Source organism: Novosphingobium sp. YAF33 (assembly GCF_052113265.1).
GTDB lineage: Bacteria > Pseudomonadota > Alphaproteobacteria > Sphingomonadales > Sphingomonadaceae > Novosphingobium.
This window is the reverse complement of record NZ_JBFRCW010000001.1, coordinates 228,044-284,782: the sequence shown is the minus strand read 5'-3', so window position 1 is coordinate 284,782 and position 56,739 is coordinate 228,044. Positions and strand designations below refer to the sequence as shown.

General features: G+C 66.4%; 49 protein-coding genes (2 of these 49 only partly in view). 31 read left to right on the top strand and 18 right to left on the bottom strand.

Translation table 11 applies throughout. The annotated features are described in order from the left end of the window. The 3 genes from AB4Z00_RS01285 to AB4Z00_RS01275 all read left to right on the top strand — a co-directional run. Positions 1-626 carry the 3' portion of a DMT family transporter gene (locus AB4Z00_RS01285; RefSeq protein WP_442044551.1) on the top strand. Its footprint begins 334 nt before the window's first position, so 626 of the gene's 960 nt are visible here — the last part of the coding sequence; its start codon lies off the left edge, out of view; it ends in the stop codon at positions 624-626. 131 nt (positions 627-757) lie between these two features. Then, positions 758-1,888: a glutamate 5-kinase gene (proB, locus tag AB4Z00_RS01280; RefSeq protein WP_314463717.1), complete on the top strand. Its 1,131-nt coding sequence runs from the start codon at positions 758-760 to the stop codon at positions 1,886-1,888. Continuing rightward, positions 1,888-2,811, top strand: coding sequence for an NAD-dependent epimerase/dehydratase family protein (locus tag AB4Z00_RS01275; protein ID WP_442044548.1), 924 nt, complete (start codon positions 1,888-1,890; stop codon positions 2,809-2,811). The genes proB and AB4Z00_RS01275 overlap by 1 nt, the downstream gene beginning before the upstream one ends. 69 nt (positions 2,812-2,880) lie before the next feature. Here the strand turns inward: AB4Z00_RS01275 and fahA are convergent, their stop codons facing one another. Beyond that, positions 2,881-4,197 (bottom strand): fumarylacetoacetase, encoded by a 1,317-nt coding sequence (fahA, locus tag AB4Z00_RS01270; RefSeq protein ID WP_442044546.1) that lies wholly within the window; start codon positions 4,195-4,197, stop codon positions 2,881-2,883. A gap of 85 nt (positions 4,198-4,282) precedes the next feature. After that, positions 4,283-5,035 (bottom strand): TonB family protein, encoded by a 753-nt coding sequence (locus tag AB4Z00_RS01265; protein ID WP_442044544.1) that lies wholly within the window; start codon positions 5,033-5,035, stop codon positions 4,283-4,285. Between the two features lie 195 nt (positions 5,036-5,230). Between AB4Z00_RS01265 and AB4Z00_RS01260 the strand changes: the two genes are divergently transcribed. The 4 genes from AB4Z00_RS01260 (at position 5,231) to AB4Z00_RS01245 (ending at position 7,811) form a co-directional block, all read left to right on the top strand. Beyond that, a complete protein-coding gene (locus tag AB4Z00_RS01260; RefSeq protein ID WP_054439274.1) occupies positions 5,231-5,500 on the top strand; it encodes a GlsB/YeaQ/YmgE family stress response membrane protein in 270 nt (89 codons plus the stop codon). Positions 5,501-5,606: 106 nt separating this feature from the next. Further along, a complete protein-coding gene (locus AB4Z00_RS01255) occupies positions 5,607-5,894 on the top strand; it encodes a hypothetical protein (RefSeq protein WP_132261795.1) in 288 nt (95 codons plus the stop codon). Between the two features lie 317 nt (positions 5,895-6,211). Beyond that, a complete protein-coding gene (locus AB4Z00_RS01250) occupies positions 6,212-6,814 on the top strand; it encodes a superoxide dismutase (protein WP_132261797.1) in 603 nt (200 codons plus the stop codon). A gap of 130 nt (positions 6,815-6,944) precedes the next feature. After that, positions 6,945-7,811, top strand: a complete 867-nt coding sequence (locus AB4Z00_RS01245) for an NAD(P)-dependent oxidoreductase (protein ID WP_132261798.1) — start codon at positions 6,945-6,947, stop codon at positions 7,809-7,811. A gap of 165 nt (positions 7,812-7,976) precedes the next feature. Here AB4Z00_RS01245 and AB4Z00_RS01240 read toward each other — a convergent pair whose 3' ends face one another. Continuing rightward, complete coding sequence (locus AB4Z00_RS01240) at positions 7,977-8,630, bottom strand: sigma-70 family RNA polymerase sigma factor (RefSeq protein WP_243654006.1); 654 nt, start codon at positions 8,628-8,630, stop codon at positions 7,977-7,979. Beyond that, a complete protein-coding gene (locus AB4Z00_RS01235) occupies positions 8,623-8,835 on the bottom strand; it encodes a NepR family anti-sigma factor (RefSeq protein WP_132261800.1) in 213 nt (70 codons plus the stop codon). Before AB4Z00_RS01235 ends, AB4Z00_RS01240 begins: the two co-directional genes overlap by 8 nt. Before the next feature lie 271 nt (positions 8,836-9,106). On the opposite strand from AB4Z00_RS01235, the gene AB4Z00_RS01230 reads away from it, so the two are divergent. Next, positions 9,107-10,768, top strand: coding sequence for a CHASE domain-containing protein (locus AB4Z00_RS01230; protein ID WP_132261802.1), 1,662 nt, complete (start codon positions 9,107-9,109; stop codon positions 10,766-10,768). A gap of 95 nt (positions 10,769-10,863) precedes the next feature. Continuing rightward, positions 10,864-11,241, top strand: a complete 378-nt coding sequence (locus AB4Z00_RS01225) for a PilZ domain-containing protein (RefSeq protein WP_314463706.1) — start codon at positions 10,864-10,866, stop codon at positions 11,239-11,241. Positions 11,242-11,387: 146 nt separating this feature from the next. Here the strand turns inward: AB4Z00_RS01225 and AB4Z00_RS01220 are convergent, their stop codons facing one another. Further along, complete coding sequence (locus AB4Z00_RS01220; protein WP_132261806.1) at positions 11,388-12,182, bottom strand: response regulator; 795 nt, start codon at positions 12,180-12,182, stop codon at positions 11,388-11,390. A gap of 544 nt (positions 12,183-12,726) precedes the next feature. On the opposite strand from AB4Z00_RS01220, the gene AB4Z00_RS01215 reads away from it, so the two are divergent. The 3 genes from AB4Z00_RS01215 (at position 12,727) to AB4Z00_RS01205 (ending at position 14,375) form a co-directional block, all read left to right on the top strand. Continuing rightward, a complete protein-coding gene (locus tag AB4Z00_RS01215; protein WP_243654007.1) occupies positions 12,727-13,392 on the top strand; it encodes a sigma-70 family RNA polymerase sigma factor in 666 nt (221 codons plus the stop codon). A gap of 93 nt (positions 13,393-13,485) precedes the next feature. Continuing rightward, a complete protein-coding gene (locus AB4Z00_RS01210) occupies positions 13,486-13,893 on the top strand; it encodes a response regulator (protein WP_134095096.1) in 408 nt (135 codons plus the stop codon). Positions 13,894-13,988: 95 nt separating this feature from the next. Further along, the gene (locus AB4Z00_RS01205) at positions 13,989-14,375 is read left to right on the top strand and encodes a DUF2501 domain-containing protein (RefSeq protein ID WP_431568697.1); all 387 of its coding nucleotides are present in this window, start codon (positions 13,989-13,991) and stop codon (positions 14,373-14,375) included. 94 nt (positions 14,376-14,469) lie between these two features. Here the strand turns inward: AB4Z00_RS01205 and AB4Z00_RS01200 are convergent, their stop codons facing one another. Then, positions 14,470-14,934 (bottom strand): pyridoxamine 5'-phosphate oxidase family protein, encoded by a 465-nt coding sequence (locus tag AB4Z00_RS01200; protein ID WP_134095094.1) that lies wholly within the window; start codon positions 14,932-14,934, stop codon positions 14,470-14,472. Between the two features lie 120 nt (positions 14,935-15,054). Then, positions 15,055-15,537: a hemerythrin domain-containing protein gene (locus AB4Z00_RS01195; RefSeq protein ID WP_442044538.1), complete on the bottom strand. Its 483-nt coding sequence runs from the start codon at positions 15,535-15,537 to the stop codon at positions 15,055-15,057. A gap of 180 nt (positions 15,538-15,717) precedes the next feature. Here AB4Z00_RS01195 and AB4Z00_RS01190 point away from each other — a divergent pair, with 180 nt between their 5' ends. Continuing rightward, positions 15,718-16,725 (top strand): DNA topoisomerase IB, encoded by a 1,008-nt coding sequence (locus tag AB4Z00_RS01190; RefSeq protein WP_442044536.1) that lies wholly within the window; start codon positions 15,718-15,720, stop codon positions 16,723-16,725. A 54-nt stretch (positions 16,726-16,779) separates the two neighbouring features. Here AB4Z00_RS01190 and AB4Z00_RS01185 read toward each other — a convergent pair whose 3' ends face one another. Beyond that, positions 16,780-19,341, bottom strand: coding sequence for an HWE histidine kinase domain-containing protein (locus AB4Z00_RS01185; protein WP_442044534.1), 2,562 nt, complete (start codon positions 19,339-19,341; stop codon positions 16,780-16,782). Beyond that, positions 19,334-19,975: a biliverdin-producing heme oxygenase gene (locus tag AB4Z00_RS01180; RefSeq protein WP_442044532.1), complete on the bottom strand. Its 642-nt coding sequence runs from the start codon at positions 19,973-19,975 to the stop codon at positions 19,334-19,336. Before AB4Z00_RS01180 ends, AB4Z00_RS01185 begins: the two co-directional genes overlap by 8 nt. Positions 19,976-20,320: 345 nt before the next feature. Between AB4Z00_RS01180 and AB4Z00_RS01175 the strand changes: the two genes are divergently transcribed. From AB4Z00_RS01175 to AB4Z00_RS01165, 3 genes are all read left to right on the top strand, one after another. Continuing rightward, a complete protein-coding gene (locus AB4Z00_RS01175) occupies positions 20,321-21,076 on the top strand; it encodes a Crp/Fnr family transcriptional regulator (protein WP_442044530.1) in 756 nt (251 codons plus the stop codon). A gap of 209 nt (positions 21,077-21,285) precedes the next feature. Next, positions 21,286-23,754 (top strand): PhoX family protein, encoded by a 2,469-nt coding sequence (locus tag AB4Z00_RS01170; protein ID WP_132261820.1) that lies wholly within the window; start codon positions 21,286-21,288, stop codon positions 23,752-23,754. A 271-nt stretch (positions 23,755-24,025) separates the two neighbouring features. Beyond that, positions 24,026-25,396 (top strand): aromatic ring-hydroxylating oxygenase subunit alpha, encoded by a 1,371-nt coding sequence (locus tag AB4Z00_RS01165; RefSeq protein ID WP_442045061.1) that lies wholly within the window; start codon positions 24,026-24,028, stop codon positions 25,394-25,396. A gap of 67 nt (positions 25,397-25,463) precedes the next feature. On the opposite strand, the gene AB4Z00_RS01160 is transcribed toward AB4Z00_RS01165, so the two are convergent. The 3 genes from AB4Z00_RS01160 to AB4Z00_RS01150 are packed head-to-tail and all read right to left on the bottom strand — an operon-like array spanning position 25,464 to position 29,723. Next, positions 25,464-26,312 (bottom strand): sulfotransferase family protein, encoded by an 849-nt coding sequence (locus AB4Z00_RS01160; protein WP_243654011.1) that lies wholly within the window; start codon positions 26,310-26,312, stop codon positions 25,464-25,466. After that, positions 26,309-27,610 (bottom strand): DegT/DnrJ/EryC1/StrS family aminotransferase, encoded by a 1,302-nt coding sequence (locus AB4Z00_RS01155; protein ID WP_442044527.1) that lies wholly within the window; start codon positions 27,608-27,610, stop codon positions 26,309-26,311. The genes AB4Z00_RS01160 and AB4Z00_RS01155 overlap by 4 nt, the downstream gene beginning before the upstream one ends. Before the next feature lie 13 nt (positions 27,611-27,623). Then, positions 27,624-29,723, bottom strand: a complete 2,100-nt coding sequence (locus AB4Z00_RS01150; protein WP_165921304.1) for a nucleoside-diphosphate sugar epimerase/dehydratase — start codon at positions 29,721-29,723, stop codon at positions 27,624-27,626. 485 nt (positions 29,724-30,208) lie between these two features. Between AB4Z00_RS01150 and AB4Z00_RS01145 the strand changes: the two genes are divergently transcribed. From AB4Z00_RS01145 to AB4Z00_RS01130, 4 genes are all read left to right on the top strand, one after another. Then, entirely contained in the window at positions 30,209-31,450 is a 1,242-nt protein-coding gene (locus tag AB4Z00_RS01145; RefSeq protein ID WP_132261823.1) for a glycosyltransferase family 4 protein, read from the top strand. A 97-nt stretch (positions 31,451-31,547) separates the two neighbouring features. After that, positions 31,548-32,453, top strand: coding sequence for a methionyl-tRNA formyltransferase (locus AB4Z00_RS01140; protein WP_442044524.1), 906 nt, complete (start codon positions 31,548-31,550; stop codon positions 32,451-32,453). Positions 32,454-32,456: 3 nt separating this feature from the next. Then, positions 32,457-33,140: a PIG-L deacetylase family protein gene (locus tag AB4Z00_RS01135; protein ID WP_132261826.1), complete on the top strand. Its 684-nt coding sequence runs from the start codon at positions 32,457-32,459 to the stop codon at positions 33,138-33,140. Positions 33,141-34,275: 1,135 nt separating this feature from the next. Further along, positions 34,276-35,016, top strand: coding sequence for a LuxR C-terminal-related transcriptional regulator (locus AB4Z00_RS01130; protein WP_132261827.1), 741 nt, complete (start codon positions 34,276-34,278; stop codon positions 35,014-35,016). A gap of 123 nt (positions 35,017-35,139) precedes the next feature. Here AB4Z00_RS01130 and AB4Z00_RS01125 read toward each other — a convergent pair whose 3' ends face one another. After that, the gene (locus AB4Z00_RS01125; protein ID WP_442045060.1) at positions 35,140-36,066 is read right to left on the bottom strand and encodes a formylglycine-generating enzyme family protein; all 927 of its coding nucleotides are present in this window, start codon (positions 36,064-36,066) and stop codon (positions 35,140-35,142) included. A 202-nt stretch (positions 36,067-36,268) separates the two neighbouring features. Then, positions 36,269-37,591, bottom strand: coding sequence for a 23S rRNA (adenine(2503)-C(2))-methyltransferase RlmN (rlmN, locus tag AB4Z00_RS01120; RefSeq protein ID WP_314463686.1), 1,323 nt, complete (start codon positions 37,589-37,591; stop codon positions 36,269-36,271). A gap of 268 nt (positions 37,592-37,859) precedes the next feature. Here rlmN and AB4Z00_RS01115 point away from each other — a divergent pair, with 268 nt between their 5' ends. Further along, positions 37,860-38,528 carry a porin family protein gene (locus AB4Z00_RS01115; protein WP_314463685.1) on the top strand — a complete coding sequence of 223 codons (669 nt, stop codon included), beginning with the start codon at positions 37,860-37,862 and terminating at the stop codon, positions 38,526-38,528. A gap of 126 nt (positions 38,529-38,654) precedes the next feature. Here the strand turns inward: AB4Z00_RS01115 and AB4Z00_RS01110 are convergent, their stop codons facing one another. Together AB4Z00_RS01110 and greB are read right to left on the bottom strand one after the other, a co-directional pair. Beyond that, on the bottom strand, positions 38,655-39,131 hold the full coding sequence (locus AB4Z00_RS01110) for a hypothetical protein (protein ID WP_132261830.1): 477 nt from the start codon (positions 39,129-39,131) through the stop codon (positions 38,655-38,657). 44 nt (positions 39,132-39,175) lie between these two features. After that, on the bottom strand, positions 39,176-39,661 hold the full coding sequence (greB, locus tag AB4Z00_RS01105) for a transcription elongation factor GreB (RefSeq protein WP_132261832.1): 486 nt from the start codon (positions 39,659-39,661) through the stop codon (positions 39,176-39,178). A gap of 124 nt (positions 39,662-39,785) precedes the next feature. On the opposite strand from greB, the gene AB4Z00_RS01100 reads away from it, so the two are divergent. Continuing rightward, complete coding sequence (locus tag AB4Z00_RS01100) at positions 39,786-41,183, top strand: glycoside hydrolase family 27 protein (RefSeq protein WP_442044520.1); 1,398 nt, start codon at positions 39,786-39,788, stop codon at positions 41,181-41,183. A gap of 199 nt (positions 41,184-41,382) precedes the next feature. Here AB4Z00_RS01100 and AB4Z00_RS01095 read toward each other — a convergent pair whose 3' ends face one another. Further along, positions 41,383-43,359 (bottom strand): lytic transglycosylase domain-containing protein, encoded by a 1,977-nt coding sequence (locus AB4Z00_RS01095; RefSeq protein ID WP_442044518.1) that lies wholly within the window; start codon positions 43,357-43,359, stop codon positions 41,383-41,385. Positions 43,360-43,439: 80 nt separating this feature from the next. On the opposite strand from AB4Z00_RS01095, the gene dapA reads away from it, so the two are divergent. The 7 genes from dapA (at position 43,440) to AB4Z00_RS01060 (ending at position 53,330) form a co-directional block, all read left to right on the top strand. Next, positions 43,440-44,321 carry a 4-hydroxy-tetrahydrodipicolinate synthase gene (gene dapA / locus AB4Z00_RS01090; protein ID WP_132261837.1) on the top strand — a complete coding sequence of 294 codons (882 nt, stop codon included), beginning with the start codon at positions 43,440-43,442 and terminating at the stop codon, positions 44,319-44,321. Positions 44,322-44,473: 152 nt separating this feature from the next. Further along, complete coding sequence (gene smpB, locus AB4Z00_RS01085; RefSeq protein ID WP_132261838.1) at positions 44,474-44,956, top strand: SsrA-binding protein SmpB; 483 nt, start codon at positions 44,474-44,476, stop codon at positions 44,954-44,956. After that, complete coding sequence (locus AB4Z00_RS01080) at positions 44,953-45,606, top strand: DUF2062 domain-containing protein (RefSeq protein ID WP_442044515.1); 654 nt, start codon at positions 44,953-44,955, stop codon at positions 45,604-45,606. The genes smpB and AB4Z00_RS01080 overlap by 4 nt, the downstream gene beginning before the upstream one ends. A gap of 50 nt (positions 45,607-45,656) precedes the next feature. Then, complete coding sequence (locus tag AB4Z00_RS01075; protein WP_314464255.1) at positions 45,657-48,080, top strand: hybrid sensor histidine kinase/response regulator; 2,424 nt, start codon at positions 45,657-45,659, stop codon at positions 48,078-48,080. 97 nt (positions 48,081-48,177) lie between these two features. Continuing rightward, complete coding sequence (gene recA / locus AB4Z00_RS01070) at positions 48,178-49,254, top strand: recombinase RecA (RefSeq protein WP_132261841.1); 1,077 nt, start codon at positions 48,178-48,180, stop codon at positions 49,252-49,254. 341 nt (positions 49,255-49,595) lie between these two features. Beyond that, complete coding sequence (gene alaS / locus AB4Z00_RS01065) at positions 49,596-52,256, top strand: alanine--tRNA ligase (protein ID WP_442044512.1); 2,661 nt, start codon at positions 49,596-49,598, stop codon at positions 52,254-52,256. 141 nt (positions 52,257-52,397) lie between these two features. Further along, positions 52,398-53,330 carry a glutaminase gene (locus AB4Z00_RS01060; protein WP_134095084.1) on the top strand — a complete coding sequence of 311 codons (933 nt, stop codon included), beginning with the start codon at positions 52,398-52,400 and terminating at the stop codon, positions 53,328-53,330. Positions 53,331-53,357: 27 nt separating this feature from the next. Here AB4Z00_RS01060 and AB4Z00_RS01055 read toward each other — a convergent pair whose 3' ends face one another. Continuing rightward, positions 53,358-55,139 carry a cation:proton antiporter domain-containing protein gene (locus tag AB4Z00_RS01055; protein ID WP_132261847.1) on the bottom strand — a complete coding sequence of 594 codons (1,782 nt, stop codon included), beginning with the start codon at positions 55,137-55,139 and terminating at the stop codon, positions 53,358-53,360. 191 nt (positions 55,140-55,330) lie between these two features. Here AB4Z00_RS01055 and AB4Z00_RS01050 point away from each other — a divergent pair, with 191 nt between their 5' ends. Together AB4Z00_RS01050 and recN are read left to right on the top strand one after the other, a co-directional pair. Next, positions 55,331-56,125 (top strand): outer membrane protein assembly factor BamD, encoded by a 795-nt coding sequence (locus tag AB4Z00_RS01050; protein ID WP_132261849.1) that lies wholly within the window; start codon positions 55,331-55,333, stop codon positions 56,123-56,125. 128 nt (positions 56,126-56,253) lie between these two features. Further along, a protein-coding gene (gene recN, locus AB4Z00_RS01045) for a DNA repair protein RecN (RefSeq protein ID WP_442044509.1) crosses the window boundary here: on the top strand, positions 56,254-56,739 show its 5' end (the start). 1,179 nt of this gene lie beyond the right edge of the window; only the first 486 of its 1,665 coding nucleotides appear in the window; it begins with the start codon at positions 56,254-56,256; its stop codon lies beyond the right edge, outside the window.

Genomic DNA, 56,739 nt, shown 5'->3' with positions numbered 1-56,739 from the left:
CCCCGATCTTCACCGCGCTCGGCCTGCATTTTCGGGTGCCCGAGGAACGCCTGAGCCCGCTGCAATGGCTGGGCATCGCCGCGGCTTTCGGCGGTGTCGCGGTCTCGTTCCTGGGCGGCGGAGCGGATGGCCCGCGGCGCGATTCGGCCTGGATCGGAGACCTCATGGGCATCGGCGCAGGCGCCGCCTGGGGCGCGACGACGCTGACGCTGCGATTCTCCCGGCTCTCGCAGGCGCCCAGTTCGGTCACCACGCTCTACCAGTTGCTCGGCGCTTTCGTGCTGCTGGGCCTGCTGGCGGCCGGCACCGGACAGACATATGCGCGGCCGACCGTGCTGCTGGGCGTGAGCATGGTGTTTCAGGTGGTCTTCATGTCGCTGATCAGCCTGCTCGTCTGGTTCGGACTCCTGCGCGTCTACCTGGCCTCGCGACTGGGCGTGCTCTCGTTCATGACGCCGCTGTTCGGCGTGCTGTTCGGGGTCGTTCTGCTGGGCGAACGACTGGACGCGGCCTTCATCGCCGGTGCGCTGATGGTCCTGGCGGGCATCCTGCTGGTCAGCGGTCACGAAATCTTCAAGGCCCGAAAGGCGCGGCGGGCGCAGACGGTGCTTATCGACCCGGCCTGATCGACCCGGCCTGACCGATCCGGCCTGATTGATCCGGGCGTCTCGCCGTTCCCGTGGCGGGACGGGGCGTAGCGCCTTTCGCAAGCGAGCGCTTTCCAGCGGGCGGCAACTGTCCTAGAGGCACTGCCTCCATGCCTGTATCGCGTCTTTCCGATCTCTCCGACAGAGCCCTTGCCCCCCGCCTCGTCATCAAGGTGGGCTCGGCGCTGCTCGTCGGCAAAGAGGGCGTAAGGCGCGCGTGGCTGACGGCGCTGGTGGCGGAAATCGCCGAGGCGCGCGCACGCGGGCAGGATGTGATCGTGGTTTCCTCCGGCGCGATCGCCCTTGGCGCGGCCACGCTCGGCCTGGAAAAGGGCGGACGCGGCTCGCTGGCCGATGCCCAGGCGGCGGCCGCTGTCGGTCAGATCGCGCTTTCCGGCCTCTGGGCGGAATTGCTCGGCAGCCACGGCCTCACTGCCGCGCAGATGCTGCTGACGCTGGAAGACCTTGAAGACCGCCGCCGCTACCTCAACGTCACGGCCACGCTCACGCGGCTGCTCGATGCGGGGGCCGTGCCGGTGATCAACGAGAACGATTCGGTCGCCACGCAGGAAATCCGCTTCGGCGACAACGACCGCCTTGCCGCGCGCGTTGCCCAGGCCGCGCAGGCCAGCGCCGTGCTGCTGCTCTCCGACATCGACGGGCTCTACGATCGCCATCCCCGGGAGCCGGGTGCCAGGATGATCCCGGTGGTCGAAGGCGTGACCGGCGAGGTCCACGCCATGGCCAGTACCGAGTCGAATTCGGGCATGGGCTCGGGCGGCATGGTTTCGAAGCTGCAGGCCGCGGAGATCGCGGAACTGGCCGGCATCTGCCTCGTCATCGGCAATGGCCAGCATGAACGCCCGGTCGCGCGGATCATCGGCGAGGGCATCGGCACGCTCTTCCTGCCCCGCCGACGGGCCGGCGCGCGCAAGGCCTGGCTTGGCGGACGGCTGCGGCTGAAGGGCAGCATCCACGTCGATGCCGGGGCAGCCGCTGCCCTGCTGCGGGGATCGAGCTTGCTGGCCAAGGGCGTGACGCGGGTGGAGGGAGCCTTCGAACGCGGCGACCCGGTAGCCATCGTCGACCCCGAGGCACGGGTCCTGGCCCATGGCCTTTCCGAATATCACGCTGGCGAATGCACCGCGATCCGCGGGCTGCACTCCAGCGAGCAGGCCGAAGTGCTCGGTTACGCGCCCCGTTCATCCGTCGTGCATCGCGATCAGCTTGTCTTGAAGTAATGGAACTCGACCGCCCCACCATCGCGCTGACCGGCGCCACCGGCTTCGTTGGCCAGAGCCTGCTCGATGAGGCCGTTGCCGCCGGATACGATGTCCGCGCGCTCGCCCGCCGTGAACAGGAGCCGCGCGCGAACGTCACCTGGGTGCGCGGCGAACTGCGCGACACCGGCTCCCTTTCCGAACTGACGCGCGGGGCGGAGGCGATCCTCCACGTTGCCGGCGTGGTCAATGCGCCCGACCCGGCCGGATACGAAGCGGGCAATGTCGCCGGGACGCTGAACCTGATCGAGACGGCCGTGGCCAAGGGCATCCGGCGCTTCGTGTTCGTCTCCTCGCTCTCCGCGCGCGAACCGCAGCTCTCCGCCTACGGGGCCTCCAAGGCCAAGGCCGAGAAGCTCTTGCGCGCCAGCCCGCTCGATTGGACCATCGTGCGCCCGCCTGCGATCTACGGCCCGCGCGACAAGGAAATGTTCGAGCTGTTCCGCGCGGCGCGCTGGGGCCTCGTGCCGGTGCCCAAGGGCGGCAGCGCCTCGATGATCCATGTCGAGGACCTTGCCCGCCTGCTGGTGGCGCTGGTTCCGGGCGGCGAGGACGTGACCGGCAAGTTGTTCGAACCGGACGACGGCAAAGTCCACGGCTGGGACAATGCCGAGATGGCCCGCGCCATCGGTGCGGCCGTCGGCCGCCGTGCGCGCGTGCTGTCGCTTTCCGCCGGAGCGCTGCGCAAGGCGGCGAAAGTGGACCAGTTCCTGCGCGGCGACGGGGCGAAGATGACCGCCGACCGCGCGGCCTATTTCAGCCACCCGGACTGGGTGGTCAGCGCGGGGGCGGCGGTGCCGGCCTCGATCTGGGAGCCGCGTATCGATACGCGCGACGGGCTGCGCGCCACGGCCGAGTGGTACCGCGCGAACGACTGGCTTTGAGCGGATCCCGCTAATCGAACGGGGCCGAGGTAGCCCGGTTGTGGCGCTACCCCGGCAAACCCTGCCGCACTAGTTCAGGGCAATCGCCGGCTGCACCACCCCGGTGCAGGTCCCGAACCCGATCGACACGGCGCCTTCCGCCACGAAGCGGCCGGACAGCGCCAGTTCGTCGCCGTCCTGAAGGAAGGTGCGCGTTTCGCCGGTGGGCAGGGTCAGGGCTTCCCGGCCGGAGCGGGTGATCTCCATGAGGCTGCCCTGCGAGCCGTCATCGGGGCCGGAGATCGTCCCGGTGCCCAGCAGGTCGCCCGGGTTCATCTCGCAGCCGTTCGATGCATGGTGCGTCACCATCTGCGCGATCGTCCAGTACATGTTGCGGGCCGGGCCGCGGCTGAGGCGCTGGGCGGGCAGGCCCTGTTCGCGCATCGTCCGGGTGCTGAGGCTGACTTCGAGGTCCAGCGCAAGCGCGCCCTCGCGCTGGTCGGCCTCGTTCCAGAGATAGGGCAGAGGGCGCGGGTCGCCTTCTGGCCGCGCGGGCTGGGCCATGCGGAACGGGGCGAGCGCTTCCATGGTCACGATCCAGGGCGAGACGGTGGTGAGGAAGTTCTTGGCGAGGAACGGCCCGAGCGGCTGGTATTCCCAGGCCTGGACGTCGCGCGCCGACCAGTCGTTGAGCAGGGTCAGTCCGGCGACGTGGTCGAGCGCGGCGTCGATGGGTATGGGCTGGCCGAGCGTGTTGCCCTGCGCCATCCACACGCCGAGTTCCAATTCGTAGTCCAGCCGTCCGATGGGGCCGAACGAAGGCGCTTCGGCATCGGGCGCCTTGGTCTGGCCGTTGGGACGGATCACCGGGACGCCGCTCGCCCGCACGGTGGAGGCACGGCCGTGATAGCCGATGGGAACGTGCTTGTAGTTGGGCAGCAGCGGATTGTCGGGGCGGAACAGTTTGCCGATATTGGTGGCGTGATGGATGCCGACGTAGAAATCGGTGTAGTCCGCGATGCGCGCGGGCAGGTGCAGCGTGGCTTCGGCCATCGGCACCAGCAGCGCTTCGACTTGCGCGCGCTCGGCCGCGCCTTCGGCCAGGAGCGCGGAGACACGGCGGCGCAGCGCGCGGCGCGGGCCGGCACCCAGGGCCAGCAGGGGATTGAGCGTTTCGCCCGCTCCGGCGCGGGCGGCGTCCAGCGCATCGCCTTCGAGCAGGGTCGTGGCGGCCAGCGCGCCGAGGTCGAGGATCATGTCCCCGATGGCGATGCCGCCCCGGGCAGCTTCATCGCGGCGCGAGAAGACGCCGAGGGGCAGGTTCTGGATCGGAAAATCGCCGTGGCCGTTCGCGCTTTCGACCCAGGAGCGCAGAGCGCGGTCATGGGTTTCGTCGATCGTGGCCATGGTCTTACCTCTTCCGTTGGTGCTGGGCGTCCGTGACGCGCGTTTCTCGATGGGAGCGCTTCACTAGCCGGTCGCACAGGCCGCGTCACGGGCCTTCCTGGACATCGTCCCATCCATGGGTCTCGGTCATGACGAAAGGCACCGGATCGCCGCGGGCGTCGCGGGCCGGGCGGAAGCGAAAGCGTTCGGTGATGCGCTGGCAGGTCCCGGCGTCGAGGTCCGGCCGGCCGCTGGAGGAAACCACGGTGCAGCCGCTGACCCGGCCGTCCGTCCCGATCCGGTAGCGTACCGTGATGTCGCCGCCGCTGCGGGACTTGCGCAAGTCGGGCGGCAGGTCGGAGTAGTGGAGGCGTCCGGAGGTCTGGCGGGGGAATTGCGCCACGCCGGCATTCGCGCCCGATCCCTCGCCGCCCTGGCCGCCGCCGCCGTTGCCTCTCCCGGTGCCGCCCGCCCCGGGGCCGGAACCGCTCTTTCCCGTGCCTTGGGGCGATTGCGCGCCCTGTCCGGGGCGCGGCGCGGCGATGATCGGCGGGGAAACGGGCAGGACGATCCGCGGCGGCGGCGCGACCAGGGGGGTGGCCCTGGCCCTGCGTCCCTCAGGCGCGGGGGCGGCCTTGGGCGCTGCGGCGAACTCCTCCTTGCGCGGTGAGGGTGTGGGCGTCGCTGTGGGCGTGGGAGGCGGCCGATCCGGCACGGTCACCATGGCCGTCAGCGCAGCGCGGTCAGGAAGCTGCGGCAGGTCCACGCCCAGCCCGAACGCCAGGGCGGCCAGCCCGGCACCGACGACGGTGGCCGATGCCAGTGCGGAAACCCACCTGTCGCGTCGCGGCGCGTGCAAGACCTGCTCCTTCCCCGTCGAGACCCACCGGACCAACCCCGGTGCCGGGAAAACAAGTCGCGCCTGCGAAAGGTCCCGCAAGTGGCGACCGGTGCCGAGGAATCGCCTTTGCTGCGGCAGGACGATCACATGTTGCGGAACCATGGCTCGACATCATCGTTATTCCGCCAACGAGACAATTTCGGAGAAGCAACAATGACTCTACTTCTTATTCTCCTGGTCGGTGGCGTCATCGGCTGGCTCGCTTCGATCCTCATGCGCACCGATGCGCAGCAGGGCGTCTTCCTCAACGTGGTCGTCGGTGTCGTCGGCGCCCTGATCGCGGGCCTCATCATCACCCCGCTGATCGGCGGTGCGCCCATCACCAGCGGTGCGTTCGACATCATGTCGCTGTTCGCTTCGTTCCTGGGTGCGGTTGTCCTTCTGGCGATCGTGAACCTCTTCCGTCGCGGTTCCATTCGCTAAGATTGGCGGCTAAACGGTAGGTTGCGACTCTTATAAGTCGCCAAGGAGGCTGGCGCGTCCTCCAACCCCGAACGCGCCCTTTTCAACAGGGATAAGGAAGCCTGACATGAAAGCCATCAACACTTCGCGTCTTGCCATGATCGCTGTCGTCGCTGCCGGTTCGCTGGGCCTCGCGGCCTGCAACAACAAGGCGGACGATGCCACCGAGCAGCAGGCCGACGCGGTCGAGCAGTCGTCCGACTCCGCCGCAGACGCCATGCGCGACCAGGCGGACCAGATGACCGGCGCTGCTTCCGAGGCCGTGGATGAAAAGGCCGATGCCGTCCAGGCGGCAGGCGAGGCCAAGTCGGACGCGCTGGAAGAAAAGGCAGATCGGATCAAGGAACAGCACTGATCCGTTCCGCGACCCTCATCGCAAGAAGACAGGAAGGATGGCGGGTTCCGCCATCCTTCTTTCGTTGGGCCGGCTCCTTTCGTCAGGTCCATTTCCCGGTGTCGCCTTTCCCGGGCAAGGGGAAGGCACAGGCACCCGGTGCGAAGCGAAACTATCCGGCCGTGCAATCAAAATGCGGCCAATAGATGCTTGAATTGTCGGGCAAGAGGGCAGACATAGCCCCCGAAAGTTCGACGTCCCATATGACGTGCCGTCCAACCCTGCCAAGGTGGGCGTGCAGGTCCAAGCCTTTGACAACCTGAAACAGGAAGACAGCCATGACCATTCAGCTGATGCCGCTGCCCTACGCGCAGGACGCGCTCGAACCGCATATCTCGGCCAAGACGCTCGAAATTCACCACGGCGCTCACCACAAGACGTACGTCGACAAGCTGAACGCTGCCGTCGAAGGCACGGACAACGCCGACAAGTCGGTCGAGGAAATCGCCAAGCTCGCCTCGGGCCCGCTGTTCAACAATGCCGCCCAGACCTGGAATCACGGTTTCTACTGGCACTCGCTGAGCCCGGAAAAGACCGCGCCGAGCGAAAGCCTGCTGGCCGCGATCACCAACGACTTCGGTTCGCTGGACGCGCTGCTCGAAGCGCTCTCGAACGAAGCCGTCAATCACTTCGCTTCGGGCTGGGCATGGCTCGTCGTGGACGGTGGCAAGCTAAAGGTCATTTCGACCCATGACGCGGGCACCCCGATCACCACCGACGTCAACCCGCTCATCACCATCGATGTCTGGGAGCACGCCTACTACATCGACCAGATGAACAAGCGCCCGGCCTACGTGAAGACGGTTCTGGAGAACCTCATCAACTGGAAGTTCGCGTCGGACAACTTCGACCGCGGCACGGCCTGGACCTATCCGGCCTGATTTCTCGCTCCGCGCAGCGATGCGCGGGGTGACATGACATGCTGAAACGGGCCGGGTCGCCGCTGGAAGGCGCGATCCGGCCCGCAGCATGTCCGGCACACCTGTTTCCTCCTTTTTTCGGGAATTGAATATGGACATCGGCTTCATCGGTCTGGGCGCGATGGGCAGCGCCATGGCGCGCAACCTGGCGGCGGCAGGGCACCGGGTGCGGGCATGGAATCGTTCGGGCGGCGCGGTGGAAGGCGTCGAGATGGTTGCCACCCCGGCAGAGGCCTTCACCGGCGACGCGGTGCTGACCATGCTCTCCGAGGACGGGGCCATCCGACAAGTCCTGCTGGACAGCGGTGTGCTGGATGCTGCGCCGAAAAGCGTCATCCATCTCGTGTGCTCCACGATCTCGGTCGCTTTCGCGCGCGAACTGGTGGAGCGACATGCGGCGGCGGGCGTGGGCTATCTTTCGGCGCCGGTGCTCGGCCGTCCCGATGTGGCGGCGGCGGGCCAGCTCAACGTGATCCTCGGCGGTCCCGCCGAACATGGCGCGCGGCTGGAGCCGGTCTTCGCGGCGATCGCCGGCAAGGTCTGGGACATGGGCGAGGACGCCACGGTGGCCAATGCCGCCAAGATCGCCTGCAACATGATGATTACCATGGCGATCGAGGGCATGGCCGAAGCCGTCGTGCTGACCGAAGGCAAGGGCCTCCCGCGCGAGAAGTTCTTCGAGCTGATCCTGGGCACCCTGTTCGGCAGCCGGGTCTATCAGAACTATTCGGGCATCATTTCCGCGCGCGAATACGAACCGGGCTTCAAGGCCGTACTCGGCCTCAAGGACCTTCGCCTGGCGCGTGAACTGGCGGCGGAAACCGCTCCGGGCACGCAAGGCAGTCTGCCGATGCTCGATGCCGTGCACGCGCGCATGGGGGAGGCCATTGCGGCCGGCCATGCGGACCGCGATTGGGCCGTCATGGCCGAACACACCATCGACACCGCCCGGGGCTGAGGCTTCCGGCAAGGGCGAGACGGCACCGCGAGGGAGAGCGATTGGCCCCCTCGCGGCTGCCGAACCAGATCATTGCGGTGGACGTTCAACGGAACTTTCGCGGCTAGCAAGCCCCAGGCACGGCAGAGGTGGGGGCAGTCTCGGCCAGTCCGGCCGATGGGGCCGTCAGCCCTTGCGGCGCTCGCCCACTTCGAGCAGGTCGGCCTCGCCATCCAGCATGCGGGCCAGGTCGGCGCGGGCGCGGGCGACGCGGCTTTTCATCGTGCCGATGGGGCAGCAGGCGATCTGGGCCGCTTCCTCGTAGCTGAACCCCGAGGCGCCGACCAGCAGGACGGCCTCGCGCCGCTCGGGCGCCAGCTTCTGCAGGGCTGTCTCCATGTCGCCGAGATGCAGCGGGCCTTCCTGATCGGCCTCCATCACCAGCATCCGCTCCACCGCGCCTTCGTCGAGGTCGGTCTGGCGCTTGCTCTTGCGCAGCTCGGACAAGTAGTGGTTGCGCAGGATCGCGAAAGTCCAGGCGCGCATGTTGGTGCCGGCCGTGTAGCGGTCGCGCGCGGTCCAGGCCTTGATCGCGGCCTCCTGCACGAGGTCGTCCGCGAAATCGGGACGGCCTGACAAGCCGCGGGCGAAGGCGCGCAAATGCGGCAGCACGGTCAGGAGTTCGCGGCGGAACTCGTCGTCCTCGGGCCGGGGAATGCTGGGATCGACGCGCGTTACCGCGGGTTCCTTCGCGGTGCTCGTCGGTTCGGGCGGGGTGGGGGAGTGGGGTGGGCTTTCGGCGCCTGACCGGCCGGGCAAGGAAGCCTTGGCGTCAGGCATCGTCCGCCCCGTCCAGCTTCTTGAGAAGATCCTTGAAGCTGTCCGGAAGCGGTTCGTCCACCACGGAGTTGTAAAGCTTCCTCAACCCTCCGGCCCAGCCCGGTTCGCCGTCCTTGCGGACTTCCGGCGGTAGCCCAGGCGTTGCCGTATCACCCCCTCCAGGGGCGACGCGGCGGTCGGCGCCATGTCCTTCGGATTGATTCAACTTTGACTCCATCGCAACCTGAACACTTGCTTGCTGGCGGGGAGCGGGTCAAGAGTCATGCTGCAACCGCGTTGCAACGCCGTCGATGGCACACCTGATCGCTGTCCTATCGCCGGCAAGGCAACCGAACGTCGTTTTCGTTGGAACAATCGAGGCCTGTCTTGGTTCCCTCTGCTATGAAGTCTTGTCCTGGGCTGGCTTGCGAATGGTCCGGAGCATGGCAATGCTCTTGAGAAGTGATTCGGCTCGGCTGAAATGGCGTGGATTTCCGGTGATTGACCAAGCCCTGCTGGACAGGGTTCAGAAACAGGCGTGGTTCCACAAGTACCCGCGCGGCTGGCCGTTCCTGCTGTTCGTGATCGCCTCGATCACCACGGCGGTTTCGGTCATGGCCATTGAGCGGGCTGATCGCCAGACGCGGCAGGTCGAATTGGACCGCAATCTTACCGAGATCGCTTCGGCGTTGCAGCGCCGCGCCACGGAGAACATCGCGTTGCTGCGCGCCGGGGCGGCGCTCTTCGCGACTCAGGAAAACGTCAGCGCCGGCCAGTTCCGCTCTTTCGCGGAGGACCTTCAGGGCAAGGGCGATCTCTACGGCTCGCTGGGCATGGGCTGGGCGCCGCTGGTGCCCGCCGACCGCCTTTCGAACCTGGAGCTGTCGATCCAGGGCAGCGACCGACCGGACTTCCTGGTCTACCCCCGTCCCGACGTTTCGCGGCGCAATCTGGCGCCGATCGTCTATCTCGAACCCGACGACGGCACGAACCGTGCCGCGCTGGGCTACGACATGCTGTCGGAAGACGTTCGCCGCGCGGCGATGGAGCGGGCGATCAAGCTGGGCAAGCCGGTTGCCTCGGGCAAAGTCCACCTGGTTCAGGACGTCAGCGACAGGAAGCAGACGCCGGGCTTCCTCATCTACATGCCCGTCATCGCGCCGCGCTCCGGCGGGCAGGTGAAGGGCTTCGTGTTCAGCCCGTTCCGCGCCGAGACTTTCCTGGAATCCGCCAGCGAACTCTACCGCAACAACAATATCGACCTCGGTGTCTATGACGGCGCGGTGGAGCCGGAAAAACTCCTGGCCGAACGGCGCACCGAGGGTTCCTCGGGGCCGCAGATGGAGCGCCGGATCGATCTCGGCAGCCATACCTGGGTGGTTGTCATCAGCGACCGCAAGAGCGGCGTGCTGTCGACCGCCTCGCGCATCACCCTGTTCTTCGGTGCGCTCGCCTCGCTGATGGTCATGGCGATCGGCCGGCTGATCACGCGGCGTGCGGCGGAAGACCGCATGGTGCTGGAATGGCTGCAAAGCCAGGCCGCGATCCGCAATTCGCTGACGCGTGAGCTTAACCACCGCGTCAAGAATACCCTTGCCAACGTGCTGTCGATCGCCGCGCTCACCCGGCGGCGGGCCTCAGACATCGACGATTTCACCGAAAGCCTCACCGCCCGCATCCGGGCGCTTTCGGCCACGCACGACTTGCTCTCGCAGTCCGACTGGACTCATGCGATCCTGGGCGATGTCGTCCGCTCCGAACTGGCGCCCTACATGGAGGGCAACGAAAGCCACGTCGAGCTGTCCGGGCCGGAGATCCGCCTGGCCCCCAACGACGCGATGTCGCTGGGCCTGGCCATTCACGAGCTGGCCACCAATGCCGCCAAGTACGGCGCGCTCAGCAGCAGCGGCGGGCGTATTCACGTCAACTGGGTGCTGGTCAGCCCGGATCTGGCCGAACTCGATTGGCGCGAGGAGGGCGGTCCACCCGTGCGCGAACCCGTCAAGCGCGGGTTCGGCCGCGACCTCATCGAGAAGATCGTCGCGCACGAACTCAAGTCCGAAGTGGATCTTCGCTTCAAGCCGGAAGGCGTCGAATGCCGCCTCAAGGTGCCGGTGCGCGCCAGCCGCGAATTCGCGTTGAGGACCGACCGCAAATAGCGCGCGCCGGTACTCCATGTCGTCTTTCGGGATTTTCACCAAAACTTAGGTGAATGCCGGTTAGGATGAACAATCGTTCATCCGGGAGGTGGGACATGGACGCGCGTAGCTGGGATCGACACATCGTCGAAAAGAAGATCGAATGCCGGGACGGGGAAACGGTGGGGAGCGCTTTCCTCTACGACCTGTCGGCCGGTGGCTGCATGCTGGAATTTCCGAAGGACGGACCCGGCAGGGGAACGCGGCTGGAGCTGGATCTCTGCCGCGACCAGCTCGTGCCGGGGGAAGTCGTCTGGCAAGTGGGGGGATGCGCCGGCGTGCGGTTCCTGGCGCCGATCCACGAGGCGGTCGTGCGCCACCTCGGTTTCCAGCCGCCGCCGCTCTCGTTCGACGAGCAAACCCCGCGCGACCGTTTCGGCCGGACTTTGCCGCCGCTGGACGCAGGGGAGCGCAGAAGCGCGCCTCGGGTGTGACGGGCGGATAACCGGCCGGGGCGGGGGACGACTGCCCTTCACCCGAGCTGGTATGGTTCCATGCGTCGAGCCCGTATCAGCGGCCGGAACGCGTCAGCGCCGCGCCGGCCGCTGGGCCGGGCGCGACGCCGAAGTCTGGAACAGGTTCAGCCGAGCGGCTTGCTCGAACCGAAGAACAGCGCCTGGCTGATCGCCGCGCGCACGGTCGCTTCCTGGAAAGGCTTGGTGACGAGGTAAGTCGGCTCCGGACGCTCGCCGGTGAGCAGGCGTTCGGGATAGGCGGTGATGAAGATCACCGGTACGTCGCCGAACTTGAGCAGGTCTTCCACCGCTTCGATGCCCGAGCTGCCATCGGCCAGCTGGATATCGGCCAGCACCAGTCCGGCAGGCGAGCGTTCGAAGATGTCGAGCGCCTGGGCATGGGTGGCGGCAGTGCCGACCACGCGGTGGCCCAGTTCGCTGACGAGGCCTTCGAGCTGCATGGAGATCAGCGGCTCGTCCTCGATGATGAGAACGTCGGTGGTGCTTTCGCTCTCGATCTCGAGGATCGCCTGGGCAACGAGGGCATCGACCTCTTCGGGCGAAACCGCAAGAATGCGGGCAGTATCCTCGCGCGAGAATTCTTCCACCGTGGTCAGCAGCAGGGCCTGGCGATGGGTGGGCGCAATCGTGGCGAGGCGGGTCTGCGCCGCCTGTTCGTGCTGGCCGCTCTCGCCCGAAAGGCCGGGCTCCTCGACATGGCCGGTCGCCCAGATGCGGGTAAAGGCGGCGTAGAGCGCGGCGCGGCTGCGGGCGATATCCTCGCGCAGCAGCTTGTCGGCCAGGGCCGCTTCCAGAGTGGCGCGAACGTAAGTATCGCCCGACTGCTGCGAGCCGGTCAGCGCGCGTGCGTAACGGCGCAGATAGGGCAGCTGCATGGCGATCTGATCAGAGACGGACATTGAAATTCCTCGGATCGTGGGAAGTCATCTTCCTGTGTTCTTCATCGTATCGGTGGCCCGCGCCCCTCCCGACCAGTCATCGATTTCTGACGCCGCAAGGGGTGCAGGGCAACCTCAAAATTTTTCTCCGAAAGCCAGCATTCGCGGGAACCAAGTCGAGGGTCGCTCGTTTGCTCGGTATCACCACTGGCTCCCCCACCCCCCGCAAACCGGTGGTGACCCGATCCCGGAGGCCTTCGTTCACTTTCGAGTGGACGGAGGCCTCAAAGTTTACGGGCCGGCGATGTTCCCAAGATGAACGAAAAAAATTGCACTGGCTGCCGTGGATTTGACCTGCGGTTGCGAGTTGCCGAGCCTGGACCATCGAGGCTGCCAACTCGCGGGTTTCACTGAAGATCGCGCATCCGGCTCGTTCTGTCTTGTATCGAACGTAGAAAACCGTCGCTGCTGCGTGTCTGCGGAACTCTTCGGGAACTTTGTGTGCATTAGTCGCGTTTGCCAATTCGACGGACCATGAAACGTGGTCAGCCAAGGAGGGAACGCAATGTCCGCAGCAACCGAAACCAGCGCCGGCACCGAAACAGTGAAGGCCGTGGCCGTGCCAGTGGCAGCCCTCAGCGACCGGGATTTCAAGCGCGCGCTTGCCGAAGTGGCGCCGCATCTTCGTGCATTCGCCCGCGGCCTCTGCGGTTGCCGCGATCGGGCAGACGACCTTGCCCAGGAAGCCATGCTGCGCGCATGGGCCGCACGCGAGCGTTATGCAGCGGGCACCAACTTCAAGGCCTGGACCTTCACGATCCTGCGCAACCACTTCTATAGCGAAGCCCGCCGCGCCCGCTTCCACGGCGAGTACGACGAACTGGCAGCGGAACGCATCCTGCGCGCCGAAGCCAGCCAGGAAAGCGCTGTCGAACTGGCGGACGTGCTTCGTGCACTCACCGCCATTCCGGAAACCTATCGCGAGGCCCTGATCCTCGTGGCTGCCGGCAATCTTTCCTACGAGGAAATCGCGCGTATCTGCGGCATTGCCCTGGGTACCGTGAAGAGCCGCATCTGCCGCGCCCGCGCGATGCTGTCGAAGGTGATCGAGTCGGGCCAGCTTCCCGATTTCCGCCACAACTTCGTCCTCACCGGCGAAGCAATCGACGCCTTCTTCGCCGAACTGGTGAAGATCGCCAACGTGGACGAACGGGATGCCATCGCAGCCTGACGCCGCAGTGGCCCCCCGGTCGCTTACAACGCGCTCGCTTTCGAGGCCCTCGCTTTCAAGGCCTGAGTCTTTGGGAACAGTGTCTTGGGCGCGATGATACAGGCAGCCGCCAAGATCCTCATCGTCGAAGATGAGTTTCTGGTGGCGCTACAACTCGAAGACATCCTTTCGGACGGCGGCCACGCCGTCCTGGGCACTTTCCCCGATGCCGCCTCCGTGGCGGCATTCGGGGAAGCCCCGGATGTTGCGCTGGTCGATCTCAACTTGCGCGACGGGCTCACCGGCCCGGCCGTGGCGCGCGATCTCGCCCTGCGCTTCGGCGCCCGCGTGATCTACGTCACCGCCAATCCCGGCCAGATCGACAAGCCGGCCCAGACCGCGGTGGGCATCGTCCAGAAGCCGTTTTCGCGGCAGGCTATCCTCTCCGCTATCGCTTACGCGATGGAAGACTGCCCGGACCACGCGCGTCCCGCCGAACTGGAACCGCTGCTTCGCGCCTGATGGGGCTGCTTCCTGCCTGACGGCGGGGATAGTGTATGGTATGGCCGCAAGGCGCGGGACCGTTTCGGTCCCAGGCCTTTTGCAGGGAGCCGACCATGACGCTTCGCCGCTACACTTTCCCCCTTATCGCGCTCGCCGTGCTGACCGGCACCGCGCAGGCGCAAATCCCCAGCCAGATCAATCCTGGCGCCATCGGCAGCTCGGCCTTGCCCGATGTCGCTTCCACTGGCGCAGGCAATGCCGCGGGCGTGCTGAGCTATTGCATGAAGCAGAAGCTGGTGGATTCGGTGGAGGGCAATTCCGTCTTCGGCCAGCTTTCCAAGAAGCCGGAGGTCTCCCAGCAATCGGAGGACTACCAGTCCGGCACTTCGGGCAACCTCATCAGCGCGGGCAAGGCGCCCTATTCTCTGGACAAGGCGCCCAAGTCCGTTCGCAAGACCGTGTGCAACATGGTGCTCAAGCAGTCCCGATCCTTCCTCTGACGCCCTGACTCTTACGGTCGGACACGAGAAGGGGCGCGAAGGGGCTGGCCTTCGCGCCCCCCGGGAGCACTCGGTCGCGCGATCGACGAGGGATTCAGACCGCGCCTACCTCGTGCTCGCCAGCCTTTGACGGATCGATCGTACCGCCGGTCGCCAGCTTGAACAGGCCGGTGATCCCGACGTCCGAAGTCCAGACTTCGGCATCGTCGACCTCGAAACGCAGCATGACGATGGAGGGATCGTCCTTGCCGTTGGGGAACCATGCCTCCACGGCATTGCTCCAATGCTTGTCGCGCACGGCGCGGTCGGTTTCCTCGACCAGTGTGCCGGAAACGCAGGCGAATACATCGTGGCCCTTGGTCATGACCTGGCCCATCGCGCGGCCGCCGGCGCCGATGCGGTTGTCCCGCTTGCAGAAGAACCACACGGCGTGGTGCGCTTCCTTGTCGAGCAGGGCGGTCATCGGCTCGGCATGGCCATGTGCGGCATCGAGCTTGATCATCATGAACGGGCTGGCGGCGAAGGCTTTCCAGAACCTCTCGCGGACGTGGCTTTCCATGGCAGGTCTCCTCCTGGTTGTTAACGAAGCAACGCCGCCAAAGCCCCGGATGTTCCCGTACCGCATGGCGCGTTCGGCGCGTTCGCAAACGCACCGAACGGCGCGGCGGGGCAGGGCCGGCTATTCGCGCTCATCGCCCGGCTTCTGTTCCGCCGCCAGTTGGAGTTCCTTGGGTTTGCGGCTTTCGAAAGTCTTCGCCATCTTCTGTTCGGCTTCGGCCGAGAGTGTCTTCGCGGCCGAAGGGAACATCTCTTCCTCCTCCTCGTCGATGTGATGCAGGTAGCGGTGGCGCATGTCCTTGAACTTCATGAGCCAGGCGCTCGAACTCATGTCGATGTCCAGCAGCTCGCCCAGGAAATCGTCGATCTCCTTGTGCTCCGAAACGGAGTGGCGCGCTTCGTCGCGAAGGTCGGGGCAGGCCAACATCGTCGCATAGAGGGACTCCTCCTCGGCGGCGGCATGGGCCTGGAGTTCCTGGCGCAGCGCTTCGAACAGTTCGCGGCGTTCGGGGCTGTCGCCCTGGGTGTCGCCCAGACGGGCCAGCATGTCGCGGTGGCGGTCGTGGTCCGCCTTGAGATCCTTGAAAATACGGGCATCGGCCATGGTGTCGCTCCTTCCTGGGGCAATTCGTGTTGCCGAAGGAACGGGCGCCCCCGCGTTGCGGTTCCGCAGCGCCTACCGGTGGCCGACAACCTCGCGCCATATCGTGCGTTTTCCTGGGGGAGATGCCCGCAGGCCGAACGGCCCCGAGGCTGACCGATATCGCGACCACAGGATAGATCGATGCCCCGTCTGACATTTGCCGAAGAAACGGAGCCCGGCATCAGCCGCAAGCCGGTGAAGGGCGGCAAGATCGTCAGATGGGCCTATTTCGACCCCGATGGAGACCGCATCAAGGACCGAGACGAGATCGACCGGCTCAATCGCATCGCCCTGCCGCCCGCTTATGTCGACTGCTGGTTCTCCGCCGATCCCGAGGCGCATCTCCTGGCGACCGGCTTCGATGCGCGGGGGCGCAAGCAATATCGCTACCATCCCGACTGGCGCGCCGACCGCGACGCGCGCAAGTTCGACCGCTGCGCCGCTTTCGGCGAGGCGCTGCCCGGCCTGCGCCAGCGCGTGGCCGAGGATCTCGCCCTGTCGCGCCTCTGCCGGGAGCGGGCGATCGCCTCGGTCGTGGCCTTGCTGGACAGTGCGGCGATCCGCATCGGCAACGAGCGCTACGCCGAACAGAACCGCAGTTTCGGCGCGACGACGCTGCGGGGTCGGCACGCGACGGTGAAAGGACGCACGCTGAAGCTGCGGTTCCGCGCCAAGCACGGCAAGCTGCGCGAGGTCATGTCCAGCGACCGCGCGGTGGTGGCCTGCGTGCGCAAGATGCAGGACCTGCCGGGGCAGCATCTGTTCCAGTATCTCGATGAGGAGGGCTGCGCTTGTCCCGTGGGTTCGCAGGATGTGAACGATTACCTGCACGAAACCATGGGCGATGATTTTTCGGCCAAGGATTTCCGCACGTTCGCAGCCAGTGCCCTGGCCTTTGCCCGGATCTGGCAGGAGCCGGACGTGACACTCAAGGGCCTGCTGGAGGACGTGGCGGAGCATCTCGGCAATACGCCGGCGATCGCCCGCAAGTCCTACGTCCATCCAGCGCTGATCGCTTTCGTGCGCGCAAGCGATCCGGTGCCGAAGCTGCCGTCCGAACTCCCGCGCCGAACCCGGTGGCTCGCGCGCGAGGAACGGGGATTGATGGCCTTTCTCGAAGCCGCGCCGCCGGCGGCAAGCTGGGGTTAGTGCCCGAGAAGGTCAGGTCTGGAGAGACGGAGCAAGTGCCTATGCCCGATCCCCTTACCCTTCGTGCAGCCGGGCGATGGCCGCGCGCACTTCGCGTTCGCCGTAAGGCTTGGTGACTACGGGCACGCCCTTGAACAGCCCGGACATCAGCGATCGCTCGCCATAGCCGCTGGCGAAGATGAAGGGCACGCCGCGCTCCGCAAGCGCCTGCGCCACCGGCTCGCTGGTTTCCCGGCCAAGATTGACGTCGAGCATGGCGAAGGAGACTTCCCCGGTCTCGATCAGCGCCATGGCCGGCTGGATCGAACCGGCCACGCGGCAGTCCTGGAAGCCTATGTCCCGCAGCAGGTCCTCCGCTTCCATGGCGATGATGATGTTGTCTTCCACCACCAGGGCGATGCCGTTCTGGAGCGCGCCGGTGAGGTCCGCGCCGTCCGCAGGTGCGGGCGCGGGGCGCAGTTCGGACGGGCTGGGCGTCTCGAAGCTGGCGACATGGTCCGCGGGCAGGAGGAACAGAGCCTTCATCCCCTCCCTGGGGTAGATCACCGAGGCGGATCCGCCCAGTTCGTGCGGGATAGTGCGCTCGATGATGGTGGAGCCGAAGCCGCGCCGGGTGGGCGTGGCGACGGGCGGACCGCCGGCTTCGCGCCAGTCGATCTCCAGCGAGCCGTCGTCGCCGCGGTCGAGCGTGACCGTCACGGTCCCGCGCGGATCCGACAGGGCGCCGTACTTGCACGAATTGGTCATCAGCTCATGGAACACCAGCGCCAGCGTCGTGAAGGCGCTGGGTGCGACCAGCGCGTCGGGGCCGTCGATCACCACGCGGTCGGCGCTGTCGCCGGCATAAGCGGCGGTCTCGGTACGAATGAGGTCGTAGATCGAGGACGGCGTCCAGTCCTTCTGCGTCACCTGGTCGTGCGCGCGGGCGAGGGCGTGGATGCGGCTGCCGACGATATCGGCGAATTCGTCGATCGTCGCGGCGCCCTCCTTGCTCTGCGCCACCAGGCCGCGGATCAGGTTGAGGATATTGCGCACGCGGTGGTTCAGCTCCGCGATCAGCATGTCCTGCTGGCGGGTGGCCTGCTCACGCTCGACATGGGCGGCATCGGACAGACGCAGCACGACTTCGAGCAGGGTGATGCGCAAGGCTTCGGCGGCGAGAACTTCTTCCTCGGCCCAGGGCAGGGAGAAGCCGCGGCGTTCCTCCTTCCAGATCTCGAAGCTCTTGCGCGGCGTCAGGCGCGCGCCGTTGGGGCCGAGCTCGACCGCCTTTTCCGGGTTTCCGGCCCATTTGACCTCGCGTACCTGCTCCTGGCGGAACAGGACGATGTAGTCGCGCGGGGAGCGACTGACCGGCAGCGCCAGCAGGCCCGCGGCCTTGTCCAGCCATTCGCGGGCAGGCTCGAAGACTGCGCCGATGGAATCGGTGGACCAGATCGTGCTGGCGCCGGCGGTGTTGAGGAAGCGGGCGAGTTCGGCGAACTGCTGCTCGCCGGGCGCGGCGCCGTGGCTCATGAAGCGTCCGTCCACCCAGCCGATCGCGCCGTCGAAGGGGATCACGCGGCCGATCGATTCCGAGAAGTCCTCGAAAGCCTCCAGCAGCGACCCGCCACCCGCGACCCGCGACATCATCTCGTCGTGAAGCCGCATCGAGGCTGCGCGCTGTTCCAGCGCGAAGTCGGATTCCTTCTGCTCCAGCAGATAGGCGAAGAACTCGCCGAACAGCTCGCTGGCGGTGCGGACCGAGTAGGACAGACGCAGCGGCGAGTAGTGATGGCAGGCCATCAGCCCCCAGAGCTTGCCGCGCCGCATGATCGAAACCGACATCGATGCCTTCACGCCCATGTTGCGCAGGTATTCGATGTGGATCGGCGAAACCGCGCGCAGGCCCGACATGGACAAGTCGAGCGGGTCGCCATTGGGGTCGGTCACCGGATGGATCGCCACGGTGGGATCGTCGATGTCGCTGATGATGCGCAGCAGGTTGCGGGTGTAGAGCCGGCGTGCCTGCGCGGGAATGTCGGATGCGGGGAAGTGCTGGCCTTTGAAGCTGTCGACCATGCCGTTCAGGCTTTCGGCGATCACTTCGCCTGCGCCGTCGTTCTCGAAGCGGTAGACCATCACCCGGTCGAACCCGGTCAGCCCGCGCAAGTGGCGGGCGGCGTTGGTGCAGAGCTGCTCGATGGAGGTGGCCTGGCGCAGCCGGTCGATCATCGGGCGCACATAGCTCACGAAGTCGCGGCGGCGGCCGCCTTCGTGCGGCTCGATCTCCAGCACGTAGGACCGGCCGGAGACATGGATCGCCATGTCGAACAGGCGGCCATCGCCGCGCAGGTCCACTTCGAAGACGCGCTCCACCGCGCTCGCCCCGCCCAGCACCTGCAGGCGCGAGCGGATGTCGTGCATGGCGGCGGGGGACAGGAACTGCATGGCCGGCAGACCGACCAGTTCACGCGGCGCGATGCCGAACAGCTCCGCGCAGTTGAGCGAGACGTGGTTGATGATCCAGTCGCTGGAGAACGACAGGAGCCATCCGAAGCTCTGGATACGGCCGATGACGTGGATCGGTTCGAGATCGCAGGTGGTGAGGTCGACCTTGGGCATGTCGTCAGCCACGAACATCGCCTTCCGGTGCCGGAGCCGCGCCTTGCGCAAGATCGAAGGCCTGCGCGAAAGTGGCGAAGGCACTGCGGGCGGCCGAGACCGCCGCCTGGCCCTCCAGGGTCCCGGCGCGCTGCGCCTTGAGCCAGGGCACCAGCGCCTTCCACAGGCCGTGGCCTGCCTCGTCCTCCATGTAGCGAGAGGGCGTGCCATGCGCGCGCCCCCAGTAGCCTTCGCGGCGGATCACCGTCATGCCCAGCCGCGAACCGGCGACGACATAGCAGGTGCCTGCGGCTCCGGCATCGGTGGCTCCGGCATCAGGGGCTGGCGCACCGCGTGCCGCGTCGTCAGGCATGGGGAGCGCCGCAAGGCGTGCGGCGTCCATGCCCAGTTCGGCAAGGTCGGCCCGCAGCATGGCGGGATAGTCCGGGATGGACTGGCCCAGCACCGTCTCCGCGAAGTGGCGGACGACGGGGAACAGCGGCGCAAGGCCGATGGCATGGGCGGCCAGGAAGCGCGCCTGCTCTTCGCGGCGGCTCAGGTCGAGCGAGCCGAAAGCACTGTCGAGCCCTTCGTGAGCCGGAGCGGTGGCGCCGCGCAGGGCAGCCAGCAGGTCGGCTTCTTGGGCAGTCAGGTCCTCGGTCCGCATCAATTCGTTCGCCTAAAAGGAAATATCTACAAGCACTTGGTTCAGGATGCGCGGGCGTTGCCCGGGCGCGCCTGCATACGGGACGTGCTTAAGCACAAGGATGCCCCGACGCGCCAGCATTTGTGCGCCTCGCGCCTTTGCCCCGCCCTTTTGTCCTGGCACATCCCGTCCCAACACCCCGTGCCCCGCGCATCTTGCGAGGCATCACAACTCCGGCGCCGGAGAAATGTTCCTCCGTAACGCTTTAACGGCCCGGCACCCCTGCGTCTGTTCACTTCTGTACGCGGCCCAAGGGAACCGCAAGCGGCCAGCCGCATTACTGGCCTTAAGGCGCGGGAGAATATGGTGAGTTATATCAGGGAGCCGATGAAAATGGCCGTCCAGCCGGGCCACGAGCAGAGCGATCTTCTCGCTGCCCTGAGGCCGGCGGATTTTGCCCTGCTCGAACCCCACCTGGCCGAAGTGCAGATGCGGCCCGGCGAAGTGATCTACCAGCCGGGAGACCCGGTCGATTACTGCTTCCTGCCGCGCGGCGGCGCGATCTGCTCCTATTTCGTCGAACTGGACAGCGGCATCTCGGTGGAGACGATCCTGGTGGGCCGCGAAGGCGCGCTGGGCGGGGTGGTGAGCCACGGCAGCCTGCCGGCATATGCGCGCGCCAACGTGCTTCACGGCGGCCTGTTCTGGCGCATCCCCACGCGCCAGCTCGATGACGTGAAAAGCCGCTCCCCGTCGGTCGCCAGCTTGTTCGCGCGCTATGCGGACTGCGTCATGGCGCAAGTGTTCCAGTCGATCGCCTGCAACGCGGTCCACACCATCGAGGAGCGCGCGGCCAAGTGGCTGATCGCCGCGGTGGACCGGATCGGCCGCAACGACGTGACGATGACCCAGGAACAGCTCGCCTCGATGATGGGGATCGGGCGCAGCTATGCCAGCCGCGTGCTCCAGCGCTTCAAGCGCGAGGGGCTGGTGCGGACCCGGCGCGGCGGGATCCATGTCGCGGACCGTGAAAGCCTGAGCGAGAAGGCCTGTTCGTGCAACGAGCACGTTGCCGCGCATTTCGAGAAAGTGCTGGGCGGGGTCTACCCGAAAGAGGACTGAGCGCGAAAGAGAATGGCTTGTCCGCCGCGCCGGTGATCCCCCAAGAAATACCGCAATCGCCTCCGTAATCGAGCAAAGTTGCCGGCGTTCTGCTGCAACACGGAGTCATGTCGTGAAATAGACATCGAAGTGACATCGAATTTGCGCTCAATTGCCATGAAGCGCTCTTAGCTACCCCTGTGCGAATGTCACAAGAACAGGGGCACACCATGACTGAAGGGCTTCCCGCCAACGGCTATACCGATGGCGATGTCGATACGAATCCAACTACCGAGCGCTCGCTGGAGAGCATGGCCGCGGAGCGTTACTCGCGCCGCCAGGCCCTGTTCCGCGGTGCCGGCGCCACGACCATGGCCTTCATGGGTACGGCCCTGCTGGCCGCCTGCGGCGATGACGACAACGAAAACACCGTTTCGGTCAGCGCCGGCGCCAATGCCGCGACCAGCGCCGGCCGCGTCGTCACGCTGACCGGCACGCCCGAGAACGGCTTCGGCGGCTTTGCCACCGGCTGGGCCCAGACGTCCGGCACCGCCGTGACCCTCACCGGCACCGGCTCCACCGTCAGCTTCCTCGCCCCGGCCGTGAGCGCCGCCAGCGATCTGGTCTTCACGTTCTCGGCCACCAGCGTGACCGGCGAAGTGCGCACCGCCACCACCACCGTGCGCGTCTCGCCGGCGGTGCTCGGCTTTGCCGCCGTCGCTCATAGCCTGGAAGACAGCGTCAAGGTGCCCTCGGGCTATTCGGTCACCGTGATGACCCGCCTTGGCGACCCGCTCGCCACCGGTGTTTCGGCTTATGCCAACGACGGTTCGGACAGCAACTTCGCCCAGCGCATCGGCGATCACGGCGACGCGCTGCACTTCTTCGGCCTCTCGGCCGCCGGCGGACGCGACGATGCCAGCTCGACCCGCGGTCTCATGGTGCAGAACCACGAGAACCTGAACGTCCAGTACCTCCATCCGAACGGCCCCACGAACGTTTCCACCGGCCCGCGCCCGGCTGCCGAAGCGCTCAAGGAAATCGAGGCCCACGGCGTCTCGGTGTCGGAATATGTCGATGCCGGAAGCCGCAAGTGGTCCTACGTGCCCACCGGCAGCTTCAATCGCCGCATCACCCCGAACACGCCGATGAGCTTCCACGGTCCGGCAGCCGGTTCGGCGATGCTGGTCACGGCTTACTCGACCAATGGGTCGATCGGCCGCGGCACCATCAACAACTGCGCCAACGGCATCACGCCCTGGGCCACCAACCTCACGTGCGAGGAAAACTGGGCCGGCTACTTCCGCCGCGACGCAGCGGACGACGCCAAGCGCAGCGTTCGCGAAATGACCGCGCTTGCCCGTTTCGGCGTCACCAGCCGCACCGGCAGCTATGCCTGGTCGTTCGCCGATTCGGCCGACTCGATCTACACCAAGTGGAATGCGACCATCATCGGCGCCAGCGCGGCCGAAGACTATCGCAACGAGCCCAACCAGTACGGCTGGGTGGTCGAGATCGATCCCTACGATCCCAAATCGACCCCGCGCAAGCGCACGGCACTGGGCCGCTGCGGCCATGAAGGCGCCTTCGTTCGCGCCGTCGATGGCCAGAAGCTGGGCGTCTACATGGGCGACGACTCGCGCCGCGAATACCTCTACAAGTTCGTGTCCTCGGCCACTTACGCCGCAGCCGACGCCGCCACGACCAGCCGCCTGGCCATGGGCGACAAGTACCTTGACGCCGGCACGCTCTACGTCGCCAAGTTCAATGCCGACGGTTCCGGCCAGTGGCTGCCCATGGTCTTCGGTTCGGTGCCGAACCGTGCGGCCGTGGGCACGACCCCGGAATATGTCTTCGCCGACCAGGCCGACATTCTCGTCAACACCCGCCTGGCCGCCGACGCGCTCGGCGCCACGCCGATGGACCGTCCGGAATGGACTGCCGGCAACCCGGTGACCGGTGAGATCTACCTCACCCTCACCAACAACAATGCCGCCGGCCGTCCGCTCACCGGCACCGACGCTGCCAACCCGCGCCACTACAACGACCCGAAGGGTTCGTCGAACACCGCGCAGTACGGCAACCCCAACGGCCACATCGTCCGCCTGCGCGAAGACGGCGACACCACGGCCGCGCTCACCTTCAAGTGGGACATCTACCTGTTCGGCGCGGATGCCGCCGACGCAGGGGCCAACGTCAACATCTCGGGCCTGACTGCCGACAACGACTTCTCCAGCCCGGACGGTTGCTACTTCTCGCGCGCAACCAATGCGGCAGGCCAGTTCAATCCGGTGCTCTGGATCGAAACGGACGACGGCGCGATGACCGATCGCACCAACTGCATGCTGCTGGCGGCCATTCCCGGCCATGTCGGAGACGGCGGCGCGAAAACGATCACCAACACCGGCTCCACCGGCGCCACCGCCACCCAGGCGACCATCGTTGGCGCGGCAGCGACCGCAGCGAACCTGCGCCGCTTCCTCGTCGGACCGGTCCAGTGCGAGATCACCGGCATCGACATGACGCCGGACGGCCGCACGCTCTTCGTCGGCATCCAGCACCCGGGCGAGGACGGCACCCCGGCCGCACCGTCGAGCCACTGGCCCGACAGCCAGACGGGCGCGGCGGCTGCCACCGTGCGTCCGCGCTCGGCGATCGTTGCGATCACCAAGGATGACGGAGGCGTTATCGCTCTGTGAGCGATGATGGGGGCGCTATCGCGCTCTGATCGAAATCCGTTAGCGATCGAGGGGGAGGGGACGCAGCGCGTCTCCTCCTCTTTTCGTTCAGGGGCGCGTCGGTCGTATCGCCCCGGCGTTGCGCCGAGGGGATACTGCCGCTGGAACTGGTGCCCGCGATGGCTTAATGAACAGTCCTGTTGATAACAGGAGAGGCCGCGTGAAAGAGACGGGCAAGCCGCAATATGGCAACGGGCAAGCAAGCACCAAGACCACGCTGACCGCGCAGGACATGGACGAGGAACGTCTCGCCACCTACCCCACCACCGCCTTCCTTTCGAAGGACTACCTGGCCGCGGAAAAGACGCTGCTCTGGCCCAAGGTCTGGCAGATGGTGGAGCGCGAGAGCGACCTGCCGAATCCCGGCGACTGGATGACGTACGACGTCGCGGACGAATCGATCATCGTCCTGCGGGGGGACGACGGCAGCCTGCGCGCCTTCCACAATGTCTGCCCGCACCGCGGCCGCCAGCTCGTCTCGGTGCCGTCGATGCTGCCGGGCAAGGTCCACGACGTGCGCGGCAACAACCGCAAGAGCTTCGTCTGCGGCTTCCACGGCTGGACGTTCGACCTTGATGGCAAGAACACCTACATCCTCGACCCGCAGGACTGGCAGAACAAGCTGACGCCGGAGATGACCTGCCTGTCGGACGTGCAGGTCGATACCTGGGGCGGCTACATCTACATCAGCATGGACCCCGATGCGGTGCCGCTGAAGGAATGGATGGGCCGCGCGGGCGAGATCCTGGACCACTTCGATCTGGCCGGCATGCACTACAAGTGGCGCCAGTGGGCGATCTACGACTGCAACTGGAAGACCGCGATCGAGGCGTTCCTGGAACCCTACCACGTCGCCGGCACGCACACGCAGCTTCTGGCCTATGGCGACTACTACGCGCTGTCGAAGCAGTACGGCCTGCATTCGGTCTCCAGCTACGACACCCGCGACAGCAAGTTCCAGATGAGCGAAAGCGCCGGCACCACCCGCGCCGGAAAGGGCGACGACGCGCGCGTCTCCACTTACGAACTCATCCGCGAAAACTACGAGACGGTGAACTACTCCGCCTCCACCGAAACGCTGGTCAATGCCGCCAGCCGCTTGGTGGACGAATTGCCCGACACCGCCACGCCGGGTGAGATCATTGCTCATTGGCTGAAGTCCGCCCGTGCCGACGATGCCGCACGCGGGGTGATCTGGCCGGAAGTTCCGCCGGAGATCAAGAAGGAGGGCGGTCTCGCCTGGGGCCTGTTCCCCAACCAGAACATCCTCCACGGCGAGACTTTCGCGCTCTGCTACCGCGTGCGTCCTTACGGCGACGACCCGGACAAGTGCGTGTTCGAAAGCTACGCGCTCGAACGCTTCCCTGATGGCGAGGCGCCGCAAACCGAATGGACTTATGCCGACCCGATCGGCGAGAACTGGGGTTCGGTGCTGGCGCAGGACTTCTCGAACATGCAGTTCGTGCAGAAGGGCATGAAGTCCAGCGGCTTCCGCGGCCCGCTGCCCAACCCGCATCAGGAGCAGAAGGTCAYCAACCTCCACCGCAACCTGGCCAATTTCATGGACGGCATGGGCGCGCCGACGCGGCTGGAACTGGAGTAAGCCGGAAGCGCGGCAAAAAGCCCGTCGTCCCGGAACGGTTCCGGGACGACGGGCTTTTTGCGCGCGTTCAGGCGGCGGTTCGCGCCGTCACTTTCCAGCGCGAAAGGTCCAGCCCGCAGATCGCTTCCAGCGTCTCCACGTCGCGCGCATAGAAATCGCGCAGCTGTTCGCGCAGGCCCGGCGCGAGCGGGGGATAGGTCATTTCCCGCGCCAGCAGCGAGCGGACGTTCTCGAACACCGGGGTGCCGCGCAGCGGGCGCACCGTGTCTTTCAGCGGGGCCAGCGCCTTGCGCAGCGGCAGCGGCAGGATCGCGGCGCGGCTGTTGTTGGCGCGCTCCCGCGCGGCTTCCGGCCGATAGACCGGCGAGACGCCGATATGTTCGGACACGGCCTCGACGATTCGCTCGGGCTGCACGGTCACGTCGTCATAGAGGTAGATCAGGATCTGCTCGCGCGGGAACAGGTCGTACCAGCGGGCCAGATGGCGTGCATAGAGCCCGTCCTCCAGAAAGCGCGGATAGGGATTGTCCATCGAGCGCAGGTATTCTTCCGGGGGCCCTTTCAAGGTGCCGCGGCGGTAGAACATCTTGTAGTCGGAATAAGCGCGCTCCACCGGGTTGCGCAGCTGCAGCACCAGCCGCGCCTGCGGCAGCGCGCGGGCGATCCGATGCGCGGCCAGCGGATGGGCAAGATAGTCGGCGGATTTCTCGCCGATTACCTGGGCCTGCGCAGGGCGGTTCGCGAAGAAGCCGCGATACCAGTCCTCGCCGCGATCGAATTCGGAACTGAAGTAGTGCGGCTCGGCATCGGGCATGAAGATCGCCGGATTGTCCTGAAGGCGCGCCTGGATCCAGGTGGTGGCTGCCTTGACCGCGCCGATGACGATGAAACCGGGATGCCATTCGGGGGTCATCATCGTGCCGTCGTCTCCATCATCGCCTCGCGCAGGGCTTCGGCCATGCATGCCATGTCCTGCGGTTCCAGCGTGTGATCGACCGGGAACATCAAGGTTCGCCGGCCGAGATCCACGGCATTCGCCAGCGCGCCGTCGCGCCGGACGGGCAGGCCGGAGAGCGCATGTTCGCGGCTCATGTCGGGGCACGATCCGCTTCCGGCGGGAATGCCGCGCGCCAGCAGACCGGCCAGCACCGCACGGCGGCGCTCTTCCACCCGGTCGGCGCTGCCTTCCAGGCGGACATAGAACTTGTACCAGGCATGGCCCACTTCCGCCGGTGCTTCGGGCAGGATCAGCCCGGGCACATCGGCCAGCATTTCCAGCAGCGCCTCGGCATTGCGGCGGCGGGCGGCCAGCCAGCGCGGCAGCTTGCCGAGCTGGCAGCGGCCGAGCGCGGCCTGCATCTCGGTCATGCGATAGTTGGAGCCGGGCGTGTCGTGGATATAGCGGAAGGCGCCGGGCGTGCCGCCGCCGTCAGTAACCTTGAGGTAGCTCTTGCCGTGGTCCTTGAAGGCCCAGCCACGCAGCCAGACCTGATGGTCGCGCAGCAGCAGCAGGCCGCCTTCGCCCCCGGTGGACATGATCTTGTCGGTGCAGAACGAGAAGGACGATGCCGCGCCGAAGGAGCCGACCTGGCGGCCGCGCCAGGTGGCGCCGTGGGCCTGGGCGCAGTCCTCGATGAGGTGGAGGCGGTGGTCCTCGCAGATCCGGCCGAGCGCATCCATGTCGCAGGGCCAGCCGGCCAGATGGACGCATAGCACGGCGCGCGTCGCGGGCGTCACCAGCCGCTCGACCGAGGCCGGATCGATGTTCTGGCTGACCGGGTCGACATCCGCGAAGACCGGCAGTGCGCCCACCGCCAGCACGCAGCTGGCCGTGGCGAAGAAGCTGCGGGCGGGGACGATCACTTCATGGCCCGGCCCGACGCCGAGCGCGCGCAGCGCCACTTCCAGCGTCAGCGTGCCATTGGCCAGGCACATCCCTTCCGGCATGCCGACGAAGCGGGCGAACTCGGCGGCGAAGGCGCGGTTCTCCCCGCCGTGCACGAGCGCATTGACCTTGCCCGAGCGCAGGACATGGGCGACCGCCTCGATCTCGTCGGCCTCGTGGCGGGGCCAGAGGCTGCGCACGGGCCGGGGCGGCACGGGCTCGGTCGCGGTCGTCGTCACGGCGGATGCCGCGGAGGCGTGCAGGGGACGGGTGGTGTCTGCCGCCGGCGAGGACGCATCCTCGACGGCGGGCGGGGATGCCAGGTTCACGACAATGCTCTCCTCAAGCCTTGACCGGTTCGCCGGTGCCGTGCGGGTGGATCATGCTCTGGTTCTCGACCACTTCGAACCCGGCACTGCCGCTCGGCACCTTGACGAGGGTGTGCGTGATCCGCCGCGCTTCGGTGTGGTCGCCCAGTTCCACCGCGCGGGCGAGCCGGTCGATGCTGCGCGAGATGAAGGGCAGGGGGATCGGCTTGGACTGCGCCTCGAAGATGCCCTTGATGCCCGAGGGAAGCTGTTCCTCGCAGATGTCGAACAGCTCTTCGTAGAGCTTTTCGCCGGGGCGCAGGCCCACGAATTCCACCGGCACGTCGATCTCCGGCTGAAGTCCGTAGAGCCGGATCATGCGGTAGGCGAGGTCGACGATGCGCACCGCCTTGCCCATGTCGAGCACGAAGATCGTGCCGCGCTGGGAGTTCTGGCTGAGCGCGGCCGAACTGCTCTGGAGGATCAGCTGCACCGCTTCGCGCACGGTCATGAAGAAGCGCTCGATGTCGGGATGGGTGACGGTGAGCGCGCGGCCTTCGCGAAGCTGGCGGTGGAACAGCGGGACGATGGAGCCGCTCGATCCCAGCACGTTGCCGAAGCGCACGGTCATGAAGCGCGGGGCTTCGGGATCGTCCACGCCGCACATGTCCAGCGCCTGGCTGTAAAGCTCGCCCACGCGCTTGGTGGCGCCCATCATGCCCACCGGGTTCACTGCCTTGTCGGTGGAGACCTGGACCATGGCCTTGGCGGAATATTCGCAGACCGCGTCGGCGACGATGCGCGTGCCCAGGATGTTGGTGTGGACCCCGGCGCAAGGGCTGGCCTCGACGATGGGCACATGCTTGAGCGCGGCGGCATGGTAGACGATCACCGGCCGGTGGCGCTCGAACACGCGGCGCACTTCGTCGCGTTCGCGGATGTTGCATAGCTCGGGCTGGACGTCGAGATCGGGATACTGCTCGCGCAGCTTCATCTCGATGGCATAGAGATGGTATTCGCTATGCTCCACCAGCACGATGCGCGAGGGGCGGAAGCTGGCGAGCTGCCAACACAGTTCGCCGCCGATCGTGCCGCCCGCGCCGGTCACCAGCACGCACTTGCCGGTGATCTGGCTGGTGATCTGCTCGCCCTCCAGCGTGAATTCGCTGCGGCCCAGCAGGTCCTTCACCGAAAGCTCGTCGGGCGCGGCACCGTGGTTGCGCTGGAGGATATGGCTCCAGCCGTCGCGGATGCGCGAGAGTTCGAGGCCGAGGTTGCGCGCGCGCGACGTCAGCCGCGCCATCTCGCGGTTGGAAAGGTCGGTGCCGTCGTCGCAGGCGATCACCAGCGAAGGGCGGCGGCCCTGGAGTTCCAGCGTTTCCACCGCATGGGCCAGATCGTCGTGGCTGCCGAGCACCGGCACGCTGGCGATCTGCTGCAGGGTATCGTTGTCGGCCGGAAGCAGGACGCCGGTGACGAAGAAGCTGGGCGTGGCCTCGCGGCGCAGCATCTCGATGATCGAGAGCGCCCAGTCGGGCGAGCCCACCAGCAGCGCGCCGCGCAGGTTCTTGTTGTCGACATGCGCCGGCAGGATCTTGGCCGTGTGCGTCATCTTCTCGCGCAGGGCACGGCGGGCGCCGCGCACGAAGAACAGCGCGGTCATCGCGAAGAGCCACTGGGCCAGCGCGATCTCCAGCAGCTGCGCGCGTTCGGCGCGCACACCGGGCACGATCATGATCGCCACCCAGGCCAGCGCGAAGGCCGGCACCGTCAGCATCGCCAGCTGGATGGCATGGGCGAAGCTGAAGTAGCGCCAGCTGCGGCGATAGATCCCGGCGGTGTAGAACACGCCGATCACCACCAGGGCAAAGCCCAGGATGGCGCCCATGTGGCCGTCGGACTTGGGGAAGCCGGTCTTGCCGATCAGCGTGAAGGCCAGCGCCAGCGTGATCGACAGCACGATGAAGTCGATCGTCATCAGCACGGTATTGCGGAAAGTCCGCCGCAGGCTGAACTGCGTGGACGGAGAGCGCGAACGCCCGCCCGTCGATCCGAACTTGCGTACGCGCAGGAACCTGTTTGCGGAGCCGACGCTCATCGTCGAGGCACTGCTTCCCGTGGCGGTATGACTCATCGCGTCGACCTTTTCAGCTTTTCGGGCCCAATTTCCCCGGTGCATCCTGCCTCCCGGCGTTCCGGAGCAGTGCCCGTGGCAGTTTCCGCGGGTCCGGCTTTTCCGGCTCCTTCTTTCCGGCGCCGTTTTTCAGGACCGGAAAAATGCTCGGGGGGCCGCACCCGGCCTCATCGATTCATGATCTATTGACCAATTTCAGGGCGCGCACTTGTGCATGAAGCCATCAGCCGTAATTGCCGATTCTCTTGCGAATAGGTCGCGCCTTCGACTGTCGGACATGGGGGTGATCCAAAGGGAGCGGGCGCCCTTGCCGGAAACCATCCCTTAATCGCCGCGGGCCATCTCGAAGGGCTATCAGCCGATTAGTCGCTTGCGATCGGCGGTCCGAGGGTCATCATTCAGGGCGACATCGGGATGGGGCACACACGCGGGGGCGTGGGGGCTGCCTTGCGGCACCATCCGTCAGCCTGGGGCTCGATTACGCAATGAAGATACTCGTCCTGTCCAGTCTTGCCTATTCGCTCACCAATTTCCGGGGCGCCTTGCTGCGGGAATTGAAGGCGAACGGGCATGAAGTCGTCGCCGTGGCGCCTGACCAGAACGCCGCCGTGGAACGCGATCTCGCGGCCTGGGGCATAGGCTTCAGGATCGTGCCGATGGCGCGCACCGGCACCAATCCGGTCAAGGATGCGGCCCTGCTGTCCGCTTACGTGAAGTTGATGATGGCCGAAAAGCCGGACCTGGTCCTGGCCTATACCCAGAAGCCGATCATCTACGGCGGGATCGCCGCACGCATGCTTTGCGTGCCGCGCTTCTTCGCGCTGATGTCGGGGCTGGGCTACGTCTTCAGCGAGGATTCCAGCGCCCGCAAGGGCCTGCGCTGGGCCGTGACCCGGCTTTACCGCGAGGCGGTTCGCCGCGCCCGGGGCGTCTTCGTGTTCAATGCCGACGACCGGCAGGACATGATCGACCTCGGCATCGTCACGTCGCGCCAGAACGTGGTGCAAGTGCCAGGCTCGGGCATCGATCTCGAACGCTTCCGGCTGGAGCCGCTGCCGCGCAACCGCTTGCGCTTCCTGCTGGTCGGCCGGCTGATGCGCGATAAGGGCATCTACGAATTCGTCGAGGCGGCCCGGCAGCTCAAGCTGGACAATCCCGAAGTCGAATTCTGCGTGCTCGGCCATTACGAGCGCGACAATCCGACCGGGATCGACGAAGTCGAATGCGCCCGGCTGGCGCGGCAGTTCCCCGTCCAGTTCATCCCCGGCACCAGCGACGTGCGGCCCTATCTCGCGAGCTGTTCGGTCTTCGTGCTGCCGTCCTATTACCGCGAGGGCCTGCCGCGCACGATCCTCGAAGCCATGGCCACCGGCCGTCCGATCATCACCACCGACATGCCCGGCTGCCGCGAGCCGATCATCGAGGGCGAGAACGGCTTCCTGGTGGCACCGCGCGACGCGGGCGCGCTCAAGGCGGCGATGCAGCGCTTCATCGAGGCGCCCTCGCTGGTGACGAGCATGGCCGCGCGCTCACGGGATCTGGCCGAGAAGATCTACGACGTGCGCAAGGTGAACCACCAGTTGCTCGACGAGATGGACCTCCTGCGCGAACCCTGGAACGAGCCGGCGACGATCCGCTCGGAACCGGCGCCGTCGGACGACCGGCCGCCCGAATCCGCCGGGCCGCGCCTCCAGAGTGCCGGGCCTTCGCGGGCGATCGCGGGTTAGAGCGGTCACTCCAGTTTTTCGTTTTTCGCATTTTCCGAGTCATCCGGTGTCCCACCCGATGCGAAAGTGCTCTGAAGTCAGGATCGGGGGCAAGGCAATGCGGGCTGTCGTGATCGGCGCCGTGGGGAGCACCCAGGTGCTCGTCGAAGAACTGGCCGAGGCGCCGGGCTGGGATCTCACGTTGGTCGGGACCTTGCCGCCCGAACTGCACGGGCGGCACTCGGACCTGGTCGACATGGCGCCCTTCGCCGAAAGGGCAGGGGCGCGGCTCGCCCATATCGCGCGCACCAACGATGCCGAGGTGCTGGACATGGTTCGCGCCGAGCGGCCCGACTACGTCTTCGTGGTCGGCTGGTCGCAGATCGTCGGTCCGGAATTCCTGTCGATCGCCGCGAAAGGCGCGATCGGCTATCATCCCGCACCGCTGCCGCGCCTGCGCGGGCGCGCCGCCATTCCCTGGACGATCCTGCTGGACGAGCCGATCTCCGCGTCCAGCCTGTTCTGGATCGCCGAGGGCACCGACGATGGCGACATCCTGGGGCAGCACTATTTCCACCTTGCGCGCGATGAAACGGCGCAGGGCCTCTACGACAAGCACATGGACGCCCTGCGCACGATGTTGCGCGCGCTCCTGCCCCGCCTGGCGGAAGGCGAGCAGCCAAGGCAGGTGCAGGACGAGCGTTATGCGACCTGGGCTACCAAGCGCACTCCGGCCGACGGCCTGATCGACTGGCGCGATTCCGCGGCCGGGATCGACCGGCTCGTCCGCGCCGTGGGGCGGCCCTATCCGGGGGCTTTCACGCATGTTTCCGGACGCAGGATGACCGTCTGGGCCACGCGGCCCGTGGGCGGCGCGGACCGGCATCACGCCATCGCGGGGCAGGTCATGGCCAGCCGCGACGGAATATTGACCGTGCAGACCGGAAACGGGTTGCTCGAACTGACCGACTGGGAGCTTGCCGAGGGCAAGCCACCGGCCCTGCATGCCGTGCTGAAAGGATAGCGCTTGGCTCTCGATCACTATGGAAAGGTCCTCGTCGTCGCGCCCCATCCCGACGACGAGATCCTCGGCTGCGGCGGCACGATGGCGCGCATGGCGGCGGCGGGCATGGACGTGCAGGTCGTGGTCGTCACCAGCGGGCGGCCTCCCGCCTTCTCGGAAGACGGCGTCGCGCGGGTCCAGGCCGAGATGCGCCGCGCGCACGATCATATCGGCGTGAGCCAGGTGCACATGCTGGATTTTCCGGCCGCTTCGCTGGACGTGGTGCCTGCTGCCGAACTCAATGCGGCCCTCGGGCGCGTGGTGCGCGAAGTCGCGCCGGACACGCTCTTCGTACCGTTCCTGGGGGACATTCACCAGGACCACCAGTTGAGCTTCCTGGCCGCGATGGTCGCTGCCCGCCCGCGCGACCGCACCGTGCCGACGCGGGTGCTGGCCTATGAGACCCTGTCCGAGACCAACTGGTACGCAGCGCCGATGACGCCGCCTTTCGTGCCCAACGTCCATATCGACATCTCGGCCACCCTGCAGCGTAAGCTCGATGCCTTCGCGCTGTTCGAGAGCCAGGTTCGCGACTTTCCCGACGAGCGCTCGCTCATCACCATCGAGGCGCTGGCCCGGCTGCGGGGTTCCACCGTGTTTTCCGAGGCTGCTGAAGGCTTCGTCCTGGTTCGCGCCATAGAGCGCTGAGGCCACGGCCGGCGCGACTCCCGGCACGCGCGAAAGGACATCTTTCGATCGCGCTCGGCGCTGAAAGCCGTGACCGCGCTTCGGGTCCCGCCCGGCGCAAGACGCGGGCGGCTCGTCGCACCGTCCCGGCAAGGGCGGGATCGCCGGCCGCCAGCCGCCGCCGCGGAGCTGCTCTTTACAGTTGGGCGGCCGGTCTTTGCCAAGAAGCGGCTTGCGCGTCAGCTATTGAAGCGGGAATACTTCGGTTTTTCTGACGCGATCCGAATATGTATAGATGGTGAATACTTTGCCGCGGCATCATGACGCCGGTTTCGCGCGGCCTTTCACCCCGACCCGATCGAGCATCGTAAAAAGGCTCGAACGAGCCCGAAAAATCTCCGAATCGATTCGCCCGGTTAGTTTACCGTACAACCGGCGAGGTAGTTGCCGGTAGCTTCTCACCGCAGTGCCGCGCGACGCGTGCTGCAGCCGCGAAGAGAATCACCCTGGGCCTCAACCGATTCGCCGGCCCGACCTCCTGATCCCAGGAGGTTGCAGAGGATTGCAGCGACTGGGCGGTCGCAGCGCGAGTCGCATGGCGGAAATCCTCGACTTCCGGAAAAAGACGCCTCGCTCGAACCCGTTCCGCATGCCGGCGCGGATCCCCTCCAACCGTGCCTGGCGGGGGAAGGTATGTTAACTTTTGTAAGTTAACGTCTTGAAAAGGTGTAAGTTATCGAAAGACTACCTCTTTGGAGGTACAGTGTACCAGAATTATACGTTTGACTCCCTGCCCTCCAGAATGAACTTTTGGAAAGGGGGGGTATCCCACTGATCATAGGGGGAATTCGAAGGCACCTAGAATGCTCATTCACGGCTCGAATAGAACCTAACCACCCCCTCGACTTGAAGACGACAATATGTTCTAAGGTGATCTACCTAAGGTGTGGGTGGAAATAGGGGGCATGCAAAGGGGGGGCTCGCCATTCTGGCAAGGTCATCCAGCGATTGTCGTTGATTTTCTGATTTGGGATTTTCCGAAAGGGAAGTTCTTTGACTGTTCCGTCCTGCGCTTGGGTGAGTCAGGATCAGTCCCAAAATAATATCATAATACGCTTGGGTCGTCCGTATTTCCGTTATTCAGGAGAGAAAGACGATGTCGACTTTTGATGAAGTGTGCGTGAGCATTGTCGGTTTCAACTCCCTCGTGAGGGAAGGGATCTGCAAGATTCTCGACAAGTGCGAGTTCAAGTGCACCCGGTTCTTCAAGGACTGTGACGCGGTGCTCAGCGACAGCGATTCACCAACCGTTGGTCTTACCGTTTTCGACATGGGAACGTGTGGAGACCTGCTCGAATGCCTTCCGGCCATGAAGGAGCGCCATCCGCACATGCGGGCGGTCCTGCTGGCGGACGAATTCGAGTTCGGGCAGATGGTGGAAGCCTTCCAGCTTGGCGCCCATGCCTTCCTGTTGAAGGAAATCGGCTCCGAACCCCTGATCGAATCCCTGCGATTGGTTAATCAGGGTGAAAAGGTATTGCCCAGCGCACTGCTGCAGCATCTACCGCAGAAGCAGGTTATTGCCGAGGGCAAGGCCGAAGTGCAGGTCCAGCTCAGCGAGCTGCTTTCCGATCGCGAAATCGATACGCTGCGCTGCCTGGTCATGGGTTATCCCAACAAGGTGATCGCCTATCGTCTCGACATCAGCGAGGCCACGGTCAAGGTTCACGTCAAGGCCATTCTGCGCAAGCTCATGGTCCAGAACCGTACCCAGGCCGCGATCTGGGCCGTGAACCAGGGGCTCATCACGCACGGCGGCGACTTCCGCGAAACGCCGGACTTCGTGCCGGTCGAGGAAACGGTCCGCGCGCCGGTGGCCTTGGCCATCGCCCGCTAGGAAACGTCCCGAGCGCGATTTTGCCGCAACGGACCTGAATGACAGTGCTGGCCGGCCGATCCCATCGGCCGGCCGCTGCTTCCCGAAGCGCCGCTTCCTACACGCTGCGCCTTGATCGGATTTCTATTTTTCCCGGACCACGCAGCGAAAGCCGATGTGCGTCGTCGCCGTGTCGATCATTTCGGGATGGCGAGCGGCGGGGCGATAGCGCTGGCAGTAATTCGCAGCGCAAAGATGCGAGCCGCCCTTGATGACCTTGCGGCCGATACGGATCTGCGGCTGCGCGGGATCGAAGCTGTCCTTCAGCTTCGCGCCCTTGGGGTTGCTGATCGCGCAGCAGGAGCCGCCCTGCTTCTTGCCGGCGTCCGGCCGCTCCGACCACCAGTCGCGCGTCCATTCCCAGGTATTGCCGATCATGTCGTAGAGCCCATAGCCGTTGGCCGGGAAGCTGCGCACCGGCGAAGTGCGTTCCCAGCCGTCCAGGCACTGGTTCGCGAAAGGGAACAGCCCCTGCCAGTAATTGGCCATCATCCGGCCTTCGGGCGCGAGTTCGTCGCCCCAGGCATAGGCCGCATCATCGAGACCGCCCTTGGCGGCGAATTCGAACTCGGCCTCGGTCGGAAGATCCTTGCCTGCCCACGTCGCGTAGGCTTCGGCATCGGCATAAGCGACGTGGATCACCGGATGATCCCAGAGGTCCAGCGCGTCGATGTCGCTGCCCGGCCCGAGCGGATGGCGCCACGATGCGCCGAATTCGAAATTCCACCAGTTGGCCGGGTTGGACGTGTCCACCGGGGTCGCGCTCTTGCGGAAGACCAGCGAGCCGGCATGCGCCATCTCGGGCGGCATTCCCGGATAGTCCTTCGGGTCGGGTGCGATCTCGGCCCCGGTCGTATGGCCGGTGGCCTCCACGAAGCGGGCGAAGTCGCGATTGGTGACGGGCGTCTCGTCGATCCAGAAGGCATCGACGGCCACCCGCCGCAGCGGGGCTTCCTCGGGGTAGAAGCTTTCCGAACCCATCGTGAAAGTGCCGCCCGGCAAGCGGACCATGCCGCGCAGGCGCTCTTCGCCTTCAGCCGAAGTCGGGGGCAGGGTCTCGGTCATCCAAAGTCCTCTCGGTCGATCTCGTCCCTGTCTAGGGGCGGATTTGCCCCGCGCCAAATGCCGAGTTCACGGCGTCATGCCGAAACTGTCCGGCCGAAAGATTCCGGCCGAAAATTTCCGGGAAAGGGACGAGGATCGCGCGAAAGGCTCAGCCGAGTTCCTTTTCCTTCTCGGCATAGAGGCGCTCCAGTTCGGCGCGGCTCTTCTTCTCGGCAGCGGTCTTGAGCTGGCCGCAGGCGGCATCGATGTCGCGCCCGCGCGGGGTGCGCACCGGGGCCGAAATGCCGCCCCTGAACACGATTTCCGAGAACGACTTGATCCGCTCCGGCGTCGAGCATTCGTATTGCGCGCCCGGCCAGGGGTTGAACGGGATCAGGTTGACCTTGGCGGGCAGGTCGTACTTCTTGAGCAGGCGGACCAGTTCGCGCGCGTCGTCGTCGCTGTCGTTCTTGTCCTTGAGCATCACGTATTCGAACGTGATGCGGCGCGCGTTGGAGGCGCCGGGATAGTCGGCGCAGGCCTGGAGCAGATCCTCGATGCCGTACTTCTTGTTGACCGGCACGATCTCGTCACGGACATCCTTGGTCACGGCATGGAGCGAGACGGCCAGGTTCACGCCGATTTCCTCGCCGCAGCGGGCCATCTGCGGGATCACGCCCGAAGTGGAGAGCGTGATGCGGCGCTTGGAAAGCGCCAGGCCGTCACCGTCCATGACCAGCTTCAGCGCGTCGCGCACATTGTCGAAATTATAGAGCGGCTCGCCCATGCCCATCATCACGATGTTGGTGAGCAGGCGGCCATCCGAGGTGTAGCTGCCTTCCTCCTCGTCGTCGGCCACATCCGCGCCGTCGATGCCGTCGCCGAAGCTGAAGTCCATGCGGCCCTTGGGCCATTCACCCAGCGCATCGCGCGCCAGCATGACCTGGCCGACGATCTCGCCCACCGTCAGGTTGCGCACCAGGCGCATGGTGCCGGTGTGGCAGAAGCGGCAGTTGAGCGTGCAGCCGACTTGCGAGGAGACGCAGAGCGTGCCGCGATCGGCGTCGGGAATGAACACCATCTCGAAATCGTGCGCGTCGGCCGTGCGCAGCAGCCACTTGCGGGTGCCGTCGCTGGAGTGCTGGGCCTCGACGATTTCGGGGCGGCCGATCACGAAGCGTTCGGCCAGCCAGGGGCGCATGGTCTTGGCGATATCGGTCATCGCCTCGAACTCGGTGACGCCGCGGTGGTAAAGCCAGTGGTAGACCTGCTTGGCGCGCAGCTTGGCGGCCTTGGCGTCGAGCCCGGCCGTTTCGAACATTTCGGCGATGCGCTTCTTGGGCAGGCCGATCAGGTCCAGGCGGCCGTCCTCGCGCGGGGTCACCCCCTCCACGAGGTTGGGACGGGGCACCGGCACGGGATCGATATGGCCCGGGATCGGCATCGGCCCGGCGCCGGAGGGGCCGGAAGGAGTCTGGTTCGCGTCTGTCATGATCGGGGGGGCATATAGTGCATCCGCGCCCAAAACGGAAGATGCGCGCTCGCGCAGGCCTGCGCGAACCGCTGCAATGCTTCGCGGGTTCCCGCCGCCTGGCGCTCCATGCCCTCGCTCCGTCGATCAAGTGTGACACAAAAACATCAGCAATTTCGTTGTGTTAGGTTCAGGAAACTCCTCCCGTATGACGATCATTTGACCAGTCCAGACGGGCCGGTCGCCGCCAACGGATGCCCGTCGGAAAAAACAACGAATGGAGCATCCCATGAAGAAGATTCTCGCCTGCCTCGCCCTCGGCACCGCCATCGCTTCCGTCCCCGCCATGGCGCAGGACACCGGCCCGGCCCAGCCCTTCGAAGGCTTCCACGTCGAGGCGCTGGCCGGTTACGACGTGACCAAGGCCGGCAGCAGCGTCGACGACGACGCCAATGTCGACAACGACCAGTCGATCGACGGCTTCGCCTATGGCGTCGGCGCCGGTTATGACTTCCGGTCGGGCAACCTCGTCTTCGGTCCCGAAGCCGAAGTGACCTGGTCGACCGCCAAGACCAAGTTCGACGACGGCGATTTCGAAGGCTTCGGCCTCGGCAACGTCAAGACCAACCGCGATCTCTATGTCGGCGCGCGCGTGGGCTATGTCGTCACGCCGACCACGATGGTCTACGCCAAGGGCGGCTACACCAACGCCAAGTTCGACGTGCGCAGCACGTTCGGCACCGTGGAAACCAACCGCGACATCGATGCCGACGGCTGGCGCATCGGCGCCGGTGTCGAGCAGGCGATCACCAACAATGCCTTCGTGAAGCTCGAATATCGCTATTCGAACTACGAGAAGGGCGAGATGGACTACACCGGCGACATCGCGGACGGCCAGCGCTTCGACCTCGACCTCGACCGTCACCAGGTCATGGCCGGCGTAGGCGTCCGCTTCTAAGGCGATACGCGATTGCAGGGGGAGGGCGGGAGCGAGAGTTCCCGCCCTTTTCCGTGGCGCGTTTCCGTTGCGCGGCCGATTTCCGCCAGTGCGGAAAGCCGGGCGGAAAGCCCGGACATACCGTCCTTATTGCAGCTTTGCGCAGCCGATCAGCGCCGCGTCCATGGCGGAAGCGGCGCCGGAGAGCGCCCAGGCATTGACGAAGCGGTGGCCCTGGCGGTCGCGCGCCGTCACGGTCATGCGCGGCGCCGAGCGCATGGCCGCGACGATGGCGGCATTGTCCTTCTCGTCCCGGCCCCAGGCATCGCCTTCACCGGCCGTCAGCACGAAGCGCTCCCCGCCGAGCGACAGCGTCACTTGCGCGCCCTGCGCGATCCGCCGCGACAGCCGGAAATGAACTTGCCCGCGCGCCCCGCGCCGGGGCCAGGTGCCGACCGCCGCGAAAGGCTGGTACTCCCGCGCCGCAGCATTGGGCTCGGCCATGGCTATGGCATAGCATCGCGGTATCACCGGATCGCGGAACGCGCCCCAACCGGCGTAAATTCCAAGGCTTTCGCGGGCGCGTGCCGGCGCGGGCGAGAACGTCAGGGCGAGGCCTGCCATCGCCAGAGCCGCCACGTTCAGCGCAGTCCCACGCAATCGCCACGTCACGGGGCCGGGTACCCGATCTCCAGCACTTCCCATTCCTTCTCGCCCGATGGCAGGCGGACCATGCGGAGGTCTCCCACGGCCGCGCCGCGCAGGGCGCGGGTGATGGGGGCGCTCCAGCCGATCAGGCCTTTCGAGGCGTCCTGCTCGTCGTCGCCGACGATGGTCACGGTCATCTGGAGGTCGTCCTCGTCGGCGAGGGTCACCGTGGCGCCGAAGAACACTTTGCCGCGCTCGGTCTGCTCGCGCGGGTCGACCACGCGCAGTGCCTTCATGCGGCGGGCGAGATAGCCCAGTTCGCGGTCGATCTCGCGCATGCGCTTGCGGCCGTAGAGGTAGTCGCCGTTCTCGGAGCGGTCGCCGTTGCCCGCGGCCCAGGATACGATCTCGACGATTTCCGGGCGCTCCTTGCCCAGCAGATGGTCGTAGCGGGCGCGCAGCGCGGCCATGCCTGAAGGCGAGATCGGAGGACCGGCGGGTTTCATGACCCGATCCTTATAAAGCATTGCCGGTCCGGCCAAGTCCCTGATCCGCTTCGTCACCGGCTTGCGCGCCGCCTATTAGTCCGACAAAAGAGCGAGCAATATCTAACGGGATTTGAGGATCGTCATGGACATTTCACGCCGCGCCGCACTGTTCGCTGCCGCTTCCGCACCGTTGCTCGGGCTGGCCGGCAGGGCCGGAGCCGAGGCCGGCAGCCCGGCAGTCGTCGGCGCTGCCGCGCCGATGCCCGGCCTGGCACCCGCACCGGGCGCTGCGCTCGCGCCGCGCCCGCCGATGGGCTGGAACAGCTGGAACAGCTTCGCCGGCACCATCACCGAGGCACAGGCCCTCGAAACCGCCGCGATCATGCGCGAGAAGCTGCTGCCCTTCGGCTACGATGTCTTCACGGTCGACATCCAGTGGTATGAACCGGATGCCAAGAGCTACACTTACAACGCCAACCCGGTGCCGGCGCTGGACGCCAACGGCCGGATGATCCCCGCGCCCAACCGCTTCCCCTCGTCCAGGGGAGGCAAGGGCTTCGCGCCGCTCGCCGCCAAAGTCCACGCCATGGGCATGAAGTTCGGCATCCACGTCATGCGCGGCATCCCGCGTCACGCCGTGAAGCTCAACCTCCCGGTGCTCGGCACCAAACTGCGCGCGCAGGACATCGCCGACACCGCCAGCATCTGCTCGTGGAACCCGGACATGTACGGTGTCGACATGAGCAAGCCGGGCGCTCAGGACTACTACGACAGCATTTTCAAGCTCTATGCCTCGTGGGGCGTCGACTTCGTCAAGATGGACGACATGAGCCGTCCCTACGACGCGCACGCGCCCGAGATCGAGGCGGCCGCCAAGGCCATCGCCCGCTGCGGCCGCCCCATCGTGCTCAGCCTCTCTCCGGGTGAAACCCCCGTCCTGCGCGGCGCCCACGTTCGCCAGCACGCGCAGATGTGGCGCATCTCCGACGACTTCTGGGACGAATGGGCGCAGCTCTACGCGCAGTTCACGCGCCTGGAGAACTGGACGCCGTTCCGCGGTCCCGGCTCCTGGCCCGATGCCGACATGCTGCCGCTCGGCCGCCTCGCCCTGGGCGACCGTGATACCCGCTTCACCCCGGACGAGCAGCGCACGCTGATGACGCTCTGGTCGATCGCCCGCTCGCCGCTCATCATGGGCGGCGATTTGCGCCACCTCGACGCGCCCACGCTGGCGCTGCTGACCAACCGCGAAGTGCTGGCGGTGAACCAGGCGAGCACCGACAACACGCCGCTGTTCCTCGACGACGGCACCAAGGTCTGGACCGCCCGCGCCGAGGGTAGCGGGGATCGCTACGTGGCGCTGTTCAACGTGTCGGACAAGGCGCGGGAGGTGAGCGTGCCGCTTTCGCTGCTTGGTTTGGGCGCGAAGGCTTCTGTGCGGGACTTGTGGGAGGGCAAGGATCTTGGCGCAGTCGAAGGGCGGGTTTCGGCGCGGCTTGCTTCGCACGGGGCGGGGTTGTTCAGGGTGAAGGGTATTTAAGAAGAGGAAGACCCGGGGGATGATCCCCCGGACCCTCGGAATGTCTACCTAGCGCCCGGCCTATCCGTCGTGCGCTCCTTGCGGCGCAGCCAATAAGGCTCCCGCCGCGACCATGGGCGCACGACGCGGTTGGTCCGCGTGACCTCGACAGTAATGGGGGTGCAGGGGGGCTATGCTCCCCTGCTTCTTCCCTTAACCTTCACCCCGGACTGCGCTTGCCGATCAGCTGCGTAAGCGGCGTGTTCCCGCGATAACCCGACTCCTTCGGGTACATCGATTCGTAGACCACGGCGTTTTCCAGCACGCGCTGGATGTAGTTCTTGGTTTCGTAGATCGGGATCTGTTCCAGCCAGTCGATCCAGTCGACCGCGCCGGTGCGGGGATCGCCGTTGGCGCGCAGCCACTTGTTCACATTGCCCGCGCCCGCGTTGTAGGCGCCCACCGCCAGCGGAAGCGAACCGCCGAAGTAATTGCGCATGCGGGTGAAGTAGGCATCGCCGAGGCGGATGTTGTAGCTGGCGTCGTTGATCAGGGCGCTCTCGTCATAGGCCATGCCGAGCTTGCCTGCCTGCTCGCGCGYCGTGGCGGGCATGAGCTGCATCAGGCCGCGCGCACCGGCATGGCTCAGCGCGTTCTGGGCGAACTGGCTCTCCTGCCGGGTGAGGGCATGCGCCATGGCGAAGTCGGCGCCGGGCGGCATCGGGATCAGGGGGTAGGCGATCTGGCCGAAGTCCTGGTAGCCGTCGCCGTGCGCGCTCTGGCCGAGGATGACGGCAAGGTCGCGGCGGCCGATCTGCCGCGCCAGTTCGGCCACGAGCACATGGTCGGATTCGCTCTGCGCCTGGTCCGAGATTTCGCGGAAGAACTGCACCGTCGTGCGCCAGTCGCCGTCGCGGGCGACATCGCGCACGGCTTTCGTCAGCGGCTTGGCGAAGAAGGCGGAGCGCTCGGCCTGGGTCGGCACCGCGCGGGGGCGGGTGTCGAGGTCGGGCAAGGGGCGGCCCAGTCGTTCGAGCGCGAGCTGGCCGTAGAAGTAGTGCGGATAGGCCGCGGCCATCTGGAAATAGCGGTTGGCGCCGGCGGTGTCTCCGGCGCGGGCCAGGGCGCGGCCGGCCCAGTAGAAGCCCTTGGACCGGGTGCCGGGCGTCTGCGCCGCGGCGCCGTAGCGATAGAATAGCGGCGCTGCGCGGCGCGCGTCACCCAGTTGCCACAGGGCCTTGGTGCCGCCCAGCCAGACCAGCGTCGTATAGTCGTCGCGCAGGCGGAAGGAGAGCTGGCTGATGTCGGTGCCGGGCGCGAAGGCGTCGTCGATGCTGGCGGCGATACGCACCGCCGAATCGGCACCCGCGCCCTTGGCGGCGGTGAGCAGTTCGCGCACCCACTTTTCCGGCTCGGGGACCGGCGCGGTCAGCGTGGGGCGATTCGAGAGCAGGGCGATTTCGCCGGGCAGATTGCCGCTCTTCCGTGCCTGGACCGCGCGGCTGTAGATATAGCCGGCATCGGCGTTCATCTGCGGCGTCAGCACGAGGCCCAGCGTGCCCGGGGGCGAGCCCTGCAACATCGCCAGCCGCTCCATGAACAGGGCGCGCCGCTCGGCCGACACGAAGGAGACCTGCCGCTCCGCCTGCGAGGTTTCGCCTTGCCACAGCAGCCGGTCCATGCGGATGTCATGGTCGGCCGGGGTCAGCATGCCGCGGTAGGTGGCGAGAATCAGTGCTTCGTCGTTCGGCGCCAGCGTGCCGCCGCGCCAGGCGGCCAGTGCACGCTGCTGCGCATCGGGGCGGCGCAGCGTGGTCAGCGCCACGGCGTAGCGCCCGGCGGCCTGGTTCGACAGCGGCGGATAGCGGGTGAAGAACGAGACCACCGAATTGGCGTCGGGCGACTGGTTCAGCAGCGCACGTTCGGCCGAAACGCGAATCTTGTCCGCCTGCGGATAACCGGGATAAGTCAGCAGAAAGCCGGAATAGCTGCCGAAATCGAAGCTGTCCGACGCAGAGAGCTGGCGCCAGCGGTCGATCGACTGGTGAACCGCCATGTCGTGCGACTGCATCGCCTGAGCCTTGGCAAGGTCCCATTCGCGGCCGTCTTGCGCGGCTGCGGGGCTGCCGATGGCGATGCCGAATGCGGCGGTCGAAGCAAGCAGGACGAGGGGGGCGACACGCTGCATGCTGGACATTTTGGGAAAAGGCTCCTTATCAGGCGCTGAACATCGGGTCCGTCGGGCTCGATCAATGAACATCAGGTGAGGTAAAGTCCATGTTCTCGGGTTCCATTCCTGCGCTTGTTACACCGTTTCGCGACGGAGCGTTCGATGAGCAGGCTTTTCGGCGACTCGTGGACTGGCAGATAGAAGCGGGTTCTTCGGCCCTCGTGCCCTGCGGTACGACCGGCGAGAATTCGACGCTTTCGAATGCCGAGCACCATCGCGTCATCGAACTCTGCGTGGAGCAGGCCGCCGGCCGGGTGCCGGTGATCGCGGGCTGCGGCAGCAACGATACGATGAACGCGCTGCTGCACATGAATTTCTCCAAGAAGTGCGGCGCCTCGGCGGCGCTGCTGGTGGCGCCGTACTACAACCGGCCAAGCCAGGAAGGGTTGCTGGCGCATTTTACGTATCTGGCCGAAAACAACGACCTGCCGATCGTGCTCTACAACGTGCCCGGCCGCACCGTCACCGACCTGCTGCCGGAAACCGTCTGCGAACTGGCGCGCCGCTTCCCGGACCGCTTCATCGCCATCAAGGATGCCAGCGGCGATCTCAGCCGCGTCACCGATCACCGCATGGGCATCGGCAAGCACTTCGTGCAGCTCTGCGGTGACGATGAACTCGCGCTGCCGTTCAACGCGGCAGGCGGCGTGGGCTGCATCTCGGTGACCGCCAACGTCGCGCCGAAGCTCTGCGCCGAATTCCAGGCGGCCTGCGCCGCCAACGACCTGGAAGAAGCGCGCCGCCTGAACGACCTGCTCTATCCGCTGCACTACGCCATGTTCGAGGACAGCTCGCCGGGCCCGTGCAAGTACGCGCTGGCCCAGGTCCACGACTGGATCGAAAACGAACTGCGCCTCCCGCTCGTCCCCTGCAGCGACAAGGCCCGCACCGCCGTGGACGAAGCCCTGGCCCACGCCGGACTGGTCTGAGCGACAAGGCGCCRTCATCCCGGATCACGTCCGGGATGACGGCGCCGTTCGTGCTCCCGATCAAGCGACGGCCGACTATCCATCGCCGCAGGACGAAATGACGCAAAGGGGCGTTTCCTTTTCCCGCGCCAATCCCTACATGCCGGGTCATCATGGCACGCCCGCAGCACACGACATTCGACAAGCACAAGAGCGTCGCGGAAAACCGCAAGGCGCGATTCGAGTACTACATCGAGGAAACTTTCGAGGCCGGCATCGCGCTTACCGGCACGGAAGTGAAATCGCTGCGGTTCGGCGAAGGCTCGATCGCGGAATCCTACGCCGAGATCAAGAACGGCGAGTGCTGGCTGGTGAACTCCAACGTGCCCGAATTCAGCCACGGCAATCGCTACAATCACGTCCCCAAGCGCCCGCGCAAGCTGCTTCTGCATGAACGGGAACTCTCGCGCCTGCAGGGCTCGGTGGAGCGCAAGGGCATGACGCTGGTGCCGCTCTCGATCTACTTCAACGGCCGGGGCCGCGCCAAAGTCGAACTGGCGCTGGCCAAGGGCAAGAACGCGGCGGACAAGCGCCACACGATCAAGGAACGCGACTGGAAGCGGGAGCAGGGCCGCATCCTGCGCGAACACAAGTGAGCGACCTGCTGCACCGCCTGGGGGCCTGGCTGCACGGCCAGATGCCCACGCATGCGCAGCTGGAGGCGAATCGCTTCACCGCGCCGTTCACCCGCCGCCCGGAACTGTTCCGCTTCACCCGCCGCTCGGTGCCGCGCGGCGTGGCCGTGGGCATGTTCATCGGGATCTTCGCCCTCATTCCCGGTGTCCAGATCGTCGGCGCGGCGCTCATGTGCGTGCCGTTCCGCGGGAATATCCCGCTCGCGGCGGCCGTCACCTTCATCAGCAACCCGGTGACGACGCTGCTCATCATCCTGCCGCTCGCGGTCGCGATCGGAAACAGCTTCGGCTATCACGCCGACATCGCTACGGTGGAGGCGATGGTGCGCGAAGGCGCGGGCTTGGCCCAGTGGCGCAGCTGGCTGCTGTCCGACACGGCGCCGGCCGTTCTCATCGGCCTATTTATCCAGTCGATCGTCGCCGCTTTCCTGAGCTATTTCCTCACCATGTGGTTCTGGCGCTACTGGATCGGCCGCAAGCACCGCGCCCGTCGCCACCGCGCGCCGTTCCGCCATGCCGAGAACGAGGCCGCCTCCATATCCCTGGCCGCATCCTCGACGCCTGCGGCGAAGGCTTCGGTAAAGACCGGCGATACGGAAGGAATTGCATGAAGGCAGGCCAGCAGCGGTCGGGCGTTTCGCAGGCCGTCAGCCGGAACCGGATGGGCGGCCTTTCGGACACCGCCGTTGTCGGCCTGGCGCTTGTGGCCAGTGCCGCGCTGGTCTGGCTGGTGAGCGGGGACGGCCTGCTGGTCGCCGTGCTCACGGGCACGTTGCTGGTCTTCGCCGGTCTGGCCTGGATGATCGCCAACCGTCGGCCCGAAGCGTCCGATATCGAATTCGCGCAGCCCGACTGGTCAGTCACCGTCGCCGCGATCGACCGGACCGATACGGCCATTGCCGTCACCGATCGCGCCGGCCGCCTGGCCTGCGCCAATGGCAGCTTCGAACTCTGGTTCGGCACCGCCAACCCGCCGCCGCGCCTGCCGGTCGACGATGCCGCGATGGAGCGCCTCACCGATGCCGTGCGCGCGGCCTGGCGCGATGGCCATGCCCGCGCCGAAGTGCGCACCGAAGGCGATACCGCCGCGGACTGGCGGGTGGAAATCCAGCGCTCGGGCCGGGGGGACGACTTCCTGGTCTGGCGCATCCAGCCCGTCAGCGCGGTCGATCTCGTGGGGGAACTGGTGCGGCAGGTCGACGGCCGGCTCGGCAAGGGCCTGGCGCGGGCAGGCATTTCCGCGGCCGTGGTCGATCCCGACGGCATGATCCGGGCCGCCAGCGCCGGCTTTTCCCAGCGCGCGACGGGCGATGCCCTCTCGGACATGACCGGGCTCGATTTCGTTTCGCTGATCAGCCAGGAAGAAGGCGAAAGGATCGGCTGGGCCCGCGATGCGGGGCGCGGCGGTCCGCTGGTGCTTTATCACGTTCCCATTGCCGACCCCGAATCGCCGGTCGAGCCCGATCCCAACGTCACGCCGTCGCTGATGCTGGTAGTGGAGGCCGGGCAGGGCATCGGTGCGGGCGGCGGCGGCGGCACGGCCGCGCCGCATCTGGAAGCGCTGCTCAGCCAGTTGCCGCTCGGCCTCGCCATGGCCGACCGCGATGGACGCCTGCTCTTCGCCAACCCGGCCTTCATGCGCGCCGCCGGGCAGGAAGGCCAGCATCCGCCAAGCTACCCGACAGACCTTGTCGTGCGGGACGACAAGCGCGCGCTCTCGGAAGCGATCCGCCGTTTCGCGCAGGGCCCCGCCGCTGCCGGCGACATCGCCGTGCGCCTGACCGCGCAGCCGGACGACCCGGTTTCCCTCAGCCTTGCCGGTGTTCGCGGGCTGGGCGAGGCGGCCGTGCTTCTCGGGCTGACCGACACCTCGGAGGAAACCCGCCTCAAGCGCCAGGTGGCGCAGGCGACGAAGATGCAGGCCGTGGGCCAGCTCGCCGGCGGCGTCGCACACGATTTCAACAATGTGCTCACGGCCATCCTGGGCACCTGCGACCTCATGCTGATGCGCCATACGCCGGGGGATTCCGACTATGACGACATCCAGCAGATCCGCGCCAATTCGAACCGCGCCGCCTCGCTGACGCGCCAGCTTCTGGCGTTTTCGCGCCAGCAGACACTGCGCCCCGAGGTGCTCCAGCTTCCCGACGTGGTGGCGGACGTATCGCAGATGCTGCGCCGTCTGATCGGTGAAAAGATCCAACTCGTCGTCAGTCACGACCGCGATCTCGGGCCGGTTCGCGCCGACCCCACGCAGCTGGAGCAGGTGATCGTCAATCTCGCCGTGAACGCGCGCGATGCGATGCAGATGAAGGGCGACGGCGCGGGCATCCTGACGCTCGCGACCCGCCGCATCAGCAACACGGACGTGCGGGCCATGCGCAGCGAGATCATTCCCGCCGGCGACTATACCGCGCTCTTCGTGGAAGACACGGGCGGCGGTATCCCTCCCGAGCATCTCGGCAAGATCTTCGAGCCGTTCTTCACGACCAAGGAACAGGGTAAGGGCACCGGCCTCGGCCTTTCCACCGTCTACGGCATCGTCAAGCAGTCCGGCGGGTTCATCTTCGCGGAAAGCGAGCCGGGGCGGGGCACTCGCTTCGTGGTCTACCTGCCGGTCCATCACGTCGCGCCGGGCGCGGCGCCCGAGCCCTCTCCAGTGGAAGAGCCGGAGGCGGAGCCGAGCCAGTGGGCCGGGGGCGGCGCGATCCTGCTGGTGGAAGACGAGGATCCCGTCCGCATCGTCGCCGAACGCGCGCTGACGCGGCAGGGTTATGAAGTGACCTGCGCCCGCGACGGCGAGGAAGGCCTCGAACTGGTGGAGGAAGGCGGCCGGTTCGATCTCGTCGTCTCCGATGTGGTGATGCCCTCGCTCGACGGCCCGGCCATGGCGCGCGAGATCCGCCGCATCGCGCCGGACCTGCCGGTGCTGTTCATGTCCGGCTATGCCGAGGAGCAGCTGCGCAAGGAAATCGGCATCGCCAATGCCTGGTTCATGCCGAAACCGTTCTCGGTGCAGCAGCTCTCCGAAAAAGTCGGGGATGTTCTCGCACGCACGGCAGGCGGCGTTAAAAATAGGAAATAAGCCGACGTTCCCCTCTTGTTCCATGAGAACAAAGGCGATACATAGATCCCCGCGACGTTGACCTTTCCGGTCAGGCCGGTAGCAAAGGGGAAGTGACATGGCTGCTCAGCTCAAGCTGATCCAGGAAGGCAAGGAAAAGGACAACATGGACCGTCAGAAGGCGCTCGAAGCCGCGCTTGCGCAGATCGACAAGGCGTTCGGCAAGGGCTCCGCGATGAAGCTGGGTTCCAAGGAGGCGATGCAGGTCGAAGCGATCTCCACCGGCTCGCTGGGACTGGACATCGCGCTGGGGGTCGGTGGTCTTCCGCGCGGCCGCGTGATCGAAGTCTACGGGCCGGAAAGCTCGGGCAAGACCACGCTCGCCCTTCACGTCATTGCCGAAGCGCAGAAGTCCGGCGGCACCGCTGCCTTCATCGACGCCGAACACGCGCTCGATCCGGTCTATGCCAAGAAGCTGGGCGTCAACATCGATGAACTGATCGTCTCGCAGCCCGATACCGGCGAACAGGCGCTCGAAATCACGGACACCCTGGTCCGTTCGAACGCGATCGACGTGCTGGTGGTCGACTCGGTTGCCGCGCTGGTCCCCCGCGCGGAAATCGAGGGCGAGATGGGCGACAGCCATGTGGGCCTCCAGGCTCGCCTGATGAGCCAGTCGCTCCGCAAGCTGACCGGCTCGATCAGCCGCTCGCGCTGCATGGTGATCTTCATCAACCAGCTGCGCATGAAGATCGGCGTCATGTACGGTAACCCGGAAACGACCACGGGCGGCAATGCGCTCAAGTTCTACGCCTCGGTCCGTCTCGACATCCGCCGTACCGGCCAGATCAAGGACCGCGACGATATCGTCGGCAACGCCACCCGCGTGAAGGTCGTGAAGAACAAGGTCGCGCCGCCGTTCAAGCAGGTCGAATTCGACATCATGTACGGTGAGGGCATTTCCAAGATCGGCGAAATCCTCGATCTCGGCGTCAAGGCCGGCATCGTCGAGAAGTCGGGCGCCTGGTTCAGCTACGATTCGATCCGCATCGGCCAGGGCCGCGAGAACGCGAAGAACTACCTGAAGGAAAACACCGAGGTCGCCGACCGCCTCGAAAAGGCCATCCGCGCGCAGACCGCGGGCCTTGCCGAAGAAATGATGGTCGGCCCCTCGGCGGAAGACGACGCGGAGTAAGTCTGGCCCGAATAAATCTGCGTGTCCCCGCAGAACGAAGAAAACCCCGGCCATCGCGCCGGGGTTTTTGTTTTAAGGCCCTACATAGGGAACCCGCCTTCCCGGACTTGATCCGGGACCGCTGGCCATGAGCAGCCCACCGCACGGCAAGGCGCCCTGGCGCTAACGCGCGCCTCAAGGACTGCCGGCGATCGCCGATCAAGTCCGGGACGAGAAGCAGCCAAAACCCGTGGCACGCTTGCAACACCGCCAAAGTGGCTGCCGCTTATCGCGAGAACCGAACAGTCTGACCGCAGCAAGCCGCTTGCCGCCGCCGCTTCGCTGGATTATCGGCGCGGGTCATGCACACGACCAACGAAATCCGCCGGTCCTTCCTCGACTATTTCGCCAGCAATGGTCACGAGGCCGTTCAGTCCGCGCCGCTCGTTCCTTACAACGATCCGACGCTGATGTTCGTGAACGCCGGCATGGTGCCGTTCAAGAACGTGTTCACGGGTCTTGAAACGCCCTTCGCGCCGCGCGCCACGTCCTCGCAGAAGTGCGTTCGCGCCGGCGGCAAGCACAACGACCTCGACAATGTCGGCTACACCGCGCGCCACCATACCTTCTTCGAGATGCTGGGGAATTTCTCCTTCGGCGACTATTTCAAGGAACAGGCGATCACGCACGCCTGGACCCTGCTGACCAAGGAATGGGGCCTCCCGGTCGATAAGCTGTTGGTCACCGTCTACCACACCGACGACGAAGCCTTCGATCTCTGGAAGAAGATCGCCGGCCTGCCGGAATCGAAGATCATCCGCATCCCCACGAAGGACAACTTCTGGGCGATGGGCGACGAAGGCCCGTGCGGTCCGTGCTCGGAAATCTTCTTCGACCACGGCGACCACATCTGGGGCGGCCCTCCGGGATCGCCGGAAGAAGACGGCGACCGCTTCATCGAGATCTGGAACCTCGTGTTCATGCAGTTCGAGCAGTCGGCCGGCGAAATCGTCGGCAACCTGCCCAAGCCCTCGATCGACACCGGCATGGGCCTCGAACGCATTTCGGCTGTCATGCAGGGCGTGCATGACAACTACGACATCGACACTTTCAAGGCCCTGATCGCCGCTTCCGAAAGCCTCACCGGCGTCGCCGCCGAGGGCGAACAGCGCGCCAGCCACCGCGTGATCGCCGACCACTTGCGCTCGACCAGCTTCCTGCTGGCGGACGGCGTGCTGCCCTCGAACGAGGGCCGCGGCTATGTCCTGCGCCGCATCATGCGCCGCGCCATGCGCCACGCGCACCTGCTCGGCGCCCGCGATCCGTTGATGCACCGCCTGGTGCCGGCGCTCGTGGCCGAAATGGGCCAGGCCTATCCGGAACTCGGCCGCGCGCAGCCGCTGATCGAGGAAACCCTGGAGCGCGAGGAAGTGCAGTTCCGCCGCACCCTGGCCAACGGCCTCAAGCTGCTGGACGAAGCGACCGGCGACATGGGCGAGGGCGGCGAACTGCCCGGCGAGACCGCGTTCAAGCTCTACGACACTTTCGGCTTCCCTTACGACCTCACCGAGGACGCCCTGCGTTCGCGCGGCATCGCGGTGGACCGTGCCGGCTTCGATGCCGCCATGGCCCAGCAGAAGGCCGCCGCCCGCGCCGCGTGGAAGGGTTCGGGCCAGGCTGCGGACAGCGAAGTCTGGTTCGACATCGCCGAGCGCGAAGGCGTCAGCGAGTTCACCGGCTATGCCTCGACCACCGGCGAAGGCCAGGTCGTGGCCCTGGTGAAGGACGGCAAGGAAGTCCAGTCGGCCACCGCCGGCGAGCAGGTGGTCGTGCTGACCAACCAGACGCCGTTCTACGGCGAATCGGGCGGCCAGGAAGGCGATCGCGGCACGATTGCCGGCGCCGGCGGCCTGAAGATCGCCATCGTCGACACCGCGAAGCCGCTCGGCCGTCTCCACGCCATGAGCGGCACCGTGGAAGCCGGCACGATCAAGGTGGGCGACGCCGTCAACCTCACGGTCGATGTCGAGCGCCGCGATGCCGTGCGCGCCAACCACTCGGCCACGCACTTGCTGCATGCCGCGCTGCGTAACCGCCTGGGCGATCACGTCACCCAGAAGGGCTCGCTGGTCGCGGCCGAGCGCCTGCGCTTCGACTTCTCGCACCCCAAGGCGCTCGACGCCGAGGACATTGCGGCGATCGAAGCCGAAGTGAACGCGGAAATCCGCGCCAACGATCCCGTCCTCACCCGCCTGATGACGCCCGACGATGCGATCGAAGCGGGTGCCATGGCGCTGTTCGGCGAGAAGTACGGCGATGAAGTGCGCGTGCTCTCGATGGGCCGTACCGCTCGCACCGAAGGCGGCGAGCGCAACTATTCGGTCGAGCTTTGCGGCGGCACCCATGTGCGCGCCACCGGCGACATCGGCGTGTTCCGCATCGTGTCGGAAAGCGCGGTCTCCTCGGGCGTTCGCCGTATCGAGGCGCTGACCGGCGAAGGCGCGCGCCAGTGGCTCGTGGCCCGCGAGGAAGCCCTCAAGGCGGCGGCCAGCGCGCTGCGCACCACGCCGGAGGACGTCGAGGCTCGCGTTGCCGCGCTGCTCGATGAGCGCCGCAAGCTGGAGCGCGAGCTGGCCGAAGCGAAGAAGGCGCTCGCCCTTGGCGGCGGCGGCGCCAAGTCCGAGGCGGCCGACGAGGAAGTGGGCGGCGTGAAGTTCTCGGGCCAGGTCCTCGAAGGCCTCGATCCCAAGGAACTGCGCGGACTGCTCGATCAGGCGAAGCAGCGCATGGGTTCGGGCGTGGCCGCGATCGTCGCGGTGAACGAGGGCAAGGCCTCGATCGCGGCGGCCGTGACCGAAGACCTGATGGGCACGATCAGCGCCGTCGATCTCGTCCGCAAGGGCGTGGAGACGCTGGGCGGCAAGGGCGGCGGCGGCCGTGCCGACATGGCCCAGGGCGGCGGTCCGGACGGCGACAAGGCTGCCGATGCCATCGCCGCGGTGAAGGCCGTACTGGCGGGGTAATTCGCGCGTCGTCCCGGACTTGATCCGGAGCCGCCGGCAATTCCCGAGGCGATAGCTTTGGGCAGGGCGCCCTGCCAAGAGGTGGGCCGTTCACGGCCAGCGGTCTCGGGTCTGGTCCGGGAAGACGGGGAAGGGGCATCAATGTTGCCGATTGCCGCCATCGTCACCGAAGTGGCGGAAGAAATGCGCCAAGTCGGCAGCCGCGGCGCGGTCGCCGACTATATCCCGCCGCTGGCCCAGGTGCCGCTCGACAAGTTCGGGCTGGCGGTGGTCATGGCGGACGGCGCCGTCCACGTCGCGGGCGATGCCGACGAACCGTTCTCGATCCAGTCGATCTCCAAGGTCTTCGCGCTTACCCTGGCGCTTGGGGCCGTGGGCGATCAGCTCTGGGAGCGCGTGGGGCGCGAGCCTTCGGGCAGCGCCTTCAACTCGATCGTGCAGCTCGAAACCGAGCACGGCATTCCGCGCAATCCTTTCATCAATGCCGGGGCCATCGTCGTGACCGACGTGCTGCTTGGCCGCCTGGAGCCGCGCGAGGCGATCGGGCAGTTGCTGCGCTTCGTGCGCGAACTGGCGGGTGACGATACCATCGCCGTCGACGAAGTCGTGGCCGCGGCGGAGAGTGCCACGGGTTTCCGCAACCGCGCGCTGGCCAATTACATGCGGGCCTTCGGCAATGTCCGGGGCGAGGTGGAACGCGTGCTGGGCACTTATTTCCATTTCTGCGCGCTGACCATGAGCTGCCGGCAACTGGCGCTGGCGGGGCGCTACCTGATGAACGGCGGCCGGTCGGACGGGCACCGCGTGATCAGCGAGAAGCGGGCCAGGCGCATAAACGCATTGATGATGTCCTGCGGCCATTACGACAACTCGGGCGACTTCGCCTACCGGATCGGCCTTCCGGGCAAATCCGGGGTGGGCGGCGGTATCCTTGCGGTCGCGCCCGGGATCGCCAGCATGGCGGTCTGGTCGCCGGGGCTCAACGAGAGCGGCAATTCCCAGCTTGGCCAGATGGCGCTGGAGCGGCTCGTCCAGCGCACCGGGTGGTCCGTGTTCGAGCCGCGCGCCGGTTGACGCCGCGGCGCCGAGCAGGCCCGTGAACTAGGCCTTCTCAGGCTCTCGCAACTGGCTCGACTTGAGCGCCGGCTTTTGGGAAAGCCCGCCCTGTTCCATGATCTGCTCGCGGAATTCGTCGCGCTTTTCGTGGATCGAGGCGATGACCGGACCCATGGCCACGCCGATCTCGGTCAGCGCGGCTTCGGAGAGCTGCAGCGAACTTTCGAGCGTTTCGGGCACGGCATGCGTGGCACCGGCGCGGTAGAGCACGGCGGCGTGTTCGGCGTCCCGGGCACGGGCGATGATCGGCAGTTCGGGGAAATCGGCCCGCAGCTTGCGGACGATGCGCTGGGCGGTGACCGGCTCGTCCATGGTCAGGATCACCGCCGCCGCGCCCGCCGCGCCGAAGCGCAGCATGGCGTCTCCCCGGCCGGCATCGCCGAAGGCGACCGTGTAGCCGTGGCGGCGCCCGTCGGTGACGAGATCGGTATTGCTGTCCACCGCCAGGTAGGGACGGCCGTGGCGTGCCAGCATGTCGGCGACCAGCCGGCCGACGCGGCCGAAGCCGATGATGAGGACGCGGGGCTTGTCGGGCGCTTCGGCGGGCTGGTGCGGCGTTTCCACACTGTCCACCTGCCGCGCCAGGACCTTGCCGATCATGGAGAGCAGCGGCGTGACCGTCAGCCCCAGCGCGGTGACGATCTGCCAGAACATCGCGGTGCCGGGCTGGATGAGCTGCGCGGCGCCCGCGGCGCTGAGCACGATCAGAGTGGTTTCCGAAGGGCTCGACATGAGGATGCCGGTCTCGGTCGCGGTGCCGCGCCGGGCGCCCATCATGCGCAGCAGCAGGCCGGTGACCGTGGACTTGAGCAGGATCACGCCGACGGTGGCGATCAGGATCGAGGCCAGGTTTTCCCACACGACCCGCAAGTCGATGCTCATGCCGATGGTGATCAGGAACACGCCGAGGGCAAGGCCCTTGAACGGCTCGATGATCTGCTCGACCTCGGTGTGATATTCGGTCTCGGCGATCAGCAGGCCGGCCACCAGCGCGCCGACGATGGGCGAGAGGCCGGTGGCGCCGGTCGCCAGCGAGGCCAGGATCACCACCAGCAGGCTGGCGGCCAGGAACAGCTCCGGGCTCTTGGTGCGCGCGGCCTGGGCAAAGAGCGGCGGCAGCAGGTAGCGGCCGAGCACCAGCAGGGCGGTGACCACCAGCGTGCCCCAGACGAGCGTGTGGACCAGTTCGTCCATGCCCGCGCCCTTGGCATGGGGCGCCAGCGCGCCGAGCAGGAAGATGATGGGGACGAGGGCGATATCCTCGAACAGCAGCATCGCCAGGGCGGCGCGGCCGACCGGGGTGGTGGTGTCCGTCATCTTCAGCACCAGCGCCGTGGAGGACAGCGCCAGCGCCAGTCCAAGCGCCATGGCACCCGAAAAGCCCTGTCCGATCGCGGCGAAGAAGAAGGTGAGGGCGCTGCCGGTCAGGATCAGTTCGAGTGAGCCCAGCCCGAAGACGAAGCGCCGCATGGCCCATAATCGGCCGAAGGACAGCTCCAGCCCGATCGAGAACAGCAGCAGGATGATGCCGAACTCGGCGAATATCTCCAGCCCGTCCGGGTCGGTTATGGTCACCCAGGACAGCCAGGGATGGTCGAAGACCAGCCGGCCGAGACCGAACGGACCGACCAGCAGGCCGACCAGGATGAACCCGATCACCGGGGTGATGCGGAATCGGTTGAAGACGGGAATCACGATGCCCGCGGCGCCCAGGATCACGAGCGCGTCGGACATGACGGGGGAAGAGAGTGCGTTGGTGCCGGCCATGTTCCCGCGACTATGGCAGGGACGGCGCTCGGCACAACCGCCAAACCGCCCTGAATCCGAGTATTTCTGCGATTGACGCCGCTTCACGAGGGGCCGGGGTTGGACGGGGAGAGGATCGGCGCAACGCTCTTGTGCGTAACGTCCTGCAACTTCACTTGGCGTTCAGCAAAGCGCTGGCTATAGACCGGCGCATGTTCGAACGTTCGCGCTTCAAGATCGCCCTCGCTGCCGCCGCTACCGGGGCGCTCGTATTGACTGCCGGATGTGCCGGACGCGGAGGCGGCAACAAGGATACTGCCTATGTCGCCCGCGACGTGGACACGCTCTACGCCGCCGCGCAGGAGCGCCTAAACCAGGGCCGCACCCGCCAGGCCGCCGCGCTGTTCGACGAAGTCGAGCGCCAGCACCCTTATTCGCCCTGGGCCCGCCGCGCCCAGTTGATGAGCGCCTTCAGCTATTACGCCTCGCGTGACTATACCAAGTCGATCCAGTCGGCGCAGCGCTTCCTCTCGATCCACCCGGGCAACAAGGACGCGCCTTACGCCTATTACCTGATCGCGATCTGCTACTACGAACAGATCAGCGACGTGACGCGCGACCAGAAGACCACCGAGCAGGCCAAGCAGGCCCTTACCGACGTGATGCGCCGTTATCCCGGCACGTCCTACGCCTCGGACGCCAAGCTGAAGATCGACCTCGTGAACGATCACCTTGCAGGCAAGGAAATGACCATCGGCCGTGGCTACGAGGCCAGCGGCAAGTGGCTGGCGGCAACGCTGCGCTTCCGCAACGTGGTCGACAATTTCCAGACCACCAGCCACGCGCCCGAAGCACTGTTCCGCCTGGTGGAAGGCTACCTCGCACTCGGCGTTCCTGAGGAAGCGCAGAAGGCCGCCGCCGTGCTCGAACACAACTACCCCAGCAGCAAGTGGTACGAACGCGCCTACAAGCTGATGAACAAGAACGCGCCCAGCAACCTGACCTGACGGTTGCCTCGGGGGTGCCCTTGCGGCATTCCCGAGAGGCCTGCCGTGCTTGCGCCGAGCCGGCAGAAAGGCGGGCGCACGAAGAGGCGTGACGGGCGGCACGGTTTTCGTTAGAACGGATCGCGAACATGCTGAACCGCCTCTCCATCCGCAACATCGTGCTGATCGAAGCGCTCGACCTGGATTTCGCCAGGGGACTGGGCGTTCTCACCGGTGAGACCGGCGCGGGCAAGTCGATCCTGCTCGACGCGCTCGGCCTCGTCATCGGCAACCGTGCCGACAGCGGCCTCGTCCGCGCCGGCGAAGGCCGCGCCACGGTGACCGCCAGTTTCGAGTTTCCCCAGCTTCCCGCCCATGTCCGCGCCGTGCTCGACGATGCCGATATCGACATCGAGCCGGGCGAGCCGCTGATCCTCAAGCGCCAGCTCAAGGCCGACGGCGGCAGCCGCGCCTTCCTCAACGACCAGCCGGTGGGCGTCGCCCTGCTGCGCGAGATCGCGCCTGCGCTGGTGGAGATCCACGGCCAGCACGACGATCGCGGTCTCGTCAATTCCAAGGGCCATCGCGCCTTGCTCGACCGGTTCGCCGGGGGTGACGTGGCCGGAGTGGAAGCG

Bases quoted from the DNA above. Each gene is read 5' to 3' on its own strand.
- proB (WP_314463717.1), top strand. From the start codon at position 758: ATGCCTGTATCGCGTCTTTCCGATCTCTCCGACAGAGCCCTTGCCCCC.
- AB4Z00_RS01275 (WP_442044548.1), top strand. From the start codon at position 1,888: ATGGAACTCGACCGCCCCACCATCGCGCTGACCGGCGCCACCGGCTTC.
- fahA (WP_442044546.1), bottom strand. From the start codon at position 4,197: ATGGCCACGATCGACGAAACCCATGACCGCGCTCTGCGCTCCTGGGTC.
- AB4Z00_RS01260 (WP_054439274.1), top strand. From the start codon at position 5,231: ATGACTCTACTTCTTATTCTCCTGGTCGGTGGCGTCATCGGCTGGCTC.
- AB4Z00_RS01255 (WP_132261795.1), top strand. From the start codon at position 5,607: ATGAAAGCCATCAACACTTCGCGTCTTGCCATGATCGCTGTCGTCGCT.
- AB4Z00_RS01250 (WP_132261797.1), top strand. From the start codon at position 6,212: ATGACCATTCAGCTGATGCCGCTGCCCTACGCGCAGGACGCGCTCGAA.
- AB4Z00_RS01245 (WP_132261798.1), top strand. From the start codon at position 6,945: ATGGACATCGGCTTCATCGGTCTGGGCGCGATGGGCAGCGCCATGGCG.
- AB4Z00_RS01240 (WP_243654006.1), bottom strand. From the start codon at position 8,630: ATGCCTGACGCCAAGGCTTCCTTGCCCGGCCGGTCAGGCGCCGAAAGC.
- AB4Z00_RS01225 (WP_314463706.1), top strand. From the start codon at position 10,864: ATGGACGCGCGTAGCTGGGATCGACACATCGTCGAAAAGAAGATCGAA.
- AB4Z00_RS01220 (WP_132261806.1), bottom strand. From the start codon at position 12,182: ATGTCCGTCTCTGATCAGATCGCCATGCAGCTGCCCTATCTGCGCCGT.
- AB4Z00_RS01215 (WP_243654007.1), top strand. From the start codon at position 12,727: ATGTCCGCAGCAACCGAAACCAGCGCCGGCACCGAAACAGTGAAGGCC.
- AB4Z00_RS01210 (WP_134095096.1), top strand. From the start codon at position 13,486: ATGATACAGGCAGCCGCCAAGATCCTCATCGTCGAAGATGAGTTTCTG.
- AB4Z00_RS01205 (WP_431568697.1), top strand. From the start codon at position 13,989: ATGACGCTTCGCCGCTACACTTTCCCCCTTATCGCGCTCGCCGTGCTG.
- AB4Z00_RS01200 (WP_134095094.1), bottom strand. From the start codon at position 14,934: ATGGAAAGCCACGTCCGCGAGAGGTTCTGGAAAGCCTTCGCCGCCAGC.
- AB4Z00_RS01195 (WP_442044538.1), bottom strand. From the start codon at position 15,537: ATGGCCGATGCCCGTATTTTCAAGGATCTCAAGGCGGACCACGACCGC.
- AB4Z00_RS01190 (WP_442044536.1), top strand. From the start codon at position 15,718: ATGCCCCGTCTGACATTTGCCGAAGAAACGGAGCCCGGCATCAGCCGC.
- AB4Z00_RS01180 (WP_442044532.1), bottom strand. From the start codon at position 19,975: ATGCGGACCGAGGACCTGACTGCCCAAGAAGCCGACCTGCTGGCTGCC.
- AB4Z00_RS01170 (WP_132261820.1), top strand. From the start codon at position 21,286: ATGACTGAAGGGCTTCCCGCCAACGGCTATACCGATGGCGATGTCGAT.
- AB4Z00_RS01160 (WP_243654011.1), bottom strand. From the start codon at position 26,312: ATGATGACCCCCGAATGGCATCCCGGTTTCATCGTCATCGGCGCGGTC.
- AB4Z00_RS01150 (WP_165921304.1), bottom strand. From the start codon at position 29,723: ATGAGTCATACCGCCACGGGAAGCAGTGCCTCGACGATGAGCGTCGGC.
- AB4Z00_RS01145 (WP_132261823.1), top strand. From the start codon at position 30,209: ATGAAGATACTCGTCCTGTCCAGTCTTGCCTATTCGCTCACCAATTTC.
- AB4Z00_RS01140 (WP_442044524.1), top strand. From the start codon at position 31,548: ATGCGGGCTGTCGTGATCGGCGCCGTGGGGAGCACCCAGGTGCTCGTC.
- AB4Z00_RS01130 (WP_132261827.1), top strand. From the start codon at position 34,276: ATGTCGACTTTTGATGAAGTGTGCGTGAGCATTGTCGGTTTCAACTCC.
- AB4Z00_RS01125 (WP_442045060.1), bottom strand. From the start codon at position 36,066: ATGGTCCGCTTGCCGGGCGGCACTTTCACGATGGGTTCGGAAAGCTTC.
- rlmN (WP_314463686.1), bottom strand. From the start codon at position 37,591: ATGACAGACGCGAACCAGACTCCTTCCGGCCCCTCCGGCGCCGGGCCG.
- AB4Z00_RS01115 (WP_314463685.1), top strand. From the start codon at position 37,860: ATGAAGAAGATTCTCGCCTGCCTCGCCCTCGGCACCGCCATCGCTTCC.
- AB4Z00_RS01110 (WP_132261830.1), bottom strand. From the start codon at position 39,131: ATGGCAGGCCTCGCCCTGACGTTCTCGCCCGCGCCGGCACGCGCCCGC.
- greB (WP_132261832.1), bottom strand. From the start codon at position 39,661: ATGAAACCCGCCGGTCCTCCGATCTCGCCTTCAGGCATGGCCGCGCTG.
- AB4Z00_RS01100 (WP_442044520.1), top strand. From the start codon at position 39,786: ATGGACATTTCACGCCGCGCCGCACTGTTCGCTGCCGCTTCCGCACCG.
- dapA (WP_132261837.1), top strand. From the start codon at position 43,440: ATGTTCTCGGGTTCCATTCCTGCGCTTGTTACACCGTTTCGCGACGGA.
- smpB (WP_132261838.1), top strand. From the start codon at position 44,474: ATGGCACGCCCGCAGCACACGACATTCGACAAGCACAAGAGCGTCGCG.
- AB4Z00_RS01075 (WP_314464255.1), top strand. From the start codon at position 45,657: ATGGGCGGCCTTTCGGACACCGCCGTTGTCGGCCTGGCGCTTGTGGCC.
- recA (WP_132261841.1), top strand. From the start codon at position 48,178: ATGGCTGCTCAGCTCAAGCTGATCCAGGAAGGCAAGGAAAAGGACAAC.
- alaS (WP_442044512.1), top strand. From the start codon at position 49,596: ATGCACACGACCAACGAAATCCGCCGGTCCTTCCTCGACTATTTCGCC.
- AB4Z00_RS01060 (WP_134095084.1), top strand. From the start codon at position 52,398: ATGTTGCCGATTGCCGCCATCGTCACCGAAGTGGCGGAAGAAATGCGC.
- AB4Z00_RS01055 (WP_132261847.1), bottom strand. From the start codon at position 55,139: ATGGCCGGCACCAACGCACTCTCTTCCCCCGTCATGTCCGACGCGCTC.
- AB4Z00_RS01050 (WP_132261849.1), top strand. From the start codon at position 55,331: ATGTTCGAACGTTCGCGCTTCAAGATCGCCCTCGCTGCCGCCGCTACC.